The sequence below is a fragment of the Teretinema zuelzerae genome, assembly GCF_021021555.1.
Lineage (GTDB): Bacteria > Spirochaetota > Spirochaetia > Treponematales > Treponemataceae > Teretinema > Teretinema zuelzerae.
In genome coordinates, this window is record NZ_JAINWA010000003.1 from 1323663 (window position 1) to 1380980 (window position 57318).

The following is a 57318-nucleotide window of genomic DNA, read 5'->3' on the forward strand; positions in this document are numbered from 1 at the left end:
CGTCGCAGCCTTCCGCACGCGGACCGGCTGGACCGAATCGCGAACCGTATTCGAATCGAGCCCGGTGGACACCAACAGCGACGGTTTCATGGACCGCGTGGAATTCCACGTATTCGACGACCTTCCCGCGTACGCGGAAACGGAAGACTGGCAGTGGGTCAGCTCGCGCGGATGGTACGCGGGAAGCGGACGCGACGACTCGGACCTCGCCCTGGCCGTGCCCGACCAACGCGGCGGCATGAGAAGCGCCTCGGCCCTCTCGGGAATCGCCGGAGACGGATCGTTCCAGGTCAGCGCGGCCGGCTTCTCGTTCTCGAACGCGGCTACAGGACTGACCAACGCGTACAGCACGGAAATCGGAACGACCGTCACGGACAACATCTTCAACCCCGACGGAGTCGTCAGCCTCATGGACGACGGATATCTCGCGGTATTCCTTTCTGGCCTCCAGTGGCGTATGACCGAGCAGATGTACTACGCCTACAACGAAAGCGCGAACTGGCTCACCGACCACGCGGGACTCAGGCTCAAGAGCCACGGCCCGCGCATGTGCCTCAACAAGACGCCGCCTGAGTTCACCTTCACCGTGCAGCCCATGACCCTGCCGGGTGCCTCGAGCCCGACCGACCGCCGGCTCTACATCCTCTTCTCCAAGCGCGTAGACGTGCAGGGGCTTGAACAAAAGCTCCGGCTCATCGACTCGAACGGCGACAACCTGATCGACCAAACCGTGCCCGCGCAATCGCCGAGTTCGGGAGCGTCCGGCGCGGACGCCTCCTGGGACGCAGTGGTCGCCCTGACGCGCGACCTCACCCTCCAGGAAATCCAGAGCCTCGTAGTCGCGCCTGAACCGGTATCGAAAATCGACCCCGACACGGGAACGACCTTCCAGGTTTCGGACATCGTAGACGAACAGCTGAACGCCATGCGGAGCGACTCGACCCATCGCGTCACCGACTTCGGCATCAACCTCGCCATGCCGCTGTACGCATCGGACGGCATCAACGCCGACGGAACCTTCGGCGCCGGACAGGGAGCGCTGCGCACCTTCGACGGAACCGGACGGCTCCTCGACCGCGACATCACCCTCTCGGTGCAGATCAATACGGGAACGACAGCCGACGTCGCCGCCTCCTCGAGCATGCAGGTCTACTTCGACGTAAACCCGGACAGCCTCGCCTACCCGGTTCTCTTCAACGACCTCTTCTCCGCGGGGCTCAAGATATGGCTGCCGGCGATACTGCCCTCGTTCAACAACAAGGCGAACTTCGAAGCCCGCTCGCTCACGCCGGAGGTCACGCGAGACAACGGCAGGATCAGGAATTTCATCCTCCCCTCGAGCGACGCGGAAATCAAAACGGGGGCAAAGGTGGAGTTCATCTTCAAGTACGGAGACCTCTTCTGCGCCCGCCTTTCAGATCCGGCCGACATCACCAGCGTCGACCCCTGGCGCTTCTCGATCTCCGCCCTGAAAACGCAGCGCGGCGGCGTGACGATTCTGAACAACGTCATCGACTCGAACAAGCGCGAAAAAACGCTCCTGACGGTCGAAATGCCCAAGTCCGGAAACCTCGTCATCCACGTCTTCACCATGGACGGCAACATCGTGCGCACGCTTGAACGCAACAAAAAAGGAGCCGGCACCTACACCTACTCCTGGGACGGAACGAACCTCGCCGGAAACCCCGTCGCCCGCGGAATGTACTTCATCCGCGTCGTCGGCCCGGAAATGGACGAGATTCGAAAAGTCATGGTTGTAAAAGAATAAAGACCGAGGCAGGAAGGGCAACGGGAGGCGGCGCCGCACGGTCGGAGCCCCCTCCCGGCCAGTCCTTGCCGGGGCGCATCGCTCCTCGCCGCCCGTCAGCCGATTGCGGCCGCGGCGGCTGCCCCGCTTACCGACAGAGTGCCGCGCTTACCGGCGGCGTGTCACGCTTACCGGCGGCTGTCGCGCTTACCGGCTACGAATTCCTCACATACGATCTGATCAGCATCTTAAAAAGTTCCTGACTATAGTGAAACGCTTTTTCCTTTTTCTCGAATTGAGAGTCGAATTCCTCTGCTTCACGCCTGTCAAAGTCGAACGCATCGCTTTGTTGCGCTTTCCACTTTTTGCCGCCGAGGAAACCATCCCGAGTTTCCAGCACTAATAAGCCCAAGGGAAATTCGCCGGCCATGTTGCTTACGTTATAGTCGATCCCGTTTTTAAACCCGTGCGTGCAATAATTGTGAGGATCGCCGTAAATTGTAATCGCCGGTATTTCTCTTTCTTGCACTATCTGCCTGGTTTTTCGTATGAGCGCGCTGCCGATTCCTTTTCTCTGATAATCGGGATGCACGCATAAGGGGCCGAAAGAAACGGTCTCGACCTTTTCTCCGTCTTCGCCGTGCAAATACGATTCGGTATACATGATCGATCCGACTATTTTTCCGTCTGCTTCGGCGATATAATCGAGTTCCGCAATAAAATCCTTATGACCGCGCAAGATATGGCATAAATAGTGCTCGTCGCATCCGGGACCATAGAGATTCCAAAAAGCTTCTCGCGTCATTTTTTCTACTTCCAGATAATCTCGCGGTTCTTCCAAACGCAGTTTGATGTCCATGCAATCCTCTTTATTTCACGAATGATCCAACCCTGATCAAACAGCTCCGGGCGTTAGGCGCTGCATCGCTTTACAACTTCTTTTAACTCTGCCATCGAATCGATTATTCTATAGTCGGCGTTCTCTTTTGTTTCCTGATGTCCGTTTCTGTATATAACGCAATCGGCTCCGATTGCCTGCGCTGCTTCGTAATCATGAAACATATCCCCGATGAAAAGAATTTTATCTTCTTTGCCGAATTCCGTTCTCAATTCTTTCGCCTTCTCAATTTTACTCACAACGGAAAAATCGTCGTTGCCGACTATCTTTTTGAAATACCGGGAAATGTTCTTTTCGGAAACCTGTACGTCCAAACTTTTCTGTTCGGAAGCGGAAACGATGTATTGGTCAATGTTGCATCCGTCGATATATTCCAGGATGCCTTCTATTTCATTCGTCAACAGCATGGAGCTGAATCTTTGCTTATAGAGATGGTTGTACTCTTTCGCGATCGATTCAAACGATTCTTCCGAAAAATCGAATCCGATATCCATATAAAAGCTCTTGATCGGCATTCGGAAGAACCGTTTATACGTCTCTTTGCCGATAACCGGCAGAGACCGCTTTTTCAACAACTCGTTCACAATGGAGATATTCTCGTCGACATCGTTCAGCAAGGTGCCGTTCCAATCCCATACAACTAATGAATACACGTTAACTCCTGAATGCCGTGAAATAGCCTCATGCATTAAATCAATTTTTTTTCGTACGCAAAAAATAATGCTCGCCCTCGTATGCAGAGCCTTCATGGAAGCCTGTTTCCGCTAACGCTTTGCGCCTTTCAACGGCTTGGGGCATTGCCTTGGTGGCAATCGCATCAACCCCGAACAGATCAAAAAAGTTTTCGCCGCATACGTTAAATAGTTCGGCTAAATAACGGGCGTTTTCATATCCGGACAAAATATCGACACGAAGAATTCCTGTTGTAACTTTGTATGTTCCTACATACCCGAACATTTCCACTGTTCCGACAGCTTTGGACAAGGATCTATCCACAATCGCAAAGCGTATAAACTCTTGTTCGGAATAAGCAAAGAGCCAGGCTTTAATGCATTGAACCATGTCCTCGATTCGATACATGCAAAAATCGCCGGAACACCTGTCGGTATTAAACAGCGGTTGCGCCTTGCCGTCCGAATAGCATTTAAGCAGATCTTCTGAATCGGATTCAGATACGAGTCTTAACAAAAAGCTGTCTGTTTCAAAAACAGGGCATTCATCATAGGGATTTTTCACGGAAACTCTCCTCGTCATAAAGAACAATTAAACTCCGGCGCTCACTCGAGAGAGAAGGACGCGAACTCGGCCCGACCTTCTCCTTCGTAGCGGAAATAGAGAGGATGAGTTCCGTCGGGAACTGAGAGTTCCGAACGGTATTCGGTCCATACGTTCGTAAAGTCGACTGCGAGTAGCGCGGCCGCAGGACCGCCGGGCGACGTTGAAACTACGAAGGAGCCGCGGCAGTAGCCCCGGACGCTCATGCGGATCGAACGAGCGCCCGCGAAGTCGAAGTATTTAAATCCCGCGACGGCTCCGTCCATCATGTTGGCGATATATCCGTCAACCTCGTCCCCGTCCCTGCCTTCCTGAGTGATATGAGGGAAGCGATTGTCCGCGACGGCGGCCTGCGCGGTATAGAGGGACGGAACTGCGCACCAGAGATTGCAGGCCATGTACGCGGGATATTCGCCGCGGCCGGCAAGAGGCTTTCCGGATAAGCCCTGCGACGTCATCTCTGCCTGGACGAACGATCCGTCCGCGAGACGGGCGATCGGTTCCGCGCAGCCCTGCCGGCAGAAGGTCGTGCCGTGGGTATGTCGGTGGTAGAAGACGTAGAAACGCCCGCCTATCTCGACGAGGCTGCCGTGGTTGTTTCCGCCGTAGTACGCGGGAGTCTCCGACTCCTTATATCCCCCGATGTGAAGGTCGTTGTTGCTGACGAGTACGCCTCCGTACCGGAAGCCTCCGTCGGGCCGATCGCTCGTCGCGTAGCAAAGCTCGTGCATGACGATGGACGAGTAGATGAAATAGTAGATATCGCCGAATTTCCTGATGCTCGCCGCCTCGAAGTACTCATGGCCCTCGAACCCCGAACCCTTCGAAAAAGGTTCGCTCGGAAGCAGATTTTCCGGTCCCCTGATAAGGGTGAGCATGTCGGGACCGATCACGCTCGCCATCGGTCCGGTGCGGGAGGCGTCGCCGCGGGCGCAAAAGCCGGTATAGAGATAGGTCTGATCCCCTTCTGTAAGCACGCCGGGGTCGAATTGGGGTTCGTCTCCCGGAACGGCGCCGAGAAGGCCTCCGTCGGGACGGCGGACGTATCCGTAAAACGAAAAGGGGCCGGCGGGCCGGTCGGACACGGCCACCGACACGACAGAAACCTTGTCCAGAACGTAGTACAGGTAATAGCGGCCGTCAGGCCCCTGAGTCGCGTCGGGAGCGTAGAGGCACATCGCGCCCGCGGGGTTCAGAGGATCGTCGGTTTTTTTGTAGATGACGCCTTCGAAGGTCCAGAGCGTAAGATCATTCACCGGAGCCGACCAGCATACATAATCGCCGAGGCAGAAAACATGGCCGTTGAAATAGTCATGGGATCCGTACACGTACACGCGGTCGCCGAAAACGTGCGGCTCTCCGTCCGGTACGTATTCCCAGGAAGGAAGATAGGGGTTTCCGCGTGTTCTGTATGTTTTCATGTCGGCTAGTATACACGCGGTTTATTATCGTTGAAACCGAAAAATTTATTTTTTAGGCACCCGTTCGCACTTTTTTTTACCCGGCAATCGCATGAACACTCATCAGGCTACGCCCGTTATTCGATACAAGAGGGATCGATATTTTGCCTTGCCGAAATATGCGAACTAATACGCGAAGACACTCGCATCTCTTTCTTGCCGGTTTACAGCCAAGACGTCCGGGCAAAAACGCGAAATCCCGGGCGTTTTTCAATACCCGTCCGCATACGCCCGCAACTCCGGTTGCGCCAACAGAACGCGCCCGGGGCTGGAATCAGTTAGGTCGAGGATAAGTTCGAGAACTTCATCTGGATATTCTTCGGTAAATTGTGGATTACCTTCTGATGAAACCCAGGCTACAATTTTTCTCCATCCGGAACCGGAGGAATACAGATACTTTCCATCCTGAACAACGAGCGTGTCCTGTTGTGTAGTCTGCAATTGCTTGAAAGTCACTCTAAGAGTATCGAGATGATAGGGCGCCGGTATCGCGTCAACCAGGGGATCTTCCCGTATCCACACTGAAAAGCGATACAGCATATTCATTAGAGGAGGATTTGTTTGATTCGGTGCGAGAAGAAGCCTCAATCGAGGTTGTTGGAGACTCCGCCGAATCCGAAAATCGTCGATAACCATAGAAATCAAACCGCTATTATTCTGAATTGTAAACTGATTCGGATCAGCCGCGGAAAAGTTCACTTTTTCGGTTCCATACGTTTCAACATTTGCAGTCAAACCGATTGGCGTCTCATTGATGAAAAAAGATTTAGAAGCATCACTTATCGGCTCATTTTTAATCCATGCAAAAAACAAGTCGTAAGAGGCGGTCGGGTCTACTATTCCGTCCGCGAGAGAAAGATTCCATATCGCTGTCTCTCCCGTGTTTCCACTATAAATAGATAGCGAACGTCCATGGATGTTTCCGCTTCCCTCGAAGGTCCGGAACGAGGTTACTGAAATAGTGGTAACCCATCCAGCGGGCGGATAGGTATCGTCTGTAGTTCCCTCGAAATCGCCGCCGGTAACAAGGTTGGCGAGTTCGAGGCGGTAGACGGGGGCGTTTGCGGAGAGGCCGTCGGGGAGGGCTGAGCCGTAGCCTGAGGCTCCGGCGGTTTTGTAGTTAGCGTCTGCTACAGGAGTCAGGGTCATGTAGGGGTACGGGTTCCCGCCGGCCCAGTCGGTGGCGTAGCGCCAGGCGAAGTCCCATTGGCCGGTAACAGGGTCTTCAGGATCGGCGACGGGATCTGTGACCGGAACCATGGCGTCGAACCCGATCGATTCGATGAAGTTGGCTTCGCCGTAGTATTCGTCGGAAAAACTGCGTTTGTAGGTAAACAAATCGCAGGAGGAAAAAAGGAACAAGGAAGCCGAAACCGCGCAAAACGCGGACAGACAAGCGGAAATACTGATTGAAAACAGGTGTAACCGTTTCATGGCGCCTCTTGTTTCAGTATACCGCATCGGACGAGGCTTGACAAAGGGGAAAAATCGGGTATTCTGATGCCCAAGTATGAGTATCAACGAAAGGCGAATGCCGCGCTACCCCGATTTTGCCCGGGCGTGCCTCAAGGGACACTGCGAGTTTCCCGGTTATCTTGAAGACGTGAGCAAAACAGGATGCAAGGTGCGCTTTGCGCAGGACTTCGGCATCGACCTTGAAAACGAATACACCCTCACCATCCTTCCGGGCTTCCGTTCGGGAATAAAAGAGTTCGAGCTGACCGTTTGCCCGCAATGGGTGGAAAACGGAGCCGATTCCTGCGAAATAGGCTTTCAGGTTCTGCACTCCCCGGGAATCCGCCACTATGCCCGCTACGTAGACATACTCGCTGAACAGGGCGAAGAAGAACTCCAGGAAGCATGAGCGTCGACTATCTTCCGGGGAAAGCATGGCTCGCCGTTTCCGACTGGCGGGACAACCTGTTCGACGAATTATCGATCAATCCGAACAATCCCCCGTCCACTGTCCGCATCGCCGGAGACCTCGTGTACCGGGAAGGTCCCGCGCCCCAAGCATGGTGGCACCGCACGCGCCTTGAAAAACCGTTCATAGCGACCTTTTCTTCTATAAAAGAAGCCTCTGACATCTTGCGCGGAATCCAGCGGAACTGGGCACACGAACCGGTCGCCTGCTTCCGCCGCGCCCGCCTCATCGAAGAAAAACTTCCCTTCGTGCAGGATAAACCGCGGGCATTCCCCTACTCCGTCCCGGCGAGCCCGATGGGCGTATGGAGCCTTCTCGACGAACACACCCTCTTTGCCTCCGCGGAAACATCGAGCCCTTTTCCCCGGGGCATTCTCCGCTTCGAAGAAGACCACGTGAACCCGCCGAGCCGGGCCTATCTTAAAATGTACGAAGCGCTCGCCTGGGTGGATAAGCTCTCCGCCGACCGCGGAATTCCGGAAGGCTCGCGATTGCCGGGAACCGGATCAAAATGCATCGACGCGGGCGCCTGCCCCGGAGGATGGACCTGGGCTCTCGACCGCCTGGGAGCGGAAATCACCGCGATAGACCGGAGCGAACTCGATCCGCGCCTTATGGCCAAACCGAATATCACGTTCATCAAACACGACGCCTTTACGCTCAAACCGGCCGATTACGGACAGCAAGACTGGGTATGTTCTGACGTCATCTGCTATCCTCCCCGCCTGCTCGAATGGGTGAACGAATGGCTCGACTCCGGCCTCTGCGGAAATTTCATCTGCACCATCAAGATGCAGGGCAAGGCCGACCACGAAACGACGCTCGCCTTTTCCCGAATCCCCGGAAGCGCGATCGTGCATTTAACGGCGAACAAAAACGAACTGACTTGGATACGGCTCAAACCGTGATACACTGATTTCCATGAAAACGTCCGATTGTCTCCGCCTGAAAAAGGTTTTTTCACGCTCGCCGCGCAAAGCCACTTATTCGACCGCCTTCGCGGCCGTCGTCGCGTTCACTCTCGCGTTCGCGTCCTGCGAGCAGGAAAGCCTTCTGCCCGCCGAACCGTACAGCGAAACAGCCGGGGAGGAACTGGAGAAGGACTCGGGAACCGGCGGCGAAACGGTGCCGGCGGACCTCGTTTTCACGAATTTGAGCGACGATTTCGATTACAACCCGAATCGGGGAACGCTGACAGCAATCATAGACGAAGCAGCGGACTCCTCTCATCAACATGCCCGGCCGTCAGTCATCGTGCCGGAGGAGGCGAGCGCGCAGTACCGATGGGAAGTACTCTTTGAACCGGCCGTTATTTCGTGGATACACGCGAGTTTCGACGCGAGCGCGGCGGGAAGTGCTTCCTCCCGCGCCCGATGGACACTTTCCTGGACAGCAGACGGAATTAAATGGAACGAGCTCGCAAGCGCAGATGTCCCGGGAACCCAAAAACTCGCAAATCCAACTAACCCTGATTCAGCCTATCGGTTGTTCACCGCCGCCGCCTCCGCGGAATACACGGAAGCGGACGATTGGCTGAACGGCGAGGGAAACCCGATCATCCCCGCGACAGCGATTTCAGGGCTTCGCCTCGATCTTGAAGCCGCCTGCGAAGCCGCCGAAGCCACGGAAGAAAACCCCGCTCCGCTCGCAGGCTCGATCGGTCTTATCTGCAGGGAACTCAGACCCGTATTTCCCTGAAAACACATCCATTACCTTCCCTTTGTGGATTCTTTCCCGGACTTCGGATATACTTTCGCAAATTTATAATACCGAGGTTCAACCATGACAGACGTCGCCGCGATTCTGAGCAGCTGCAAGGCTATGCTAACCGGACACTTCCTGCTTTCGAGCGGAAAGCATTCATCCCAGTACTTTCAGTGCGCGCGCCTGCTCCAGCACCCGGAGAAGGCGGCTGAAGTGGTCGCGACGGTGGCCGACCGAATCAAGGCGGACGTAAAAGCCGGCAAGCTCGCGGTCGATTCGGTCATCGGGCCGGCGATGGGCGGCATCGTAGTCGCGTACGAGCTCGGCAGACAGCTGGGAACGCCCGCGTTTTTTACCGAGCGGAACGACGAGGGAGTCATGGCGCTGAGGCGCGGATTCGAGATTCAGCCGGGAGAGAAGATCATCATCGCGGAAGACGTGGTGACCACCGGAAAAAGCACGCTTGAAACCGCCGAGCAGATTCAGGCGATGGGCGGAGTCGTCGTCGCTTCGATCTGCGTGGTCGACCGGCGCCCCGCCGACGCGGAGGAACCCTTCCCCTGGCCCCTCTACGCCGCGCTCCGACAGCCCGCCGTTCTCTGGGACGCGGACGCCTGCGAACTGTGCAAGGAAGGGAATACGCCCGCCGTAAAACCCGGTTCCCGGAAGGTTTTCTAAACCCGACTCAGGACATCGGGCGCTTTGAAACGCATTCCGCGATCGACAAAGAGCCCGAATAAGCGGATGCCCCTTGCCCGGAGCATCCGCGTGTGTTACAAATAGTTGTATGTCGAAACAATTAACCCAGGCTCAAATGACCCGCGCGATGCGAATCAGCATTTTCTCCGGCGCAGCTTCCGTAGTCTGGCAGCTCGTGTGCGCGATCCAGCCGCTTTTCAACGTATTTTTCCAGAACCACCTCGGCGCGACGGCGGCCCAGCTCGGCCTCCTGGTGACGATTATTCAGCTCACTGCCGTGTTCCAGATCGCCGGCATCGTGCTCTACGGCCTCATCGGCCGGCAAAAGCCGATTTTCATGGTCGGCCACATAATTCACCGCGCCCTTACGGCGATCATCGCCTTCGTCGCGTTCAACGTGGCGCGGGGCGGTTCTACACAGAGAGGAATCGTCATCATCATCGCGGCGATGGGAATCTCCTGGATTTTCGCGAACGCCTCCAGCGCCTGCTGGTGGGGATGGATAGCCGACATCTTCCCGGAATCCATGAGGGGCGAGTTTTTCATGCGCCGCTCGTCCATCATCCAGATCGTAAACATCGTCTGGTTCTTTCTCGCGAGCACCCTTCTCGATATTTTCCCCAAAGAGTCTACGCTCATCGTGTTCGGAGTTCTCATATCCGTGGGAGCGCTGGCGGGACTTCTGGATATCGTAAGCCAGATAGTAACCCCTGAGCCGCTGCCGGAGAAGAAGCCGGACTTCGATGTTTCCACCGTCTTCGAGCCCTTGAAAAACAAGGATTTCATCAGATACGCGGCGGCGATCGGCCTTGCAGTTTTTTCCATGAACATGATCGGGCCCTTCCAGGCGCCCTGGGTCGTAAATCCGGACCATATCGGCGCGCCGAACACCTGGCTCGGCATCATGAGCATGCTGACACAGTTTCTCTGGGTGATCTGCGCGCCCTTCTGGGGAACGGTAATGGATCGCTGGGGGCGCAAGTCCGTCGTGATTCTGGGAACCCTCCTCGTCGTCGGATGGATCGGATATCTGTTCCTCACGCCGGGAAACTACTTTATCGCCCTACCCCTCATCGCCATCTTCTCCGGCGTCCTCGCGCCCGCGTTCTGGGAAGGCTCGAACCAGATGATGCTCTCCCTCGCGCCGGAAAAGAACCGGGTGTCGTACGTCGCCTGGTACCTGGCGATAGTCGGCCTCGTCTCGGCTCCGGGCTCCCTTGCCGGAGGCGTCTTGAGCGATACGCTCGCCGGGCTTTCAATACCGGTCGGGCCCTTCGAATTCGCCAATTTCCATGTCGTGCAGAGCATTTCCATCGTGCTCGGCATATTCTGCGCCTTCCTCATTTCGCGCGTGCGCGAAGGAAACGAGAAGCCCTTCGGTTTCGTGGTCGGCCAAATAGCGAACCCCCAGATAATCCGCACCTTCCAGTATCTCGATTCGCTGAACCGCAGCGAAACTCCGCGGGCGAACGCGGCCATTCTCCGGAACTTCCGCGACGAATCGGCCGAACTCGCCGTGAAGGACATCATCGAACTGCTCGACGACCCGGACGGCAGCGTGCAGGAAGAAGCGGCCCGCGCCCTCGGCAGGATCAGATCGATCCAGGCAGTCGACGCCCTCATCCTCCGCCTGCTCGACGAAGACTCCGACATCCGCATCGAAGCGGCCCGTTCGCTCGGGCGCATCGGCGACAAAAAGGCGGTGAGGGCCCTGGTGGGATGCCTGTGGGAATCGGGAGAAGAGCTGCAAAAAGCCTGCATCGAAGCCCTGGCGGACATCGGCGACGAGGAATCGATAGCGCAGGTGATGTCCTTCCTCCGGGAAAACAGGAGCGAACGGCTCCGCCAGATCAGCTCGGCGGCGGCCGCCCGACTCGGGATATTCGAGGCAGCATGGGATATTTACCCCCGCATCATCACCGCCAGAACCAGGACGCAGCGAACCCAGTACGCGATCGCTATGGCCGACCTTCTGGGGAAAAGCGGCGAGTTTTATCAGTACGTTTCCGGAAGCGCTTCGGTGTTGCAGAAGCGGCAGCAGCGGCTGCTCGCGGACTTTCAACAGAACATGCAGAACGTGTACGCCCGGCAGCAAAAAAAGAAAAGCCGGATAAAAACAGATCTCATCGCGAAGATCCGTTCGGCCCTGGAAGAAGACCGCAACCGGGAAGCCCTGCAGGAGACGGTCGTGTTCTCCAAAAAGCTCCTGGGAGACCTCTTCGGGGCAGAACTGATGGAAGACGGAAAAGACAGGGAATTCCTGTTCCGGATAGACCAGAAGCTCGGGGTGTTCGCCTGGATGACGGAGAAGGCCGACGAATTCGCGGACGGGGAGGAAGCTTCAGGAGAGACAGCGCGAATTCTTACCCTCCTGATCGTCTATTTCCTTGCCGTATATTGAGTTATTACCCTTTTTTGACAAAATTTTCCCCGTTTTCATTCATTGACGGATAGGGTAAACGACCGCATACTGGTTGCATGATCAGCATAGAAAGTATTGACGAAAAACCCAATCTGCAGGACGAATTCGCATACCGCCAGATCGGGGCGATCACCATGCAGGTGGATCCGATCGACGTGAGCGCGTCGCTTGAAACCGTAATGGATTTTTTCCGGGACAACCCGGCGCACAGCGCCCTTCCGATAGAACGGAACGGAGTGCTCATCGGCATACTCGAGCGGACCACGGTGGAAAAAATGAACGAGTCCGCATGGACGCGGTTCTGGCAGAAAGACCTCGATGCCTACATACAGTCACCCCTCCTTTCCCTCAGGGCCGACGATTACATCGAAAAGAACATCAACCGCATCACCGAACTCAACAACGAAAAGGGCACGCGCTTTTTCGCCGTATTCTACCGGAAAAGCTTTTTCGGAATCGTCGGCTTGCGCGAAATGCTCATGCGGATCACCGACCTCAGAAGCCGCGACATGGCAAAGGCGCGAATGGTTCAGCAGAACCTCCTCGACCATTCCTCGGCGAAAAAGGACCCGCGCTACAGCGTGCTTACCTGGAACCGCATGGCGAACGAGGTAGGCGGAGATTTTTATCAGGACTTCGCCTTTCCGGACGGAAACCGGCACATCATCGGCTGTTTCGACGTGTCCGGAAAAAACGTCGCGGCCTCCCTTTCCACCATGGCGATCGGCTCGTTCTTCACCGCGCTCAAGCACTTCGACCTGGGAGACCGGTTCGGAGAGGCGACGACCCTGCTGATGGACGATTACATTGAAAACCTCACTCCCTCGGACATGTTCATCACCGCGGCGCTCTGCTATGTGGACCTCGCCGAGGGCACGGTTCTTATACAAAACTGCGGGCACACGCCGATCTACCTGTTCATCCCCGGAGAAAACAAGAAGATCGCCGGCAGAACGATGAACCCCAACCTTCCGCCGCTGGGAATGGGAATTCTCCAGAGCGAAGAGTCGACGTCCTACAAGCTGAACATCGTCAAGGGGCTGAGAATCGCTCTGTATACAGACGGACTCACCGATATGGTGACGCCCGACGGAGTCCGCTTCGACGACGACAGAACCCGCGAACTCATCGCGTCTACCTACGGGAAAAGCGAAAACGATACCCGGGACGTTTTCCAGAAAGAGATCGACGGCTGGATTTCGGAAGCGATGCTCCCGGACGACATCACCATCATGGATATCCGTTTCAACTGACGCCCCCGGGTGTCCGCCGGGCACAGCCGAGCAGAACCGCTTTGGAGAGGTTCTGTTCAGTCCCGTCCCCGCGTGATATACTGCCGGAAATATGGGCAATTCAGACACAGGCTTGCTGCGGCAGGCGGGAAAATTATTCAGGAAAGCGATATACAATCCGAAAATCCCGGTAAAAACGCTCCGCGTTCATTTCGACGCGCTGCTCGGAGAAGCGATTCTTCCGCACAACATGGATTTGCAGACGGTCGACGCCGGCGTCATTCCCGCGGATCTGTTGAGCCCCGAGCTCGCGATCGGTAAACGCATCATCCTGTACGCCCACGGCGGCGGCTTCATCTCCGGCTCCCGGAAAGCCTACCGGAGCCTCTGCGCCTCCCTCGCGACCGAATGCGCCGCGCGACTCCTGTTGCCCGAATACCGGCTCTCGCCCGAATACCCCTTCCCCACCGCTCTGGAAGACCTCTACAACGCTTACGCATGGCTTTTAAAGCAGGGAAACAACCCGGCGGACATCATCGTAGCCGGGGACGGCGCGGGAGGAAACCTCGCGCTTTCGCTCCTCCACTATCTTTCAGACAAGGGAAGCCCCCTTCCCGCCGCGGCGATTCTGCTTTCTCCCTGGACGGACCTCGCCTGCGAGGGACAGGCCTTCCTCGCGCGCAAACACCCCGACCCTATCCACACGAAGGAAATTCTTTCAGCATTGGCCCTGCAGTACACATGGCAGAGCAACTTTAAAAATCCGCAAGTGTCTCCCATCCACGGAGACTTTTCCCTCTTTCCCCCGCTCTACATCCAGTGCGGTTCGAAGGAAATACTGCTGGACGATTCGAGAGCCCTCGCGGAGAGAGCGCGCGCGGTCGGCATACCGACGGTTCTCGACATCGAGGACGGCATGTGGCACCTCTTCCAGGCGATCGACCGCCTCACTCCGCGAGCCCACCTCGCGGTAAAACGCATCGGCGCGTGGGCGAGATCGGGATGCGCCGGAGGGCTGCGCTGATGGAACTGGTATCTCCTGCCGGCAACGTTGAAAAGCTCGCATACGCCTGGGAATACGGCGCCGACGCGGCCTACATCGGACTCAAGAAATTTTCGCTCCGCGTTAAAGCGGACAACTTCCACGGAGACGAACACGAAGAAATCCGCAGGATGAAAGAAGAATACGCGCGCAAGGGCAAGTCCAAGCGCCTCCTGTGCGCGCTCAACATCTCCTTCCGCGATTCCGACATCCGCGCCTTTCTCGCGGAAAAGGATTTTTTCCGGGCATACCCCATCGACGCATTCATCGTGCAGGACATCGGAATGGTACGCCTTCTGCAAAAAGAGTTTCCAGAGATTCCCCTCCATCTGAGCACGCAGGCGAACTGCGTCAATTCGGAAGCGGTGAAAATGTACCGCGACCTCGGCTTTAAGCGGGTCGTGCTCGGCCGGGAAGCGAGCCTTTCGGACATCAGGGAGATCAAGAGCGCCGTTCCGGAGATGGAGATCGAATGCTTCGGGCACGGAGCAATGTGCATCGCGTACTCAGGCCGCTGCCTCATCAGCGCCTACCTCACCGGACGGAGCGCGAACGGCGGGCACTGCAGCCACTCGTGCCGCTGGGACTACAACCTGCTCGCCTCCGAACTCAAGGACGGAGAGCGCGAGTTCGCCGTAGAGGAAAGAGCCCGGCCGGGAGAAATCTTCCCCGTCGTCGAAGGCGAGGACTACACCGCCTTGTTCTCCTCCAAAGATCTCTGCATGATCGACTACGTGCGGGACATGAAGGACGCCGGAGTCGACGCCCTGAAAATCGAAGGCCGCATGAAAAGCCTCTACTACGCCGCCGTCGTAACCCGCGCATACCGCAAGCGAATCGACGAGCTGGAAGGCCGCCTGCAGCCGGGAAAATCGAAACCCTTCGCGGACGAGCTCGACCGAGTATCCCACCGCGAATTCGCGACCGGCTTTTATTTTTCCAAGGACGACGCGAACAAAACAACGCGCGGAGAAACGTCCTCTCCCTGGCAGCTCGCCGGCACCATCGGAAAGCAAACCGCCGAACACCCGGACGGCTCGAAAGAATTCGAGTTCTTTTCCATGAATAAAATCACCGCGGGAACCCCGCTCGAATACATCGGCCCCGACGAGCTCGCCCTGGCCGACTCGGAATACGAACTTCTCGACCCCGCAACGCGCGAAAAGCGGGACTGGGTGTGCCACGGCCACCCCTGCCTCATCCGCACGAAAGCGCCCGTCCGCGAGCGCTACATCGTCCGCAGCCCCGACCCCGACTACACGGCCGAAGCCGCAGGCATGCCCCGCAACAACCGCCTCCCCAAATCCCTGAGGAACCAGGCGGAATAAACCCAAACCCGATAGCCAAAAAAGAAAGACCGAGGCAGGACGCGCCAGGGCAGGCGGCGCGTGTTTTCTTTTTGAATCTATTGATACATTTTGATAAACTCTTCCGGTAAAACAACTTTTATTTTTGAGTTTTTATAGTCTTCGATATTTCTCGTAATTATATATTCGCATTGATTTTCAACAGCCGAGCAAAGTTGCAATGCATCTTCGAAGTCAGAAAATTTCGATTTTAAGGCTTCCAGCACATTTTGATGATCAATTGTAATTACAGATATATACTTCACGATATTGAGAATGAATTTTCGTGCATTAGCATCGCCGCCGGTTTATCTCAAAATATAGTAAATGTTTGCAATGCAATTTGAAGATACGTGTCCTATTACCAGATTATTCTCTGCCATTGCTAATACAATTCTGCTCGCTGTAAAAAAAGGATCTCGAGCTAATGCAACATCAAGAATTATATCCGAGTCGATAAAAACTTTTTTGATCACAAGAATCTTTCCCGTAAAGCTTCATCCAACATATCCTCATAGGCGTTTCCGTCGTCGCGAAACATTCCGGAAATACTATCGGTTATCGGCGATTTCAGAGAAGAAAGAGATGCGTCTGGTTCATTGGCAAAAGCAATATTTTTGAGATACTCTTCGACAATTCGAGATACGCTTCTATTCTTTTTTTGAGCATATTCCTTTGCCTGTTCCACTACTGATTGGTCTATAGTCAGCGTAAGCTTTGTAAGCATATTTCACCTCGCACGTATAATAGTAATACACATACACGTATTTATTAACGCATGTTCAAAAATTTTACCTATGCATGCAAGCTTGCCCATACCATTTAGAAATACACGGTTTGCTTCACTGCCGCGGCGGAAAACGACCGCGCCCCTGCACGGACGTCCGGACCGGGGGGCTCCCGGCGTAGAAAGGCGCATCTGCAAGGACTCCCTGCCTCGATGTTAATAAAAAACCTCTATACCTACCGTTCGGTATAGAGGTTTCTGTTATCGAGATTCGCGTGAACGAAAATCGCGTTGCCGGACAGGAGACTCGTCAGGTAGCGTCGGAGCAGTCTTCCACAAAGTGGCCGAACTTGCGGATTTTCTGGTTGCGGTAGCGGACCAGGACGGCGGGGTTGCGGTTCATGAGGTCGGCGAGGTCGCGGACGATGACGTCCTTGATGCGCCGGCTCGATTCAGCCGGGTCGAGGTGGGCGCCGCCTGCGGGTTCGGAGATGACGCCGTTGCAGATTTTCATGGACAAGAGGTCGCCCGAGGTGATTTTCATCATAGCGGCGGCGTGCTTCGCCTGGCTCGAGTCTCGCAGCAAAATCGAGGCGTAGCCTTCCGGCGAGATGACCGAGTAGACGGCGTTCTCCAGCATGTAGACCTTGTCGCCGACGCCGATTCCGAGCGCTCCGCCGGAGCCGCCTTCGCCGATGATGATGCAGATGACAGGAGTTTTCAGCTGGCTGAATTCGCGCAGGTTCATGGCGATCGCTTCGCCGATGCCGCGTTCTTCGGCGCCGAGTCCGGGGTAGGCTCCCTGGGTGTCGATGAGGGTGATGACCGGGCGGCCGAATTTTTCCGCCTGTTTCGCGAGGCGGAGAGCTTTGCGGTAGCCTTCGGGGTTCGCCATGCCGCCGTTGCGGGCGAGGGTTTCCTTGAGGTTGCGGCCTTTCTGGTTTCCGATGATGGTGACGGGAATGCCGTTGATGAAGCCGATGCCGCCGATGAGGGCGGGGTCGTCGCCGTAGTACCGGTCGCCGTGGAGTTCGACGAATTCGTCGCAGATGACGGAGATGACGTCGAGGGCGCGCGGCCGGTCGGGATTGCGCGCGAGTTCCACCCGCTGCCAGGCTTTCGCCGAGCTTGAGCTTTCCTCGACCTTGTCGCTGATTTTCTTGAGTTCTTCAGAGATGTCTATACCGGCTTCGGAGGCGAGTTTTTGGAGTTCTTCCACCCGCTCGAGCACGTTTTTATTTCCGTTCATTTAAGGCCTCCCGCGGCGGATTCTTCCAGGGCCGCGTTCGTCGCGGCGAGCGATGTCCTCCAGGAAACCGGGCAGTGGGCTTTGAGGAGGGAGACGAAGAGGGCGCGCTGTTCGGAGCGGGGACAGATGATGTCGACGAAGCCCTTATCCTGCTGGAACTCGGCCCGCTGAAATCCTTCCGGCAAGGTTTGCTTGATGGTTCCTTCGATGACGCGCGGTCCGGCGAAGCCGATGAGGGCTTTGGGTTCCGCTATGGTTACGTCGCCGAGCATGGCGAAGCTCGCGGTGACTCCTCCGGTCGTCGGGTCGCAGAGGACCATGAACAGGGGGATTCCCGCCCGGTCGAGCTCGGCCGCGGCGCTCGCGGTTTTCGCCATCTGCATGAGGGAGAAAATTCCCTCCTGCATGCGGGCGCCTCCCGAGGTCGCGTAAATGATGACGGGAGAGCGGGTTTCGACTCCCTTGAGCATGGCGCGGGCGATTTTCTCGCCGACTACCGAGCCCATGGAGCCGCCCATGAAGCTGAACGACATGAGGGCTAGTACGACAGGGGTTCCTTCGATGGTGCAGGTTCCGGTGACGACGGCGTCCGAAAGGTTCGCCTTTTTGCGGGCCTCGGTGAGCTTGTCCTCGTAGCCTTCCATGTCGATGGGGTTTTTGCTTTTCATGTTGCGGCAGAACTCGGAGAAGCTGCCTTCATCCGCGATGTAGCGGATGCGGGCGGCCGGCTCCATGCGGAAGTGGTGTCCGCATTCGGGGCATACGGCGAGGTTCGCTTCAACGGCGGCCGCGGAGGATTCCGTCCCGCAGGAGGGACAGGGAATTTTTTTCTCGATCATAAGCTTGCCTCCAGTTGGGCGTATATTCCGGTGCCGAATTGGCCGGAGCGGAATACGGCGTTCGAGAGAATCTTTTTCTGGGTGACGATGTTCACCGGCACGCCTTCTATCTTGAGTTCGTCGAGGGCGCGCAGGAGCCGCTCGAGGGCCCGGTGGCGGTCGCTGTCGTGGACGATGAGCTTGCCCACCATCGAGTCGTAATGCGGGGACACGGTCGCTCCGTTGTACAGGAAGGAGTCGAAGCGGACGCCGGGGCCGCCGGGCACTTCGAGGCGGGTGACTTTTCCGGGGGAAAGGGCGTTGATGCGCGCTTCGATGGACCAGCCGGTGAGAGTTATGTTGTCGGGATCGATTGTCCAGTGTTCGCCGCAGCAGACGAGGATCTGTTCGCGGATGAGGTCGGTGCCGGTTACGAATTCGCTGACCGGATGCTCGACCTGGATGCGGGCGTTCACTTCCATGAAGAAGAACTCGTTTCCGACCGCGAGGAATTCTATGGTTCCCGCTCCCCGGTACTTCAAACTGGAAAAGAGGTTCCGCGCGCCCTCCGACATGCGTTTGCGCATCTCGGGAGTAACTCCGGGGGACGGGCTTTCCTCGATGAGTTTCTGGTGGTTTTTCTGCACGGAGCAGTCGCGCTCGCCGAGGATGGCGACGCCGCCCTTTCCGTCGGCGATCACCTGGAGCTCGACGTGGCGGGGATTCTGCAGATACTTTTCGATGTAGACGGTGCCGTCAGCGAAGTTTGCTTCCGCTTCGCGGCTCGCGATTTTCAGGTTTTCTTCGAGCTCTTCGTCCTTCCAGACGATGCGCATGCCCTTGCCGCCGCCGCCGGAGGCGGCCTTGATGATGACAGGGTAGCCGCAGGCGCGGGCGACAGGAATCGCTTCGTCCTTGGTGGCGATGGGACCGGGCGAGCCGGGCGTGACCGGGAGGCCGTACTTGAGGGCGGTTTCCCGGGCGGTCACCTTGTCGCCTAAAAGGTCGATGGTTTCAGGATCGGGGCCGATCCAGATAAGGCCGGCTTTCTGAACCTCGCGGGCGAAGTTGGAGTTTTCGGATAAAAAGCCGACTCCCGGGTGGACGGCTTCGCAGCCGGTACGCACGGCAGTGGTGATTATCGCGCCGACCGACAGATAACTCTGGGCGCTTTTGGGCGGCCCGATGCAAACGGCGATGTCCGCAAGCCGGGTGTGGAGGGCGTCGCGGTCGGCGGTGGAGTACACGGCGACCGTTTCGATTCCCAGCTCCCGGCAGGTGCGGATGATGCGGACCGCGATTTCGCCGCGGTTCGCTATCAGTAGTCTTTTGATCATACCGGGCGAACCTCGAAGATGGGCTGGTCGTATTCGACCATGTCGCCGTTGTTGACGAGGATCTTTACGATTTCGCAATCGAACTCGGCTTCCAGGGCGTTCATCATCTTCATCGCTTCGATGATGCACAGCTTCTGGCCCTTGGTTATTTTCTTGCCGACGTCGGCGTAGGCGGGCGCGTCCGGGCTGGGGGCGCGGTAGAAGGTTCCCACGATGGGGCACTTGATGTACTCGAATCCGGGAGCGGCGGCGCCGCCGCCTCCGGCGGGCGCGTGAGGCGCCGGAGAGGATGATTTCGGGGCGGATGTCTGCGCGGCCGCAGGAGCTCCGGCGTTCTGAGCCGGTGCGGGAGGCGCGGCGAACTGGACCGCGGCGGCAGAGAAGGCTTCCTTGCGGCGAAGCTCGAAGGAAAATCCGTTGCCGGTGAAGCGAAGCTCGGCGGCGTCCGACTTGTCGAACTTGTCAAAAAGGGCCAGCAGTGTCTTGTCGTCCATATATTTTCTCCTATAAATGGTCAAGCGAAGCTTGATCTCAGATCACGTCCATGCGCGGAACATCCGCGGAGTAATCCACGCCCGCTACGTCGAATCCGTTCGCGGCGAGGAAGTCGTGGCGATAGCCTGCGAGGTCGCAGAGATTTCCGCCGTGTTCGTCGTCGATGGCGTCGTAGCCTGCGGAGGAGAGAGCGGCCATGCCCTTGTCCACCTCGGCCTGCACGGCCGGATCCATCTCCCAGTCGTCGATCCTGATGAGTCCTTCTCCGTCAACGGGAACAGCCGTTCCCGCATAGAGGCGCTCCGCGTAGAGCCGTTCGATCTGTTCGATGCAGCCTTCGTGGTTTCCCTTTTCCTTCATCACTTTGAAGAGAACCGAAAGATAGAGGGGGATGATCGGAATGACGGCGCTCGAGCGGGTCACCAGTCCCTTGTTCACCGAAACGTAGGCGGCTCCGCCGATTTCTTTCGCGAGAACCGCGTTCATGTCGCGGGCGGTTTTCTCAAGATGCTTTTTGGCTCCGCCGATGGTGCCGTCGCGGTAGATCGCGTGACTCACCGCAGGGCCGATGTAGGAATAGGCGACGGTGGTGCATCCGGAAGCGAGAACTCCGGCGGCGGAAAGCTGCTTCATCCAGCGGGCCCAGTCTTCTCCGCCCATAACCTTGATGGTCTCGGCGGCTTCCTCTTCGGAAGCGGGATCAGCGCTCATGACGGACAGTTTTCCGGTCATCGTATCGATGGTGAGGCCCGAAAAGGGTTTGCCGAAGGGCTTGAGAACGGATTTATAGAGGACTCCGGTGTCGGGGTCCGTGCGTACCGGGCTTGCGAGGCTGTAGACGACGAGATCGAACTGAACGCCCATTTTCTTCGCTTCTTCGATAACCTGCGCGCGGACGGCGTCCGAGAAGGCGTCGCCGTTCAGAGTGACCGAGGGGATGTTCGCCTTTTTCGCGGCACGGTCGAAGGCGAGGTTGTTGTACCAGCCGGGGGTGCCGCTCGTCGCTTCGCTGCCTTCTTTTTCGAAGGACACGCCGATAGTCGCAGCTCCGTAGCCGAAGCTGGCTGCGATGCGGCTCGCGAGACCGTATCCGGTGGAGCAGCCGAGCACGAGGACGGCTTTCAGCGGGCGGGAAGACGCGAAGCTTCCGCCTGAAACAGGAGCTCCCGGAGTGCGCTTGCGGGACGAGTTTTTCGATTGCACATAGGCGATCTGGTTTTCTACTTCTTTCGCGCATCCGGCGGGGTGGGCGTTAATGCAAATATTGCTTCGAATCATCGGTTTTACGATCATCTGTATCTCCTGTTGCAGGCTCAAGCCTGCGCTTGTCCGGTTTGGCTCGAATTCCCGACGAGGCACATCCATTCGGCTTCCGTAGCGACGCGGTCTCCGACGTAGCATACGCCGGACTGCTTGATCATGCGGGCGGAAACCCGAAGGTTTTTCACTACGATGCGGACTTCGTCGCCGGGGCGCACCTGGCTGCGGAATTTCACCTTGTCCAGGCTCGCGAAGAAAAAGAGGGAATCGTCGGCGAGGACGCCGCGCTTCACCAAGCCCGCGCCGCCGGTCTGCGCCATGGTTTCGCAGAGGATGACTCCGGGAACCACGGGGTATTCGGGGAAGTGTCCGCGGAAGAAAAACTCCTCTTCCGTGAACACGTGGCGGGCGACGATTTCTTCTTCGTTCGAAACGTCGATCGTATCGACGAAGAGGAAGGGATCGCGGTGGGGAAGCAGCTTCTCGATTTCCGCCCGTTCCGCGGCGCGCACGGCGGGGAAGGAAAGGTCTACCGGTTTGATCGGGTCGCTCATTTCTTGAACTTCCTCATGACGACGACGCCGTTGTGTCCGCCGAAGCCGAGAGAACCGGAAGCGATGCAGTCGATGCTTCCCTCGACGCCCTTGTTCGGAACGTAATCGAGGTCGCAGCCGTGTTCGACGTCGGGGTTGTCGAGATTGATGGTCGGCGGATAAAAGCCGTCGACGATCGACTTGATTCCGATGATGGCTTCGATGGCTCCGGCGGCTCCGACGCAGTGGCCGGTCATGCTCTTGGTGCTGGAAACCTTCATCTTATACGCGTGGTCTCCGAAAGCTCTCTTTATCATGAGGGTTTCCGCCGGATCGTTGACCGGGGTCGAGGTTCCGTGGGCGTTGTAGTACTGCACGTCTTCGGGCCGTATGCCTGCGTCTTCGAGGGCGCGGGTGATGGCCAAGGCGCCGCCCGAGCCGTCGGGATTCGGGCTGGTAATGTGGTAGGCGTCGCTCGATCCGCCGTAGCCGGCGAACTCCGCGTAGATTTTAGCTCCGCGCGCGAGGGCGTGCTCGAGTTCTTCGAGAATCAGGATTCCCGCTCCTTCGCCCATGATGAATCCTTCGCGGTCGCGGTCGAAGGGACGGCTCGCTTTTCCGGGATTATCGTTGAAGCTCGAGGCGAGGGTTTGCAGGACGCTGAAGCCGCCGATGCCGAAACCGGTGATCGCCGCTTCGCTTCCGCCGGCGACGCACACGTCGAGGCGGCCGGAGCGCACCAGATCAAGGGCGGCGCCGAGGGAGTCGGTGCTGGAGGCGCAGGCGGTCGCGAGCGTCCAGGAGACGCCCTTGATGCCGTACAGCATGCTGATGTTTCCCGCGCCCTCGTTCGAAATGAGCATGGGGATCGAAAGGGGCGGAACCCTGGAAGGTCCGGCTTCAAAGTACTTTTTCATGGAAGCTTCGATGACCTCGAAACCGCCGATGCCGTTTCCGACCATTACGCCGGACTTGGCGGCGGAAATCGTTTCCTTGTCGAAACCGGCGTCCTTGATCGCCTGGGCCGCGGCGACGGTCATGAACTGGCAGAAGCGGGCCATTTTGCGGGCTTCCTTGCGGTCGATCCAGAGAGTGGGATCGAAGTTCTTCACTTCCGCGGCGATTTTCACAGCGTATTCCGATGCGTCGAACTGGGTGATGGGGCCGACTCCGCATTTTCCCTCGCGGATCGATGCCCACATTTCGTCTACGGTGTTTCCGATCGGGGTAACGGCTCCAAGGCCGGTAACTACAACGCGTCTTTTCATGCTCCCATTCCTCCGTCTACGCCGATTACCTGCGCAGTAATGTATTCAGATAAATCCGATGCGAGGAAGACCGCGGCGTTCGCGACTTCCTGAACGGTTCCAGCCCGCTTCATGGGGATGGTTTCAAGCCATGTTTTCTTAGCGTCCTCGGGGATGACGTCGGTCATCTCGGTGAGGATGAAGCCGGGGGCGATCGCGTTCACGCGCACTCCGCGGCCGGCGGTTTCCTTCGCGAGAGCCTTGGTGTAGCCGATGAGGCCGGCCTTGCTCGCCGCGTAGTTCACCTGGCCGCCCTGGCCGTGAAGGCCGACGATGCTGGAAAGGTTGATGATGGAGCCGGCGCGCTTGCGGATCATATCCGAAGAAACGATCTGGGTTACGAGGAAGGTGCCGGTGAGATTCACGCGGAGAACGGTTTCCCAGTCTTCGAGCTTCATGCGGAAGGAAAGGCCGTCCCGGGTGATGCCGGCGTTGTTCACCAGCACCGAGAATCCGCCTGATTCCTTCACCGCGGCTTCTATCACCGGGCGGACCGAGTCGGGATTTCCGATATCCGCGATGAGTTCGTGGTACACGGTTCCGTTTTGCGCGGCCAGTTCGGCGAGCTCGCGGGCCGATTCCGACGATTTAGTGGCGAGACCCCAGACAGCGGCGCCTTCTTCTATGAAACGGCGGGCCATTTCCTTGCCGATTCCCCGGCTCGCGCCCGTGATCAGGGCTGTTTTACCTTTCAGCAGCATGTCGTTCTCCTCGTTTCAGCTTTGAGCCGAAACCGGTATAAAGTCAGTGTAGAGTACGCAGGTTCCCGGGTTTCCGGAATCCGCCCACAAACCGGAAAGAACCTTTCCGGGACCGGCCTCGACGAGGCGGTTGATGTTAAGGCCGCCCATCAGAGCGGCAATCGATGATTCTTCTGTCGTCCAGCGGACGGGGCTCGAAATATGCAGCACGGCGTTTTTCCGCGCTTCCGCTCCGGAAGCGACCCGCTGTCCGGTCACGTTCGAGAAAAGGGGCAGGACGGGATCGCGGAATTCGATGTTTTCGAGAACCTTCGCGAACTCCTCGCCGGCGGATGCCATGAGGGGCGAATGGAAGGGGCCAGCCACTTTCAGGCGGAGAACGCGGCGTGTGCCGGCTTCCTTGAGAGCCGCTTCCGCACGGGAAAGACCTTCGGAGGTTCCGGAGATCACGGTTTGCAGAGGGCTGTTGTAGTTAGCGGCGAACACGTCCGCGCTCGCGGAGGAAAGGCTCTCGAGGACGGAGTCGACGACGTCGCTTGAAAGGCCGAGCACGGCGGCCATGCCGGGAGCGGCGCCCGAAGCTGCTCGGGCGGCGATCTCGTCGGCGGCGGCCTGCATGATGCGTCCGCGTTCAAGAATGATTTTTATGCAGTCTTCTTCAGATAATACGCCTGAAACGGCGAGGGCGGGATATTCTCCGAGGCTGAACCCGGCGCAGGCCGCGGGAGAAAGGCCGCGAGCTTTCAGGACTCTGGCCGCGGCGAGCGAAACCACCGTAATGGCAATCTGGCTCGAGTCGGTCCGTTTGAGGATTTCAGCGTCGGCGTTAAGGAGCTCCTCGACGGGAGATCCGCGAAGGGCGCTCGCCGCGTCGAATAAGGAGCGGACTCCTGCGGAGCCGTCGGCGTCCGCGCGTAAAAGGTCCATCCCCATGCCGGTGAATTGCGATCCCTGTCCGGGAAAAAGAAATACAGCCACGCTTCCTCCATTTTGACATAAATTGTAATTACGTCATACTGTAGTCAGCGTTATTGTACCTTTTTTATGACAAAAGTCAATAGTATGTCGAAATGAGTAAACGAACCCGTGTAAAAAACACCGACTATGAACTGGTCGTCATCTGGCTGATGGCGAAGCTCATCGCGGCCTTAACGTCTTCGGCTTCGGAGCGGTCGAGGATGGCGATCCGGTAAATGGCTGATTCCACCAGCCCGTAGAGCAGCTCGTTGGCGATTTTAACGTTCGGAATCTTGAACTCGCCCGCGTTTCTGCCGGCGATCATGAGCTGGGACATGAGGTGGCGCAGCCTGATGGTTCTGCGCTTCACGCGGGAATCGGGATCCTTGCCGCTTTTTTGAGCTTGCAGGAGATAGGTGAGGACGACGTTGAACAGGCGCCGGTTATCCGCGCACCGGTCGACGATGGTATGCAGAACCGACTCGAGCCGCGTCGCCCAGGGAACGCCCGCTTCGTCTATCATGCCCCGCAAGTCCTTCTCCACGCTGTCGGTGAGCTGTTTTATGCTCCAGATGAAGATTTCCCGCTTGTTCTTGAAATACAGATACAGCGTGGTGCGAGTGATGCCGCAGCGGTCCGCGATTTTCTGAAAGGTAGCGTCCTCGTAGCCTTCCTCGACGAATATATCGAGGGCTTTTTCGAGGATCTCCGCCCGGCGCTTATCATGTTCGACAACTATGGCCATAGCTCACCTCTCCTTGCTGAAATGGTAGAACACGGTGTCCAGATTTCCGCTCTTGAACTTCTTCCGCTTGTCGGCTTTCCTGCCGATTGCGTCCTCGAAGGAAGTGTTGCTGGTGATGAAGGCGAGATCCCAGCCTGCGAAATCCTTGAAAAGACGGTGCATCGAAGAATACAGAGCCCGAGCGGAATCAGCGTCTTCAAGCCGTTCGCCCCAGGGCGGATTGGAAAGAAGCAAGCCTTCGGGCCAGGGCGCCGCGAGTTCCTCGAAGGAGGCGCGGACGAAATCCGGCCGGGGAATACGGGAATCCTTTCCGATAGTCTGAAGGGCGCGTCCGGCGATGGAACAGGCTCGTTCGGCGTTTCCGCGGGCAGAAACCAGGACCTTCTCGTCGATGTCGCTTCCGGTAACCCGTACCAGGCAATCCGTGCGGATCGCCGAAGCCGCGCGGGCGCGTTCCTCTTCGAGGGCGGCCTTCGCCTCTGCCGTGGTGAACGGAACGAGATGCTCGAGGGCGAAGGAGCGGCCGAGGCCGGGTGCAATGTTGTGGGCGTAAAGGACGGCTTCGATGGGAATAGTGCCCGAGCCGCAGAACGCGTCGTGGAACGGAGTTTTTCTCCGCCAGGCTAGGCTTTGGATCAGAACCGAGGCGAGGGTTTCCCGTATGGGGGCTTCGCCTCCGGCGGTGCGGTATCCGCGCCGATGCAGGGGCATTCCCGAAAGATCGAGGAGGATGCTCGCGGCGTCGTGCTCCATATATACGCGTATCGCGACTTCAGATCCGGTTTCAGGCAGGGACGACATTTTCCAGGCCTTCCCCAGGGATTCGTAGATGCCTTTGTGTACGACGCTCTGGATGGTGGTTTCCGAGGACAATTTGCTTGCATGCACGCGGACCTTGTCCACGAGGATCTTGAAATCCTTTTTGAACCAGTCGTGCCAGCGGACGGCGGCTACTCCGGTAAAGAGGGCGTCGAAATCGCGGCAGGGGATGAGGGCCATCTGCAGGTACACCCGGTCGGCGGTTCGAAGGCAGAGGTTCGCCCGATACAGGGCGGCCAGACAGGCGGCCCCGCCGCGCGCTTCGTCTTCCCCGGAAAGCCGGAAAGAAACCCGCCCTACGGGAGGACGGGAAAGAGCGGAAGGATCTCCTCCGCCGGGGAGAAGAACGAATCCGAGCTGTTTCAGCTCGTTTGAAAGAACCTTTTCGGCTCCAATGGCGCACAGCGCTACCAGGGTATACATCGTACCTGATTATAACAGTAATACGAAAAATGTAAAGTTGACGTAAAAGCGGCGGATTCCGCCGTCCGCCCGCCGAGGCGAACGGCCTTCCGCGCCGCGCTAGACCTTTACGAGATCGTACTTCCGGTTTCCGAGTCCCAGGCGGACCGCGTGGTCGAGGCCGGCTGACCAGTCCGTGTCGGGATGGATGTGGCCGAACTTTTCGCCTGTTCCGCCGTAGTTCCGGTCGGTAAGGGCGGTGCCGTTGATCGCGGGGGCGGCGTTGACCGCGTCCACGCAGGCCTGATCGAGAGCGACGGGGTCGAGGCTCGCGAAAATGCCGATGTCGGCCACGACGGGAGCGTCGTTGTTCGCCCAGCAGTCGCAGTTGGGAGAGACGTTCATGACGAAGTTGACGTGGAAGTGGGGCTTGCCGTTGAGAATCGCCTCGGTGTATTCGGAAATGCGCTCGCTGCACACCCGGCTCGCGGAGCCTTCCGAAGCCCGCGCGGCGGAGAACTGGCAAACCGCGACGCACTGGCAGCAGCCGGTGCACAGGTCGTGATCGATGACGGCCTTGCGCTGGGCGTCCAGCGTAATCGCATGGTGCGCGCAGTTTTTTACGCACAGGCCGCAGCCGGTGCAGTTGTTCCGGTCGATGACCGGATGGGAAACTTCGTGGAGGAATTTCTTGCCGGCGCGGCTCGCGCATCCCATGCCCAGGTTCTTCAGAGCGCCGCCGAAGCCGGTAAGCTCGTGCCCCTTGAAATGGTTGAGGCTGACGACGGCGTCCGCCTCGGCGACAGCGCATCCGATTTTGGCAGTCGTGCAGTGGATTCCGCCGCGGACGGGCATTTCCACATAGTCGTTTCCTTTCAGGCCGTCGGCGATGATGAGGTCGCAGCCGGTCGCGTCGCGGGAAAAACCGTTCTCGAAGCCCGAACGCAGGTGGTCCCAGGCGTTGTGGCGGCGGCCGGAATACAGGGTGTTCGCGTCGGTAAGGAAGGGCTTTCCGCCGAGTTCGCGAACGAGAGCGGAAACGACGGCGACATAGGGAGGCCTGATGTAGGCCATGTTGCCCGGCTCGCCGAAGTGAATCTTGAAGGCGGTGTATTTGTCGGTTAGATCGAGAGTTTCCATGCCGGCCGCGCGGAGAAGGCGGTCGAGCTTCTTCAGGATGGTGAGAGACGGATTCGTGCGAAGATCGCTCCAATAAACGGTTGATGAAGGTGTCGGCATGGAAGGCTCCTGTGAGGCATGGGAAAACGGGTGTTTTCCCGGCTTGCTAAAGTGAAGATGGAAACAATTTTAGCATGAAAGTGCAATGCCCGCAAGAGTTGGGAGAAGGAACCAGAGAAAGACGGCGCCGGGAAGGGGAAGCGAGCTGCAACTTTCTATACCTACCGGTCGGTATAGAAAGCAGGCTTTACAACGCGATACCTCTCATGTCTTCTATTTCTCCATACCCTTTTCTTTCCATAAAACTTATCAATCCCGCGATGATTTCTTCCATCGCGTGCGGATTCGCAAACGTAGCCGTTCCCACCTGCACCGCCTTCGCGCCCGTCATAATGAACTCGACCGCGTCCTGCCAGCACGAAATTCCGCCCAAACCCGCCACCGGGATCCGGCCGTCCCTGCACTCCGGCACGTTCAGCATCACGTCCCTGAGCATCCTGAGCGCGATCGGCTTGATCGCCGGGCCCGCGAGCCCCGCTGTGACGTTGTCGAAATACGGCCGCCCCTTCTCGATGTCGACCGCGAACGACTGGAACGTATTCACCAGACTCAGCGCGTCCGCCCCCGCCGCGACTACCGAGCGCGCCACTCCCGAAAGATCGGGAGCGTTCGGGGAAAGCTTGACCATCAGCGGTTTGCTCGTCGCCTTCCTGACGGCGGACACCACCTCCGACGCGGCCCGGCAATCCAAGCCCCAGGCCATGCCGCCGGCTTTCACGTTGGGGCAGGAAATATTGAGTTCGATCATGGGGACGTCGGTTTTGTCGAGGAGGGCGGCGCCTTCTACGTAGGTTTCAAGCCCGGCGCCGGAAAGGTTCGCTAGGACGACGGGGCCGAGATCCATCATGGTTTTCAGTTCATGTTCGATGAAATGCGGGATTCCCGGGTTTTCTAGGCCGATGGAATTGATGAGGCCGGACGGCGTTTCCAACAGCCGCCTGCCGGTGTTTCCCGGCTTGGGCGCGAGGGTGAGGCCCTTCGAGCAGATCCCCCCAAAGAGGAGACGTCCATGACGCCGCCGAATTCAGTGCCGTAGCCGAAGGTTCCGGATGCGGCGATGACCGGGTTGGCGAAGCGGACGCCCGCGATTACTACTGATATATCGGGTTTCAAAAGATCACCTCCCGGGAGTCGAAGACGGGGCCGTCTACGCAGCAGCGTTTGTTGCCGCGGATCGTAGACACGGTGCAGCCGAGGCAGGCGCCGGCGCCGCAGGCCATGCGCTCCTCGAGGCTGAGGAAGGCGAGAGGGGAGCCCTTCCCCGCTTCGCCCGCTTTTTCGCAGGCGTCCTTGATCCAGCGCAGCATGGGGGTCGGACCGCAGGCGTACGCAAGGTCGTAATCGGCTGGATTGAACACGGAAGGAAGCATGCCCTTCGTTCCGGAAGAGCCGTCTTCCGTGGTGATTATCAGGTTTTTCGCGCGCTCCGCGATTCCCTCGAGGCCGTAGGGAGACGAGCGGAAGGAGGCGTAAAAGTCGAACGAGCGCGCGGGAAGTTCTCCGGTTTCGGAGAGAGCAAAGCCGGCGACGGGAGCGACACCGATGCCGCCGCCGATGACCGCGATGCGGGGCGCGGCCGGCTTCGGGATGCCGGCTGACGAGAACGCTTCGTCCGGCGGAAGGAAACGGTTTCCGACCGGTCCGACGAGGTCGAGGCTGTCTCCGGAGCGGAGGGCGCAGAGTTCCTCCGTTCCCCTCCCCTTTTTCAGAATGAGAAATTCGATCCCGGAGCCGGAAGAGCGGTACACGCTGATGGGCCGTCCCAAAAGAACGCCGGAGGGCCGGGCGCGGAGCATGAAAAACTGGCCGGAGACGGGGGCGGGAACTTCGCGTTCGCCCGCGCTCCGCGATACGGTCAGGGAATATACTCCCGGAGCGATCTCGCGGGAAGCCGTAACTTCAGCCTTGCCGGCAAAGCGGGGATATTCCGGGCCGGCGCACATCAGGGGCGCTCTCCGGTTGCCGCCGGGGAAGATGCCGCAAGGGCTTTTTTCGCGCCTAAAAGTTCAGCGGTTGCGCTGAAGGCGGCCCGTCCGGCGGCTTCCGCGATGTCCTTCATTGAGAGGCTTCCCGAGCTTTTTTTGAGTTCGAGGGAGGGATCCTTCATCCAGGCAGTAAGGATTCCGCGCGAAGAGTTCACTGTTCCGCCTGCACGGTCCAGAAGGGTCGCGGCGATCCGGGCCGCTCCGCCCTGGGCTCCGTAGCCGGGAATCAGGAAGAAGAGCCCCGGATATCTGTCCCTGAGGGCTCTCGCGTCCGCTTCCTCGGTGCAGCCGACGACTGCTCCGAAGGGAGCGCAGCCGCTTGCCGAAAAGTCGCCGTAGCGGTCGGCGATCCGCGAAAGGCCGGCGCCGACGGCGTCGAGCACGCGGACCGGGGAAGCATGGGAAGCGCCGGCGGCTTCGGCGGAGGACTGAGACAGCTCGAGCCACTCGATGTCCTTCATGCCGGGGTTCGAGGTCCTCAGCAGCACGAAGGCGCCCTTTCCTGCCTTGCCGACGTATTCGAGGAAGGGTTCAAGGGTGTCGAAGCCCATGTAGGGATTAAGGGTGACGATGTCCGCCTCGAAGTCGCCGGAAAAGTGGGCGCGGGCGTAGGCCTTTGCCGTGTCGGCGATGTCTCCGCGCTTGATGTCTGCTATCACGGGGATTCCCGCAGCTCGCACCAGTGAGAGGGTTTCGGCGTAAGCCGCGAGCCCGCGGAGGCCGAGGGCTTCGTAGTAGGCGATTTGAACCTTGAAGCATGCCGCGTGGGGAGCGGTGGCGCCGATGAGGGCGCGGTTGTACTCCAATACGGCTTCGGCGGGAGAATCGTACATCCGGAGAACTTCCGGAGGCAGATACGACGGATCTGTATCGAGGCCGACGCAAAGCGGGCCTTTCTCGGCGCAGGCGGCCTGAAGCCGGAGCATGGCATGGAATTCGGTGTTCATGCCCCGGATACTAGCACAAAGAGCGGTTTTTTTGGAATAGCGTCAGCTGAACGGGTAGACCCTGCGCCCCGCGTTCCAGACCGCGGTTATCCAGCCTCGTAAAGGCGTTCCGGCGAGCGGGGTGTTTTTTCCCTTCGAGAACCAGGCCGACTCGTCGTCGGGGTCGAGCGTCCGCGCGGAATCTACATCGGCGAGGGCGAGATCCGCCCGCCAGCCTTCCTTCAGGAGGCCCCGTTCGAGGCCCAGGATTTCAGCCGGGTTCGCGGCCATGAGGGCGGAAAGGCGAGAAAGTCCGACGAGGCCGGTTCCGACCAGCTCGGTAAAACAGACAGCGAAGGCCGTCTGGATGCCGGAAAATCCCGGGGCTCCGGCGGCCTTGTCCGCCGGGGTGTGGGGAGCGTGGTCGGTCGCGATCGCGTCGATGGTGCCGTCGAGCAGGGCGGCGACGAGGGCGGCGCGGTCGGCGGCCGGTCGAAGCGGAGGATTCACGATCGCCGGATAGTCGTCGGTCAGGACGAGGTGATGCGGGGTAGCCTCGCAGGTTACGGGGCTGACGATCGCGGTATCGCCGCCGCGGGAGACTGCAACCGGAGCGCGCTGTTTTTTCGCGCGGCGAATCGACTCGAGAACGCCGGCGGTGCTCGCGTGGGCGATGTGAACCCTGCAGCCGGAAGCGGCGGCGAGGGAAAGATTGCGGTCGGTCATCAGGTCTTCCGCGAGGCGGAGGCGGCATTCCGCTTCGCCGAGAAGGGTTTTAACCCTGGAGGAGTCAGATTCAGCAAGGGCTTGCGCGCGGAAGGGCTTCGCCCCGGCGGCGAGTTCGGGGTCCTCGCAGTGGCAGGAAACCACGACGCCGGCGGCGGCGCAGCGGCGCATGGCGTCGAGCATGACGGCGGAAGAGGCGACCTCGCGGCCGTCTTCGGTGGCGACGGGGACCTCCCGGCTGTCCAGGGAGGACAGGGCGGAAGCGTCGCGGCCGTCGAAGTTCCGGGTGAGGCTCACGGCCTGGAACGCGTCGATCAGGCCGATTTCCCGGACTCTCTCCCGCACGGCAGCGGCGGCCGCGCCGTCGGAGATTACCGGATCGGTGTTCGCCATGAGGACGACGGTGCCGTAGCCGCCCGCCGCGGCGGCGCGGGACGCGGATAAAAGGTCTTCTTTATGCGTAAAGCCCGGATCGCGGAAGTGCGCGTGCAGATCGACGAAGGCCGGCATCAAAACGGCTCCCTTCGCGTCGTATTCGTCGTAATCGGAGGTTCCGCTATCCGCCGCAAGGGCGGCGGCCGCCAGACGGCGCGCGGAAGAGGAGTCGGCATTGCGGAAAACCCCGGCTATGCGTTCGCCCCGGATCAGCACGGCGCCCGGGCAGTCGGTATTTTTATCGATCAATCGCGCGTTCAAAACAAGAGTCGAACTCACAGCACTTCCCCTATGCCGGCGCGATACGCTTCGTCGCAGTATTCGCAGGCGTACTCTGCCCGCTTCCGGTCGATGAGATGGAACACATGCGGGATGCCCGCTTCGGAGCTGGTGATGCAGCGGGGGTTCCGGCAGCGGATGACGTTTTCCACCCGTTCGGGGAGAGCGAGGGTTATCTTGCGCATCACGTGCTCGCCCTCGATCACGCTGACGGTAATGTTCGGATCGATGAAGCCGAGCACCGAATAATCGATGTCGAGGTGGTTGTCGATCTTGATGATGTCCTTGGTGCCCATCTGTTTGGAGGGCACGTTCATGATGAGGGCTACGCTGAAGGGGACGCGGTCAAGCTTGAGCCAGTTGAAAATTCTCAAGCCCGTGCCTGCGCGAATATGATCGATCACCAGTCCGTCCCGGATTTTTTGTACGTTCATTTCCGCCGCCCTCCCTTCACGCTTTGTCCCGCTTTCGGCTGCTTCAGCGGTTCAGGCTCCGCTCCCGCGACTCCGAGGAGTCGGGCGATCAGCGCCATGCGGATATACATGCCGTATTTCACCTGGGGGAAATACGCGGCGCGGGGATCGGAGTCGACTTCCGTCGATATTTCGTTCACCCTCGGCAGCGGATGGAGGACCGTCAAATCGGGACGGGCAAGGCGCATCTTTTCGGCATCGAGGATGTAGCTGTCCTTCAGGCGTACATAGTCCTGCTCGTTGAAAAAACGCTCTTTTTGAACGCGGGTCATGTACAGGATATCGAGATCGCCCATCGCTTCCTCGAGGCGCCTCGTCCGGGTGAACGAAACTCCGGCCGGCTTGAAGACGCGGCTGATGATGTAATCGGGTATTTCAAGTTCGGGAGGGCTGATGAGGACGAAGCGGTTGCCGGGGTAGCGGCTCATCGCCTTCGCAAGGCTGTGCACCGTGCGCCCGAATTTGAGGTCGCCGCAGAGTCCTATCGTCAAGCCCTGCACCTTTCCCTTGATCTGGCGGATGGTCAGCAGGTCGGTGAGCGTTTGCGTGGGGTGATGATGGCCGCCGTCGCCGGCGTTGATGACGGGAACCTCGCTGAAGCGGCTCGCCAGAAGGGCCGCGCCCTCTTTCGGGTTGCGCATGGCGATGACGTCGGCGTAGCTGGAAACGGTGCGGATGGTGTCGGCGAGGCTTTCGCCCTTCGCCGCGGAGCTCGCGTTAGGCTCGGCGAACCCGAGGGTGGAGCCGCCCAAACGGAGCATCGCCGCTTCGAAAGAAAGGCGCGTTCTCGTGCTCGGCTCGAAAAACAGGGTTGCCAGGATCTTTCCCCGGCATACCTCCGACCAGTTCTGAGGTTCGGCGATTATTTTCTCCGCCAAACAAAAAAGATCATCGAGCTCCGCCAGCGTCAGATCGCCGGGCTCGATGAGATGTCGCCCTTTCAGCATATGCACCCCTTCGTATTTGCTGAAAACCTATGTTATCAGATTTTCTCCGATCAGGACAGATGGCCGGAAACGGCGGCGCCGGGCAGACCGATGTCGCGGCGGAAGAACATCCCGTCGAAGCCGACCGATTCCAGGGCGCGGTACGCCCGTTCGCGGGCCTCGTCGACCGTGGAGCCGAAGGCCGAGGAAGCGAGCACTCGCCCGCCCGAGGTGACCAACTGGCCCGGTTCGGCGGACGCTTCCCCTGAACGGGAGCCGGACGCGCGGGCATTGACCGTTCCGCCCGCGATGAATATTTTACCGCCGGCGGCCGATACGCTCGGCTCGTCGATGGCGATGGGCAAGCCCTTGGGATACGAGCCCGGATATCCGCGGGACACGGCGACCGGAGCGCAGACGTAGCCCGGCTTCCAGGACAGGTTAAAGGAATCGAGCTTTCCGTCGATGATCGCTTCGCAGAGGGAGGCGAAGTCCGATTCCATCAGGGGAAGCACGGCCTGGGTTTCGGGGTCTCCCAGGCGCACGTTGTATTCAAGAAGCTTCGGCCCGGAGGAGGTGACCATCACGCCGAAGAAGATGAAGCCGCGGTAGTCGTAGCCTTCCGCGCACAGGCCGCGGAGAGTCGGCTCGAGTATATCGGTCCGGAAGCGCTCGAGCACCGCCGCATCCACTCCCGGCGCTGGGGCTATCGCGCCCATTCCGCCGGTGTTCGGACCCTGGGCTCCGTCTTTCAGGCGCTTGTGGTCCCGCGCCGTTACGAAGGGCAGTATCCGCGACTTTCCCGCCGCGGTCAGACCGGGAGCGACGCTCACGGCGGCAAGAATCGAAATCTCCTCGCCTTCAAGGTATTCCTCGACGACAACCTTTCTTCCGGCGCTGCCGAGAGTCGAGTCGACCATAAAGTCGCGCACGGCCCGGGAGGCGGTTTCGGAGTCAGGCGCCACCACGACGCCCTTTCCGGCGGCGAGTCCGTCGGCTTTTACGACGACGGGGCCGTTGATCCGGTCGATTTCGGCAAGAGCGTCGGCCGCGGTTTCGCAGGTAACGCTCGCGGCGCAGGCGACGCCGTATTTGTGCATGAATTTTTTAGCGACGTCCTTGCTCGCTTCGAGCATGGCGCCGGCGGCATGGGGGCCGACTACCCGAAGACCTGCTTCGAAAAGACGCTCGGCGATGCCGGCGGCAAGCGGATCCTCGGGGCCGACGACGACGAAGGAGCCGTCCGTAAGCCCGGAAAGCTCGGAAACGCAGGCTTCTACGACCTGGGAGGTTTCTCCGACCGATATATGGAGATTGCGGCATTTCGGCTCCATGGCGGTGCCGCCGTTGCCGGGGATGCACAGGACTTCAGTTATATTGAGGGAACGGGACAGAGCCCAGGCGATAGCGTGCTCGCGGCCGCCGGAGCCTATTACTATTGTTTTCATGCGGCCATAATACGCATAAGGCGGGCATCAGGACAAGCCGTCGGCGTATTCCTCCGGAGGCATTAACCGGGCAAGCACGGCCGAAACGCGGTCGAGCAGAGCCGAATCGGGGAAGGCGAAAATACGCTTCTCCCGGCCGGTCAGCAGGAGAGACAGGGAATACGGATCCAGCCGGCGCCAGGACTCGACGGAGACGAACTCGATCCATGAGCCGTTCCACACGATTCCGCGCGCATACACCCCGCAATACCGGGAAAAAAACAAATCCTGGCACGCGATGTAAAAACCGATCACGCCGGTTCCTGCGATCGCGAAAGTCGAAAGCGGATCGAAGGAGCGGATGAACAACAGCGAAACAAGCAGGGGAGACGCGAGAATCACGCCGATGAACTGCAACCGGATTTTTCCGGAAAACTTTTCTATGGCCGGTCCGACGGCGCGGAGGGCCTTGCGCAGACGAAGCAGGACGACGGCGGCGCACGCGGGAAGAAGACAGAGGGCCGCGGCCGGTATGATTATTGCGTATGAGGGCATGGCGTTATACTATGCAAAAAGAAACGAAATAACAAGCGCGACGCGCTGAGCCAGGAGACGCAATGAAAGAAATAAAACGGGTGCTGATCGCGGGAGCCGGGGCCATCGGCTCGATGGTTGCGCGGGAACTGTCGCGGGGAGACGGAATAGAAACAGCCATTCTCGCCGCCGGGCCGCGGTTCGGACGCTACCGAAAAGACGGATTCGTCCTCAACGGCGAAAAGGCCGGTTTCGAAATCGCGGACGCCGCCGAGCCCGGGCAATGGGATTTGGTCGTCGTCGCCTGCAAATTCCATCATCTACCGCAGGTGATGGACGACCTTCAAAACCATGTCGGGCCGGATACGATCATCCTCTCCCTTTTAAACGGCGTCTCGAGCGAGGAGCTGTTGCGGAAGCGCTTTCCCCTCGCCCGGGTTCCGCTCGCCATGATAATCGGCACGGACGCAGGCCGCGAGGGCAACGCGACGGTTTTTTCAAACGAGGGAACCATCTTCTTCGGAGACGACGAAAACGCCGAAAACCCGGCCGAATGGTCCGCCCCGGTCCGCTCGATAGCCGCCCTGTTCGACCGCTGCGCCATCTCGTACACGGTTCCCAGGAACATGAGAAACCGCCTGTGGTACAAGTTCATGATGAACGTCGGTTTGAATCAGACGACGGCGGTGCTGCGCGAATCCTACCGCATCCTCCAAACTCCGACGCGCATCCCGGAAGCCGCCGAGCTTTTCGAGTCGGCGATGCGGGAGGTCGCGCTGGTGGCCGCTGCGGAGGGAGTCGTTCTGACGGACGGCGATGTTCGGGAAATGTACCGCGTCCTGGACACCCTCTCCCCGGAGGGGAAAACGTCGATGTGCCAGGACGTGGAAGCTGGACGCAAAACAGAGGTCGAGATGTTCGCCCTCGCGGTAATGGAGCTCGGCAAAAAGCACGGCATCGAGGTTCCGGTAAACGAAACGCTCTACCGGCTGCTCCGCGTCATCGAGCAAGCTGCAGGAGTTCGAGGGAGCTGACGGAGAAGGGAACCTTGCCGCCGCCTGAAATTTCCGCAATCGCGTACCGGCCTTCCGCGAGGGAGCCCGGATTCGCCAAAACGGTCGAGCCGATCGTGTCCTTGCCGAAGCCTTCGTGAATGTGGCCGCATACGACCAAAAGCGGGCGAACGCGTTCTATGAAGGATCGGATAAGGGGGGAGCCGACGTGAATTCCGGGGGCGACCTGATCGCAGACGGTATCCTTCGGAGGGTTGTGAACGATCGCTACGAGGCTGTTCCAACCGTCGCCTGCTTCGGCTTCGCTTGAGGCCGTTGCCGCCGGTTCCTGCGCCGCGGAACCGTCCGCGAAATCCCCGTCGCCGGCGGATTCGTCCCGCAAACTCTGCTCGGCGAGGCGAAGATCGGAAACCAGCTCTTCGTCGCTCCGCTCGTTCGGCGAATTCCGTTTAAAATAGGAGCTGCCGCCCGAGCCGGTCAGCACAAGGCCGGAAAAATACGAAAGAGATCCCTCGACGCTCACGTCGTAGGATTCCAGGGTTTCAAGGAACTCGGGGCCGTCGCAGTTGCCGGAAACGGCGAACACGCGATCGTGGAGCTTCGCGAGCCGCTCCAGAAACGGAAGGCCGGTTTCCGGTTTATTCTCCGCGGCGAAGTCTCCGCCGTATAAAACCATATCGACGCCTTCCATAACCGGCGCGATCGCGTCGAGCATCTCCAAAGAACCGTGTCCATCGGAGATAATCAAAACTTTCATGACGGACATATCACTCTCCCTTACAAAGAACTCATAACTGCCAGCAGCTTTTCCATGTCTGCGGGCAGGCCGATAGAAATGCGCACGAAATCAGTAATGCCGGGAATATCGAAGTACCGCACCAGGATGCCTTCGCGCTTGATCGCCTCGTATGCGCCGCGGCCGGAAAGGCCCGCCTTTCTGGCGAACACGAAATTCGCCAGCGAGGGGAGAACGTCCCATCCGGCTTTCCGCAGCGAGGCGGAGAACGAATCCCGCGTCTTTATGATCCGGCCGTTTATTTCCGCATAATACCGCGAGTCGCGGCAGCTCGCAATCCCGATTTTCTGCGTCAGCGCATCGACCGGAAAGTGGTTGAACGAGTTTTTCGTCGTGAAGAGGGCCTGTATCAGCGGGGGGTTCGCGACGACGAAGCCGAGCCGGGCTCCGGCGAAGCAGTAGCTCTTCGAGAAGGTTCGAACGATCGCGAGGTTGGGGTATTCGGCCAAAAGAGGCACGGCGGTCTCGCCGCCGAAATCGATGTAGGCTTCGTCTACCACGACGACCCGGTCGCGGGGAACAGAATCGAGGAGATTCCTGATTTTGTCGAGCGGAAGATAGATGCCGGTCGGAGCGTTCGGATTCGCGAAAATCACTCCCGTTCCCGGACCCTCAGATAGAGCCTCAGTATCGATCGAAAAATCGCTTAACAGAGGAGTCTTGATCACCGGAATATCGTAGTAGCCGGCGTACACCGGATAAAAACTGTAGGTATGCTCGGGGAAACGGAGGGGGGAATCCGAATCGAAGAAGGCGTAGAACACGAAAGACAACACCTCGTCCGAACCGTTTCCGGCGAAGATCATCTCCGGAGAGACTCCGCCGCCGAGCATGTCCGCGATGGCGCTCCGCAACTCACGCGCGTCAGGATCGGGATAGCGCTGAAAAAGGGCCGGGTCGAAATCCCTCAAAACCTTCTCGACTTCAGGCGACGGCGGATAGGGATTTTCGTTCGCGTTCAACTTGATGTACGCGCGATCGGTCGGCTGCTCGCCGGGAACATAGGGCTTGAGCCCCGCAAAACGCTTGGCAAACATTCGGTACTCCGTGCATCCAGGATAGGCACAGCCTACACCGTTTTCTCCTCATTGACCAGATGTTTCCCGGTCAGAACACCGCGGGGAAACTGAGATCAGAGAGACGCTTCGCGCGCTGAAAGAACGCGGCCGTCTTTTCAGCGAAAGCCGCGGCGAAAGCAGCACGAAGGGCTTCGTCGGCGGTCCGGGGAAATACGCAGAGGAAGTGCCAATCGCGCAGGTCGGCCAGCGGCTCCTGCATGGCGAGACGGCGGGGAAAGGCGAACACGACGGCATCTTCAGAATCGTCCGGGCGGGGGACTGATTCGTGTCCCTGCAGTCCGCCTTGACGGACCTCCGTCCACAGGAGGGGGCTGAATACCAGAGGTTCGGCAGTGGCGTACACGTCGACCGGAATATCTCCGGAAACCCGGTACCTTCCCCTCAGCGCCGATATGCGGTTCGGCAAAAAACCGGGAAGACCCTCCGAGGCGACGGTTCCCTCGATCAAAACAGCGCGCGGAGGCTCGGAAACCGCCATCGAAGCGCCGGCAAAGAGAAACATCATTGTGAAAAGAAGTCTTATATAGTAGAATGGCTTCATGGCAACTCCGACAGACCTGTCAGTCCTGCTGAGACTCTACACCGCCAAGCTGAATTCTCCAACGATCATCCTCCAGGATTTTTGCGACTATCTGCAAAAATACGCGCGGCACTATCTCCAGGAAGCTCCGGAGCTCGTCATGTATCTCGACGATACCTTCGCCGTCGTGCTCAGAGAGCTGGAAAAGCTCGCGGAAGCCGCAAAACTGTCCCTTTCTACCGATGTAAAGGGCAGAAAGCTGGTATTCGTTCCGCAATTCTATATCGACCGAATCCTCCAGCGCTACAAGGAGCTGGACGAACGGATCGAAATACCCTTTCCCCTTGCCTCAGAACTCCCTCAGAACTATCCGCCGGCCTTTCTGAATCAGGTGTACATCGCGACCGATTTCACGGACAAGATCGACGGCGGCGAACGCAGCAACGCGTGGCTCAACCAGCTCATCTTCCCGGACGACACCGCGCCGATGATATATCCCGGATCGGTATCGCCTGAAAAACTGCTGGATCTCGCGCTTTCAAAGATACGCCTTTTCCTGAGAAAAGACGAGTCCCGCGACTATGTCCAGAAAAGGCTGATGATAGCGAATCCCGGCAAGGAACTGTCGATCAAAAACCATCTGGTGCAGTTCCAGACCAGGCCGAGCGAAAGCCTCAGCGCGATGAAGCATTCAGGAGAAACGTTCACCTTCTGGAGCTATCTGTGTTCGTTCATCCGCCAGGACTACGTGAAGAAGACCGAAAAAACCCCCGAAGAAACCGCCCTGCTCCAGGCCGTTTTCATCGCCGAGTTCATGAATAACTATTACAAATCGAAGGCTCAGCAGGATCTCCAGCGGGAAACCGCCCTGAAAAATCTGGAGCTGGCCTTCCAGAAACCGCCGTTCTTCTTCGACATGGAAACCATTACCCGGTTCAGCGACTCGCGGGGAGTGCCCCTTCTGGGCCAGTATCGCGATACGGATCTGGAATACTTCATCAAAGAACGCACGGCCGAAGCCGGACTCAACTCCCTTCCCGTCCTCCTGGTTTTCAGGGTGAACAACAACCGCTATTTTCTGCTCAAGGAAAAAGTGATTCCCCTGCTCGTCATGCTGTGCAACGACAGCAGGCGCATAATCAAGGACGCGATCACCAAAGACTGGTATCAGATCATGAAGTCCTACGATCAGGAAGACGCCATGAAAAACGGGCAGGCTTTCGAGAAAAAAATCGACACCCTCTGCAAATCCCTGTCGCCGGTTCTCCACGCCCTGTTAAATGCGTCCTTCGTCCCGCTCCTCGCTCTGGAAGGAGTGCCGACCACGGACTCGCCGAACGGATTCAAACTCTTCGATCACGGAAGGCTCCTCCCCCTGAGCGACCTTCTGATGCTCAACCGGCAGGAACTGCTGACCGATACCAGAATCCTTCTGCCGTTCTGGTACACGGTTCCCATCATATCGTCGCTCCTCGCGTTTTTCCATCGTCCGCGGGTTAAAAAGCCCAAACCAGCGGCTCAGGAAAATACGCAAAAAACGGAAGAATCGATCCAGACCCCCGGAGACTCCCACGACGCGAAAGAGAAAAAACGCGAAGAATTGAAGAAAGCCGCGAAAAACATCGAAAGGAAACTCGTTCCCGAAGGCTCGACACTCGAAGGGGAACTGCGGACCCAGCTCGATCTGTGGAACCGCAATCTCGACCCCAAGATGAAAGACAACCTTACGGAAGACGTGAATTCGCTGATCCGCGACTATATCCGCAGAATTATCAGAACGATCAGGGCGTCGACCTTCGACCGAGCCAGAGTGGACAACCTCACGGAAACCCTCGTCGATACGCCCAGCCTGATGAAGATAAAAAACAGGGACGCCCTTCTCGCCTACGTACGGCTCTACATCGTAAAACTCATACTCGGCTTGGGCTGACCGCCTCCCGCTCCGCGGCGGTCGTCGCATCGCGCTCGTAAACTTTTTTTTGCGCGCGAGCCGACCGGAACCAATCTCGCAAAAAAAAAGCCGTCCCGCGGTTTCCCGCCGGACAGCATTCATTCAGGTTCTCAGCCGCGTTTTTTCGGTCCGCCGGATCGGCCTGCCGATCCCGGCTTTCCGGCCGGCCGGGATCTTCCCGACGGTCCCGGCCTGTCGGACTGCCCGGTTTTCCCGGAACGCGCCGGTTTGCGCGCGCTGCCTGCATTGGAATCTCGCGCTCTGCCGGCGGCGCCTTCGCGAGCTCCGCCAGAGGCGGGCTTTCCGGCGCCCTTTCGTCCGCCGCGGCCCGGGCCAGAAGCCGCAGAATCGCCGCCTTTACCGCGGTAGCCCTTTGCCTTCAATGCCGCGGATGACCGCTCTGAAGCCCGTTCATTCATCTGCCGGTACTCTTCGATGCGGTCAGGATCGTAAAAGCCGTCCTTCCAGTTGAAGCGCGACACGCCCTCCAGGGCAGTCCCCTTGCGCAGGGAATCCATGACGGCCCGGTATTCCTGGCGGTCGACCTTCGTCTTGGAAAAATCCACGACATATCTGCGGAAGCCGGCTTTTTGAAGCACAGCGGTTTTATCGGCTATCGAAAAAGGCATTTCAGGGAAGACGTAGGAGCCTTCCTGCGTAGAAAGAGCCTTGAACGATCCGCCCTGGCGATCGGAGAAAAAGGTGAAGGTGTAATCCTTGGGCAAGCTGAAGCGCATCCTGAACAGGGCAGGATAGGCGTACACGGTCACGAAGGCCTGTTCCCGACAGGAATTATCGATGGAAGCTTCCAGATTATCGCGCGAATTCTCCAGCGGCGTAATCCACTGCCACAACCCCTGCTTATTGAGCCAGTCTATCGACCATCGGTTGAAGGTGTAGAGATAGGGTCCGGCGATCAGCCTGAGACCCCGGTTTCTCAGCATTCCGATATGGCCGGGATTGTTGACGATGAAATTGACGTATCCGTTTTCCACGAGACGGTCGAGGGCTGTGGAAAGGCCGTCCTCCTTTTCCTGTGGAAGGAATGGATCCAGCGATATGATGAGCTCGCGTTTCGAGAACGGAAGAGTCCCCGCTCCGCCGGAATGTGAGACGGACGCTTCGCCGAGAAGAGCGGGCAGGGTTTCGGCGGTTAATTCAAGAATAGCCCGAACCGGCCGATCCATCAGAATCGAGTATAAATCTTCGATCGTGGATACCTGCACATAGATGCCTTCCGGGAAGGCGGAAAGCTTTCCGGCTCCGGGTTTTCCCGCCGTGGCGCGCTCGGCGGCCGTTACGGGAGCCTGCACGGGCGGCTTTTCAAGCTGGAGCGGAGGGAGACGGTCGCCTCCGGGCTGGCTTCTATAAGAGGACAGATCTCCGAGCACGCGGGGATAGCGGCGGGACATGGCCTTCGTCTGAATCAGATAGACAGAATCGCCTTTGCCGAAGCCTTCGGGTATGTCCAGCCAGCGTCCGGCCGGTTCGACCGTGACCTTCTGGATTTTGTGGCTTTCGCGCGCGGAATCGTCTTTTTTATGGAAGCGAAGAGAATCGCCCTCGTCGGGATCGTAGGAGCCGCCCCGCAAAAGAGCTTCGCGGGTTTCGCCCGCTTCGCGCACCTTGTCGATGGTGCCGAGAGAAATTCCGGTTCCGCCGGCCTGATCGGGATTGAGGACGTTTTCGGCGTGGGATGAATCGTACCAGTATCTGGTTTTCGCGCGCGCGAAATCGTTCGCGAGAATGCGCCGGGCGGTCTCTAGAGAGCCCTTGCGGTCGCGCTCCCAGTTGTCGAGGACGTACCGGTAGGCGGACACGACCGTTCCCACGTATTCGGCGCTTTTCATCCGTCCTTCGATTTTAAAGGAATTGACGCCCGCCTGCACAAGGTCGGGAATCCGGTCGATGAGCTGAAGGTCGTTCGGAGAGAAGAAGTACCCCTGGCGGGTTCCGCCGTTCACTTCCGCGGTATACAAACGCCTGCACGCCTGGGCGCACATGCCCCGGTTCGCAGACTTTCCGCCGAGGAAGCTCGAGAACAGGCAGAGACCCGATTCGCTTACGCACAGGGCTCCGTGGACGAACACTTCAAGCTCGCACGAGGTGCGCTCCCTGATCTCGCGCACTTCCGGAAGGCCCAGTTCGCGGGCGAGCACTACGCGGGACACGCCCGAGCGGCTCATCGCGTTCGCCGCGCGCGCGCTGGCTATGTTCATCTGGGTGGACGCGTGGATCCTGAGATTCGGGAAATGCGTGCGCGCAAGATTCAATACGCCGAAGTCCTGAACGATCAATCCGTCCGGACCGATGCGGTTGAGATATTCCAAAAAGCGGTACATCCGCTCGGTTTCGTTTTCCTGCAAGACGGTATTCACCGTGACAAGAACTTTCTTTGCCCGTTTATGAAGGGCTTCTACGGTCGCCTCGAATTGAGACCACGCGAAATTAGAAGACCGCAGGCGGGCGTTGAAGCTTTTCAGCCCCAAATATACGGCATCCGCCCCTTCCCCGATCGCTGCGTCCAGGGCTTCAGGATTTCCTGCCGGTGCCAATAACTCTGCCATAATGCCTCCGTTCTAACCCGCATAGTACTCTGTATTCGCGGATTATGCAAACCTCGGGGAGGCTCACTGCCAGTGGAAGTTTTCTGCTCCCGCCGAGCTTTTTCCCGTCGCGCACACGCGCCAATCTGCGGCCGAATCCGTATCTTCGACGCCTCCGCTGAATCTGTCGCGGCAGAGAGTTCGCGTCGCGGTAGTTCCCATCGACGGAACGGCCGAGCCTATCCCGGAATCGGGACCCCAGGAACCCTGAGAGACGGCTTCCGCGGCCGCCGCCTCAAGGCCCGGATTCGGCCAGGAATCCTTTCCGTCCTCGGCCCAGAACGCCGCGTCGAGGATTTTCCCGCCGACGCGCTCGCGAACAAGGATTCCTCCGGTTTTTTTCAAGGGAGCCTTGGTCTGATCGTCCCAGAAGTCGACAGCGTCGGCTCGGGCGTCGGTTCCAGCGGAAACGAGGCCGGGAGAGACTTCGTCGACAAGACCTTCTTCTATCGAGCGCAGATGATATACGACGAAATCGCCGCGCGAAACCTCTACAGAAGGAAAAGTCCAGACCGGAGACGCGGCGTTTCCCGGATTTTCTATCGCGACGCCGCCCAGGTTCCCGTCTTCCAATACAAGCAATTCAACGAACTCTACGCGCGGCTTGGAATACACGCAACGGATTTCGTTCACCGCGAGCCGGGGAACCCTGGAATTCCAGCCGACGAAGGGAACCGCGAACGAAAGACGGTTCCCTCTCGCGTCTTCCACCGTCGCCGAAAGAAGAGCTTTTTTCCCGGGCCCCGGAGCCGCGGGAAGCAGAAAAGAAACAGCTGTTGACAGCGCAGTATCGGCTGGCGAGACAGGAAGATCGGGACCGTCTTCAATATCAGTCCTCAGGGAGCTCGCGACTACGCGGACAGGTTGGGTGAAATCGGCCTTTACGCAAGTTTCGTCTGCGGGAGAGAGAGAAACAAGATGCGGGCAGGAGACATCCATCCCCCACTGGGAGACGATTTCTTCGTCCAGCGAGCAGCAGGAACAGACGGCGGCAAGCAGCATCGAAGCGACTAAGCGGACGAATTGAATAAGCGGGATGCATCGTTTCATAGATAAGCCTCCGGAGCCTCGTCGCCTTCAATTCGAACTTCTGCCCGAAGATCTCGCCCAAAACCGGTAAAAAATGCTATTTTTCACGCATGAGCTATCGAATACATTCGCTTGAATTGCATAAAACCATCACGCCGGGAACCGATTCGCCCGATTCGGACGGGACGTTCGCGATTCTCGCCTTTTCCTCGCTGGTGGAAAAAGGCAACCTGGAACCGAAGACGGAAGATCATCTGGCCGGCGGAGAAACCGCGACAGAGATCCCCTCGGGCTATTATCTGTTCGCTCAAGGGACGTGCGGGGCTGAAGAAGGACGCGATTTGTTCGCTCCGGAGTTGAAGAGCCTCTATCGGCAGGCAGCGGAAGAAGTGTGGCTTGAATCGTTATGGAGGGAAAAGGAATTCGCGGATTCGCGGGTGTTCGTAAGGCTTCTCCGGGAAGACGGAAAAACAGCTTTCCAGATTTTCAGAAAGGTGCTTCCCGGAGAAAACGACGTTCAGTTATAACCGAAGCGTTTCGACCATGTATCGGATGGATGAACCGTTCCGGTCGACCTGTTCTTTTTCTACGACGAAAACCAGCGACGAACCGGTTTGATCGATCTGCACCCGGCGCACAAGATAGCCCTTGACGCCGTCGCGCTTGAAGCCGGGAAGCCCCACCGTCTTTTTCGCCGTCTTTCCGTCTTTTCCCGTAATCGATACGGACAGATAAAACGAAGACTTCACGTCCTTGCCTGAACCCTCGACGAGCACATGTGTTTCGACCGAGTAATCTGTAGACGATTCAAAATCCCTGAACGCGATGGTCCGCAATCCGGGTTCGTCCACGGCCTGGATATAGAGGGGGCGTCCCTGATTCGCGCTGTCTACCGACAGTTTCTGTATCGCGGGAGCCGCGGTATTCTGAAGCGAAGCGAACACGCCTTTCGCATCCCGGGCGGCTGTATCGGAAGACGGCTTGCGGGAGAACAAACCTTCGCGAATGAAACTGTTTTTCGCCACATCGACCGCGAATATATCGGCATAGGCCTGATAGTCTTTGTCGGTAACGCCGTATTGTCCGAAAACGAACTGCTTTCCATCGGCAGAAAAGCCGAGATTCACAAAGGTGGCAACATCCCCGGCCCAACCGTGGGCCATAATCAGGAAAATGAAGAAAAGGATAGTTGTTTTTCGCATGTACTGCTCCATTGTATACAGAATGAGTCTCTGCTGTACAGAATCGGCAGAAAATCAGCTTCACTTGAGATTCACGTAAACGCTTTTTTAGTGGTATCATGACGCATGACCATAGCGACCAGAAATCGTTTTTTTAAGCTGGCCATCGCAGTTTCCGCGCTTCTTTCCGCGGCGGCGATAGGCATCGCAGTGACGGCGCTTACCGGAGGCAGGCTTCCTGTCGAAATCCCGGGAGTGCGCGTGCTTTCGCCGCCGCGAGGCCTGCCCTTCTCGCAATGGAGCCCTGCCGCTTCGCTCATCCACCTGGCGGCTTTTCCGTTTTTTTCCCTGATCTGGCTTATCTACATCTACCGCGGATTCGAAAAGACGCAAAGCTCCGAAATGATTTTTTTCGCCGCTTCCGTGTTCGCGGTTTCCTTCGAAATGCTGCGAATCGTCATTCCTTTGACCGGAGTCGACGGCGGCTATCTGATTACGGTCATCAGCCGGGTAAGCCTTTTTTCCCGCATTTTCTTTCTGCTTTCGATTCTTTCGAGCGGACTGTTCAACAGTGCTCAAACTGCGCAAATGATCGGATCATCGATTTTTCTGCTCGGCTTTATTTCTTTCAGTCTTTCTCAGTCCATTCCCATCAATTCGATGGCACCAACGTCGAATTTCATACTATTGACCGGATATCCGGCGATTCTCTCTCTGTTTTTCGCCTGCATCGGAGCCCTGGCAATCCTTTCGTACCTTATTCTGGGCATAACCAGGGCAACAAAAGAATACTTTTCCTGCGCCGGAGGCTTGGCTCTGTTAATCCCGGGCTATTTTTTGCTGATTCTCGCCGACAACTGGCTCTACGCGATCAGCGGCGCGGCTTTGCTGAACTTCGGGACCTGGCTCTACATGGACCGGATGCACCGCTACTATCTATGGCAGTAGCGTCATCACGGCGCCGATGGCCAGGGGAATCACGAGATTATCGTAGTCTTTGATGGGAAGAACTTCTATCGTCATTGCCAGCAGGGCAACCAGAAACGACTTGAACGGATCATGGGTTGCTGCAAGGGTGGAAACATAAACGGCGATGAAACAGGCGGTGCTGCCTTCGAGAGTTTTTCCGCCCGCCCGGGGAATCTTGATTCTTCCATATAACTTTCCCGCCAGACTGGCGATTCCGTCTCCGAAGGCCAGAGCGTACACGGCGACCCGGGCGGCCTGAGGCGGAAACAGAATAAGGGCGAATAAAACGCCAAGAGCCATCGTTACCGGACCGAGAACGAAACGACCTTCGTCGCGCTTGCGTGAAGCGTAGGCGGTTACGCGGGAAATGAACGGTATGGGATTTCCGGTTATGCGCCTGTATTCGCAAAAGGTGTACAGGCAAATCACAGACGAGAGCGAAACCAGGGTGAAACTGTAGTTGAGAGTCGCAATAAAGGGCACAAGGGAAGCGCATAAATGTATGCTCTTTCTGAAAAACTCTTTCAGAAGATCATTTACCGTTGCAGTATGCGATATCTTCCGGTATCTGAAATCGGCGATTATTCCCATTATATTCCCTGCATGGTTCGCGTTATATCACTTTCTATAACACATAAGGCAGCGGTTGGTTTCGTAAAAACAAAAAAAAGTTCTTTCTTTGGACGTTACTGGATTTGAACCAGTGACTTCTACCGTGTGAAGGTAGCACTCTACCGCTGAGTTAAACGTCCAAAAAAAGAACTATATGTCAGAACCATGCGCCCGCGTCACCCTACCGCTGAGTTAAACGTCCAAAAAAAGAACTGCATGTAAAAGAAGGCGCGTAAATCGAGTGATGTACGATACGAGAAAGTATAATATCAGGTAGGGGATCATTGTGCAAGAGCCTTGTTGTCAAGCCTGGGAGAATGCGATATATCCTTTAGACTACTGGAGGAAGATATGAAATCAACTGTTCGCGCAACCTTAGCAATCCTGGCCTTCTGTATGATATCTGCCGCGGGAGTTTTCGCGGAGAGCTCCGATAAAAAAGAGGTTCGGTTCGACGACTACCGCAGCGCCCTCGGCATGTTCGCCATGGCCATCCCGAACGGGGGCGCCTACGGACTCCAGTTCGAACACTGGTTCAACTCCTTCGGTTTTACCGTAACGGGCGGCGGATATTATCGGCCTGAAGACGACTGGGCCAATATCCTCGACTACTCGGTTGTGTTTCAGGGCATGCACACCGTATTCGGCAATACCTTTTCGGACCAGGTGGCGGGAAGGCTGTACAGCTGGGCCTCGATCGGACACCACGGATATATGACAGACGATACCAACGACGACGTGTACGAGGAAGGCGCGTACAAGGCGAACGGAGTCGCGGGTCTGGGCATCGGGATTGAAATGATCTTTTTCGAGCATTTCTCGATTCCCCTGCAATTCGGCTATACCGGCGAGTTCCCCAACGACCCGGGGCTCGGGTTCACCTTCGGTTCGGGGATTCGCTACCGGTATTGAGAACGCGGTTACTCTTTCCGCAAGCCGGCCGGCCGGAGATTACTGGTCGACCCGCTGCTGAAGGATGCGCTCGTTTTCAAGCGTTTTCGGAATATCGGGATAGGTTTCCGGAACGAAGAGTTCCGCCGGACGCGTGATGTTCTGAATATTCAGATACGCGAGGTTCGAACCCTGGGCGCGGACCAGCGTATCGGGGTTTCGGGTCAGCGCGTCCCAGGCGCGGGACGATTCGGCCATCAGCGCCAGAGCCCGCCCGTTCAAAGCGATATTGCCCGTCCGCTGCGCGATTCTGTTGAGCGTGACCCCGAGGTTATTGGAAGTCTGCATATACAACTGGACGAAGTCCCCGTGATCTGTCCGCACCTGCGGAAAGAGAATTCCCTTTCGTATCCGCTCGGATTCAAGCACTTCCTGCAAACGCTCGTAATACCCCTGGGCGGCGAAGTAATCGCCCCTTCTATGCAGGGCGTTTCCCATGCTGAACAGAAGATTCCGGTCCTGTGGGCGTTCCGCGTGAGTCATGATGAACGACTCGATTGCGGCAGGGTAATCCTTCAATCGATAGGACGAATAGCCGATCCGGTAGCGCACAGAGGGAGTATCGTAGCCTTCCGCGATCGCGAGGCGGTAATGATCACGGGCGTTCTCAAGATCGTTCGAGATGAAATAATCGATGTCCGCGTAGTCTGAATACAGCCTCCCGACCAGCGGGTCCTGGCGGACGGTTCGCGTTTCGCGGTGAGCCCGGTAAAGGGTGATACCTTCGGTGAACATGCGCCTCGCGTCCAGATATTCCCGATCCTCGGTCAGCAGTTCGCCCAGAAGTCGATAACAGTCCACCTGCACGAGAACTCTGCGGGGCGACATCGACCGCACCCGGGAAAATTCCGACAGCGAACGCTGCAGCGAAAGCTCAGCCGGCTTCGCGCGGTAGTTGTATATGTAGTAGCGGCCCAGATTGTAATGAGCTTCGGGGATGGAAGGATCGGCTTTCGCCGCACGCTCAAGAAGCTTGAGAACGTCTTCGATCCTGTTTACGAGAGCCGCCGAATCGCCGGGCTTCGGATTATAGCGCTTGTCTACGAGGTATCCGCTCAGTTCGACCAGATCGGAGGCGCCGATTTTGCGCTTCTTTTCCATGAAGTGCTCCTTCAGGGGAAGCACTTCCGCGAGGTTGTCGGTGCGGATGAAGTACCGCATCATGCGAGCGAGAAAGGGGTCTTCCTTGCCGTAGAGCTCGATCAGAGAGGCGTACGTGAGCCGTGCGTCCGCGTACTTGGACGGATCCTCCCAGGCCCAATCGAGGTAGGTATCGCCGAGAAGCAGCAATCCCTCCCGATTATTGACATGATGATCCAGGACGCGCCGGCGGAGCACTTCTACGGCCTTCGCGTAGTTTCTCATGTCCAACCGCAGCATCTCGGCGTATTCGAGCCCCGCGGGAAGATCGTTCCGATAGCGGGCGAGCAGGCCTTCGTACATATGTTCTGCCGAGATGTACTGCCGTTTATCGCGGAAGGCGCGGGCGTATTTAAAGTACCAGCCCTTCTTCTCCCAGACAACCACGGCCTGATTGAACAGATCGATCGCCTGCGTATAGCGCTCGTCCTCGATAGCCTGATAGCCGCGCTTGTACAGGCTTTCGGCCGCAAGAGGCCGGTAAATGAATTGCCACGAGAGATAAAAGGTGCAGGCGGCCAGCAGCAATCCGATGAAAGAAATGACGGCGACCGGCAGTATTTTGTTGAAGAATACATAGCGGAGCGAGCTTTTTTCGGCTTCCAGCTGTTCCGCGCTTTTCTTTTCGAAATCCTTGGGTATGGGGATGGAACGGTCGAGGGCGCCTTCGAGGGTTCGGGCGATCTTGCGAACCGAGGTTCCCCCGAGAATGGAATGAACCATTTCCATCTTATGGATGTCGGTCCCGGCCGATCCGGCAAGGTATTCCTCGACGGCCATCCGCAGATTAAGCGGAAAATCAGAAAGAAGACCGAGAAACTTTTCAAATTCGGAATCAGTCAGCTCAAGGCGAACTTCCTTTTTGGCGTTTTTCCGGGAAATGGCGGATTCAGGAATCTCGGAAATCGAAGTCCGGGCGGGAGACGAGGTAAAGTCGGAGAAACCGGGAATATGGAACTCATCGTCCGGCAGGGCGCTGTCGATGCTGTCCTGGAGAAAGTTCTCGTCGAGCACGAAGCCGTCGAAGCCGTCCAGATCGGCGTCTCCCGCGGAGGAATCGGACGATTCCTCGACCTGCAGGTCGTCGGGGATGGAAAAATCAGCGAATTCGTCGCCGAAGGGATTGGCGGGAGCATCTTCCTGGGTGAAGGGAGCCGGTTCGTCGTCCATCGACGGGAAGGCAACATCCTTCGCGGCCGGAATGCCGTCCTCGAATCCCGGAGAGAAATCGAGAGCTTCGACGTCGTCTTGAGAGGAATCTCCACGGGGAGGTTCATCGGAGCCGAAGGGGTTTCCGAAATCCGAGCCGCCTAAATCGGGAAGCTCGAAGGAGGCCGGAGCGGGAATGCCGTCTTCCAATCCGGGGGAAAGATCCATGGCGTCCATAAAATCGCCGGAAAGATCTGCGGGGGGAAGCGAAAAATCGGAAAGGGCCGAATCGCCGAGGTCTTCAAGACCGGCAGCTTCAAGCCCAAGATCTTCCAGGCCGGCGTCGCCGAGGTCTTCAAGGCCGGCAGCTTCAAGTCCGAGATCTTCAAGGCCGGCGTCGCCGAGGTTCTCAAGGCCGGCAGATTCAAGTCCGAGATCTTCAAGGCCGGCGTCGCCAAGGTCTTCAAGTCCGACAGTTTCCAGGCCGGCGTCCTCCAGGCCGAAATCGTCGAGGTCCGTTTCTGGGGTCATAGAATCCAGCGAGCCGGGAAGATCTTCCGGACCGGGGATGTCGAAGGAACCGGAAGGGAAGTCTGCGTCGGGGGGCTCGGGATTAACCGCGCCGAAGTCCGGAAGTTCGAAGGAATTTGCGGATAGATCGTCCGGCGAGTCTGCCGCGCCGCGCTCGGCCTCGATATCGTTCGCGAAGCCGGCAAGGAGATCCTGCGGCACGGAAAAATCGTCGAATGAAACATCTTCAGGCGAATCGGACGGTTCAGGTTCCGCCGATCCTTCGCTCAGAGAGGAATTGTCCAACGGAAGAGATGAAAGAAAATCGTCGAATTCTTCAAGGGCCGGAGCTTCAGGAACAGGCGTTTCAGGTTCGGATTCCGGAGGGGAAAACGAGGAGTTGCTGAAAAACGAGTCCATGTTGAAATCGTCCTGATAGTCGGTTGAAGCTTGCGTTGCTTCGACTTCAGTTTCCGATGCGAATTCTGAGTCGGGAGAAAAGGATTGCGGTTCTTGGGCGGAAGGAGGAACGTCGGGGCCGATCGAAGAAAGGAGATCGTCTACATCGACCTGGGGCGGAGCGGCCAGAATTTCTGAAGGGCGGGGATACTCGTCGTAAATTTCGCCCCGTTCGGCGGCGATTTCGCGCTCATGGCCGAGATTGCTGAGTACTTGTCTGAATTGTTCGAGTTGTTTTATTCCCGGCATGGTCTTCCTGTACGCACCTCGTATATCAGATTTTCGGCCATATCCCGGATCGACTTTAGCGAAGACAGATCTCAAGATTCTGTAGCATTTTCCGACAATTGTAAAGAAGCACTATGAAACAACGAAAACTTCTATTAATAGGCCTCGCGCTCTGCGCCTGTTTGGCGGCGTCGGCCGCGGACATCGAAGCGGTAACATATTCGAAACTCGTCTCGGGGATCTCCCGCGCCCGCGCTCCGGTAGTCGACGGCAGATACGCTGTTTTCACGGCGAAGGGAAGCGCCCGGCATGCAGGAGTCGCCTTCGAACATGAAAACTGGCAGACTATCCACACCCTGCAGCGCATCGTCAGAAAGGACGAGTTCGGAAAGCCCCAGAAAGACTCGAACGGGAAACCGCTGGAATCGATTCTTTTTTACATCGCCGAAATTCCGGAGGGCGTGCATCAAATCAGATACCGGATGGTCATCGACGGACTCTGGTCGACCGACCCCCTGAACGCGGCAAGCGAATACGATTATCCCAACGGCATCCAGGTTTCGGTGCTCCCCGTGGAGTTCTTCCAGAGCTTCCAGACGCAGAATGTGAATATCGGAAAGGTCCGGTTCGTGTATGAAGGCGAAAGCGGCGCGGTGATAAGGGTCGCCGGAACCTTCAACAACTGGGATCCGTTCATGTACGAGCTCGAGGAAACCTCGCCCGGCAGATACGAACTGGCCGTGCCGCTCCCGAAGGGCACCTGGTATTATTCGTACTACGAAGGCTCGAACCGCCTCCCGGACAATACGAACCCCGAACGCGTCTACACGCGGGACGGGCGAGTAGCCTCCGTAGTCGTGGTGGAGTGAGAGGTCCGTATGTCCCTGACCTTTTTTACCGCCTCGTACGCGCCGTTGTAAACCCCGTTTTTTGCGTTCCGCAGAATCCTGTCGCAATACAGGGCGGGCATATCCCGGTCGTTCACCAGTAGATTAAGCGTCCGGTGCAAACCGGTTACCGAGGAAGTTTCGATCGTACCGTCGCCGATTTCCGCTCCGCGGATCGCGCCCCAGGCCTCGTGCCGGCCGACCCGCTGGATGAAGAGTTTGGGCACCGGATAAAACGACAACTCGCTCGGCTTGGTGATCATCACGTCGCACACCCGCATCAAAAGATTCGTCGAGTACACCGCGCACCAGAACTCGTCATGCAGAAAGACATGGACGCCGCGGACCGGGCGTTCGGCAGCTTCTTGAACGAAGGCGCGGGTTTCTTTCCAGTCAGAATGCATGGTCCAGGAAATTCCGTCCTCGCGAAACATCTTTTCAAGATCGGCCCATCGGCCCTTATGGTCTCCCATATTAATGAACAGCGACACCTTTTCGCCGGCGATCGCGTCTTTGCAGGTGCGCGCTATGTCCGCGAAACGGAGCACCTGGGCGCCCGCGCCGCCCATGGTGAGCAGGAAGCGGCGGGTTTCTCCGTCCCTGATGCGTCTGAGCCGGGAATCGCAATCCGCCTCGATGCCTGAAACGATCTCGTGGTCGACGTAATGGCCTGCCAGAAAGATGTCCGAGGCCGGCATGCAATGATCGAGGCGCATGTCCACGCCCATCGAGTGGAGGGTGCGGTAGCCCATATAGGTGGACGGCGACTGGACCGCATGAACGGTACCTTCCACGATATGAAAGGCGAGAGGGAAGTTGTCCGGAATAATGGTGACGATGTTTTCGAGTCCTGCGTTCACCGCCGCGTGGCCGGTCCACGGATGGGTCGACAGGAAGGGGATGTCGCGGGGCAAGCCGCGGTAGAGGGGAGCGAATATGCGCGAAAGGGAGTCCTCTTCGAGCGTGAAGGCAAGACGCTGGGCGGCAGTGCTGGTCACGTAGTCCCAGATGTATTTGTCGAAAAGCCGGGACCGCTGCGAAATCCGGGAGCCGAGATTATAGAGATCCTCGAGATAGCGTATGGTTTTGCTGGCCGCGGTATCAGGGAAGGACATGAGGTCGAGCCAATAGGGGGTCAGACCGAGGGATTTGGCCGCGGAAGCGAGAGCGATGGCCATGCGGCAATGGCCGAAGCCCATGCGGATGGTGCCGAGCACGACGCCGTCGGCAGAATCGAAGGGGGACGCCGCCGATGCGGGGTCCGGGGATCGAGTCGCTCCGGAAGACTCAGGAAGGATGTTCGATGCTTCGCGCACTGTGCGTATCCCGAAGTCCTCGAAGGCGAATCCTTCTTCCCGGGTTTCAAGCACGGGGCTCGATTCGGGATCGAAGGAAAATTTCCGGGCGAAACGCTGGTAGCGTTTTTCTGCTTTGACAATGACTCTATGAGGTACGGGATTTCCGTAAATCCGTGTGTGATCCATGCGATCAGTGTACGTCCGGTCGAAGAAATTTGCACTCATTTTCAACCGGATTCGAGCGCGCGCGGGAAGGTCGCTAGTCTTTTCCGAGAAGCCCGTACTCTCGCATTTTATTGAGAAGCGTGCGCCGGGAGATGCCCAGTTCACTCGCGGTTTTTTCCCGATGCCCGCCGGTTACGGCCAGCGCGGAAACTATCGCCTGCCGCTCGGCTTCACGGACGCTCAAGACCTCGCTCTGCACGGCAGGCGCTGCTAAGGATGCAGGGGCGGCAGGCGCAGAAGCCGCGGCAGATGCCGCCGCGGACTCAGCGGCGGCGGACCCGGCAGGCGGCGGGCGCAGGCGGCTCGACAGGGTAAAATCGGCGGGGCCGAGCTCGTCTCCTTCCGCCAGTATGACCGCGCGCTCCATCGCGTTTTCCAGTTCGCGCACGTTTCCGGGAAAAGGATACTCGGTCAACAGCTTCAGAGCCGCAGGACTGATGCCGGAAATTTTTTTGCCGGTTTCCCGGGAAAACCGGGCGAGAAACATGCCGGCGAGAGGAGCGATGTCCAGAGGCCGCTCGCGCAAGGGCGGAATATGAATTCTGATCACATTCACCCTGAAATACAGGTCTTCGCGGAAGGCGCCCGCGCGGACAGCCTCTTCCAGATCCCGGTTGGTCGCGGCGACTACGCGCACATCCACCGGAATGGGTCGCGCGCCGCCGACCCGGACGACGACCCGCTCCTGGAGCACGCGCAAGAGCTTCACCTGAAGCGAAGGACTCATCTCTCCCAGCTCGTCGAGAAACAAGGTTCCGCCGGAGGCAAGCTCGAACAAGCCCTGTTTGCTCCGGTCGGCGCCGGTAAAGGAGCCCTTCTCGAAGCCGAAGAGCTCGCTTTCCTGCAAACTTTCGGGAATGGCGCCGACGTTGACCGGAACGAAGGGACCCTCGGACCGGGGGCTCTGGCGATGAAGCTCCCGGGCGATCACTTCCTTTCCGGTGCCGCTTTCGCCGGTAACCAGAACGGTGGCGGAAGACGGAGTGGCCTTGCGGACAAGAGTAACGACGGAATGCATCGCCGGATCGTCCCCGAGCCATCGCGAGCCGTCCGCACCGCCGAGCGAAGCCGGCTCGTCGTACAGCCTGCGCCCGACGTCGGCAAGGCGGAGGAGGCGATTTTTTTCCAGAGCCTTTTCGAGCCTGACCGCAAGCTCGCCCGGATCGAAGGGTTTGACCACATAGTCGTCTGCGCCCTTTTTCATGGCGGAAACCGCGTCGTTGATGTCGCCGTGGGCGCTCATGATGATCACCGGAAGGCCGGGTCCTCCGGTGCGGATGCGGTCGAGCACCTCGAGACCGTCCATGCCGGGCATGCGAAGATCCAGCAGAACAGCCGAAAACAGTTCGCGCTCCAAAAGAGCGAGGCCTTCTTCGCCGTTCGCGGCGCCTGAGCACCGGAATCCCTCGAGAGCAAGGTATTCGGCCAGAGAATTTCTGAGGTTCCGCTCGTCGTCTATTATCAGTATGCGCGCATCATTCATTCAGAACGCTCCCCGGATTCGGACTTTCGCCGCGCGCCGGCAAGCGGCAACGCTATCGAGAACACGGAACCGCCGCCGGGCCGCTCGGTCCAGGTCAGCGATCCGCCGGCCTGTTCCGCGTATTTCTTCGAAAGGGCGAGGCCGATGCCCGTGCCCTTGGCCTTCGTGGTGAAAAACGGCTCGAAAATTCTGCTCCGGTTCTCCGGCGGAATCCCGACGCCGCGGTCCAGAACCTCGAACACGGCCTGTCCGGCGCGGGAATAAAGGCGAACGACCGGCGGCTCTTCCCCTCCCCCCCCCGATTCGAGGGCATTGGAAACCAGATTGTCCAGAGCCTGCAATAAACGATCGCCGTCGATCAAAACGGGAAGAGGATCGGCTGACTCGCAGATCGCGGAAATTCGTCCGGCCCATCGTTCGCCGCAGCGGTCGATATACCATCGGGCATCCCGGGATTCCGCCGAGCCCTCGCCGGACTGAAGGAATTCGCGCACCCGGTCCGCGAGCAGGGCGAGCCGGGCGGTTTCCTCTTCGATGACGCCGACGTTGCCCTGCCGTTCGGCGGGGAGCGTTTTTCTGAGGGTCGCGCACTGGATGCGGATTACGCCGAGAGGATTCTTGATCTCGTGCGCGAGGGTGCGCGCGGCCTCCCCGAGCTGGACGAGGCGGCTGAGAGATTCTTCGCGTTCGCGGTAGCGAGACAGCCGGCGTGCGAGAACGGCGAGAAGGGCAAGGATCACGATGAAAACGGCAAGAAGGCCGTAGAGTACAAGGTAGAAAAGCCTGCCTTCGGAAAGGAACTGGGAGACATCGAGTTCGGCGTATATGTATCCGTATTTGCGCTCCATCATGCCCCGCCGGGGACCGGGCATTTCCCCCGGCATATGACCGGGAACGGCGCCGGCCCTGCGCAGCAGAACGATCGAGTTTTTTTTGCGGATGGTTGCGCCCCGGACGGGAACCGCCCGGTAGTCTACGGCAGCAGGAGCGTCTCCGAAGCGATATACCGCCGCCCCGGACGAATCGTACAGGGCGAAGGAAAGAACCTCCGGCCACGACTGCGGATCGAGCCGCCCCGAATCCCGATGATGATCGAGAAGGCCCATCAGTATCTGGAATGAACGGTATTCAAGTTCTTCCATGCGCCGCTCATGCTCCTGGCGCACCAAAAGCAGCGCGAAGC

53 protein-coding genes, 1 tRNA gene and 1 pseudogene (2 of these 55 running past the window's edge) are annotated in these 57318 nt (G+C 58.3%); 15 read left to right on the forward strand and 40 right to left on the reverse strand.

The window, feature by feature from the left end; genetic code table 11:
- Positions 1-1768, forward strand: the 3' end of a protein-coding gene (locus K7J14_RS13055; protein WP_230757156.1) for a FlgD immunoglobulin-like domain containing protein. Its footprint begins 7523 nt before the window's first position; the window shows 1768 of its 9291 coding nt (coding positions 7524-9291); its start codon lies beyond the left edge, outside the window; it ends in the stop codon at positions 1766-1768.
- A 193-nt stretch (positions 1769-1961) separates the two neighbouring features.
- On the opposite strand, the gene K7J14_RS13060 is transcribed toward K7J14_RS13055, so the two are convergent.
- The 5 genes from K7J14_RS13060 to K7J14_RS13080 form a co-directional block, all read right to left on the reverse strand.
- Entirely contained in the window at positions 1962-2606 is a 645-nt protein-coding gene (locus K7J14_RS13060; RefSeq protein WP_230757159.1) for a GNAT family N-acetyltransferase, read from the reverse strand.
- A gap of 53 nt (positions 2607-2659) precedes the next feature.
- The gene (locus K7J14_RS13065) at positions 2660-3298 is read right to left on the reverse strand and encodes an HAD family hydrolase (protein WP_230757161.1); all 639 of its coding nucleotides are present in this window, start codon (positions 3296-3298) and stop codon (positions 2660-2662) included.
- A 40-nt stretch (positions 3299-3338) separates the two neighbouring features.
- Complete coding sequence (locus K7J14_RS13070) at positions 3339-3881, reverse strand: GNAT family N-acetyltransferase (protein ID WP_230757165.1); 543 nt, start codon at positions 3879-3881, stop codon at positions 3339-3341.
- A gap of 41 nt (positions 3882-3922) precedes the next feature.
- A complete protein-coding gene (locus K7J14_RS13075; RefSeq protein ID WP_230757171.1) occupies positions 3923-5341 on the reverse strand; it encodes a family 43 glycosylhydrolase in 1419 nt (472 codons plus the stop codon).
- 249 nt (positions 5342-5590) lie between these two features.
- Positions 5591-6814, reverse strand: a complete 1224-nt coding sequence (locus tag K7J14_RS13080) for a hypothetical protein (RefSeq protein ID WP_230757173.1) — start codon at positions 6812-6814, stop codon at positions 5591-5593.
- A gap of 76 nt (positions 6815-6890) precedes the next feature.
- Between K7J14_RS13080 and K7J14_RS13085 the strand changes: the two genes are divergently transcribed.
- The 8 genes from K7J14_RS13085 to K7J14_RS13120 all read left to right on the forward strand — a co-directional run bounded on the left by K7J14_RS13085 (position 6891) and on the right by K7J14_RS13120 (position 15731).
- Positions 6891-7244, forward strand: coding sequence for a PilZ domain-containing protein (locus K7J14_RS13085; RefSeq protein WP_230757175.1), 354 nt, complete (start codon positions 6891-6893; stop codon positions 7242-7244).
- Positions 7241-8212: an SAM-dependent methyltransferase gene (locus K7J14_RS13090; protein ID WP_230757177.1), complete on the forward strand. Its 972-nt coding sequence runs from the start codon at positions 7241-7243 to the stop codon at positions 8210-8212. Before K7J14_RS13085 ends, K7J14_RS13090 begins: the two co-directional genes overlap by 4 nt.
- A gap of 13 nt (positions 8213-8225) precedes the next feature.
- Positions 8226-9002, forward strand: a complete 777-nt coding sequence (locus tag K7J14_RS13095) for a hypothetical protein (RefSeq protein WP_230757183.1) — start codon at positions 8226-8228, stop codon at positions 9000-9002.
- 84 nt (positions 9003-9086) lie between these two features.
- Positions 9087-9686 carry an orotate phosphoribosyltransferase gene (gene pyrE / locus K7J14_RS13100; protein ID WP_230757185.1) on the forward strand — a complete coding sequence of 200 codons (600 nt, stop codon included), beginning with the start codon at positions 9087-9089 and terminating at the stop codon, positions 9684-9686.
- Positions 9687-9795: 109 nt separating this feature from the next.
- Positions 9796-12108: an MFS transporter gene (locus tag K7J14_RS13105; protein WP_230757187.1), complete on the forward strand. Its 2313-nt coding sequence runs from the start codon at positions 9796-9798 to the stop codon at positions 12106-12108.
- 77 nt (positions 12109-12185) lie between these two features.
- Positions 12186-13382 carry a PP2C family protein-serine/threonine phosphatase gene (locus K7J14_RS13110; protein WP_230757189.1) on the forward strand — a complete coding sequence of 399 codons (1197 nt, stop codon included), beginning with the start codon at positions 12186-12188 and terminating at the stop codon, positions 13380-13382.
- 91 nt (positions 13383-13473) lie between these two features.
- On the forward strand, positions 13474-14385 hold the full coding sequence (locus tag K7J14_RS13115) for an alpha/beta hydrolase (RefSeq protein WP_230757191.1): 912 nt from the start codon (positions 13474-13476) through the stop codon (positions 14383-14385).
- A complete protein-coding gene (locus K7J14_RS13120; protein WP_230757193.1) occupies positions 14385-15731 on the forward strand; it encodes a peptidase U32 family protein in 1347 nt (448 codons plus the stop codon). The genes K7J14_RS13115 and K7J14_RS13120 overlap by 1 nt, the downstream gene beginning before the upstream one ends.
- Before the next feature lie 77 nt (positions 15732-15808).
- Here K7J14_RS13120 and K7J14_RS16270 read toward each other — a convergent pair.
- The 23 genes and pseudogenes from K7J14_RS16270 to K7J14_RS13240 form a co-directional block, all read right to left on the reverse strand.
- Positions 15809-16225, reverse strand: a pseudogene (locus tag K7J14_RS16270) (PIN domain-containing protein).
- Positions 16222-16476, reverse strand: a complete 255-nt coding sequence (locus K7J14_RS13135) for a DUF6364 family protein (protein WP_230757199.1) — start codon at positions 16474-16476, stop codon at positions 16222-16224. Before K7J14_RS13135 ends, K7J14_RS16270 begins: the two are co-directional and overlap by 4 nt.
- A 310-nt stretch (positions 16477-16786) precedes the next feature.
- Entirely contained in the window at positions 16787-17725 is a 939-nt protein-coding gene (locus K7J14_RS13140; RefSeq protein ID WP_230757203.1) for an acetyl-CoA carboxylase carboxyltransferase subunit alpha, read from the reverse strand.
- The gene (gene accD / locus K7J14_RS13145; RefSeq protein WP_408033997.1) at positions 17722-18549 is read right to left on the reverse strand and encodes an acetyl-CoA carboxylase, carboxyltransferase subunit beta; all 828 of its coding nucleotides are present in this window, start codon (positions 18547-18549) and stop codon (positions 17722-17724) included. The genes K7J14_RS13140 and accD overlap by 4 nt, the downstream gene beginning before the upstream one ends.
- 11 nt (positions 18550-18560) lie before the next feature.
- Entirely contained in the window at positions 18561-19880 is a 1320-nt protein-coding gene (locus tag K7J14_RS13150) for an acetyl-CoA carboxylase biotin carboxylase subunit (RefSeq protein WP_230757209.1), read from the reverse strand.
- Positions 19877-20374 (reverse strand): acetyl-CoA carboxylase biotin carboxyl carrier protein, encoded by a 498-nt coding sequence (gene accB, locus K7J14_RS13155; protein WP_230757212.1) that lies wholly within the window; start codon positions 20372-20374, stop codon positions 19877-19879. Before accB ends, K7J14_RS13150 begins: the two co-directional genes overlap by 4 nt.
- Positions 20375-20411: 37 nt before the next feature.
- Positions 20412-21668: an enoyl-ACP reductase FabV gene (gene fabV / locus K7J14_RS13160; protein WP_230757214.1), complete on the reverse strand. Its 1257-nt coding sequence runs from the start codon at positions 21666-21668 to the stop codon at positions 20412-20414.
- Between the two features lie 20 nt (positions 21669-21688).
- Entirely contained in the window at positions 21689-22189 is a 501-nt protein-coding gene (gene fabZ, locus K7J14_RS13165; RefSeq protein ID WP_230757216.1) for a 3-hydroxyacyl-ACP dehydratase FabZ, read from the reverse strand.
- Complete coding sequence (gene fabF / locus K7J14_RS13170; protein ID WP_230757218.1) at positions 22186-23436, reverse strand: beta-ketoacyl-ACP synthase II; 1251 nt, start codon at positions 23434-23436, stop codon at positions 22186-22188. The genes fabZ and fabF overlap by 4 nt, the downstream gene beginning before the upstream one ends.
- On the reverse strand, positions 23433-24176 hold the full coding sequence (fabG, locus tag K7J14_RS13175) for a 3-oxoacyl-[acyl-carrier-protein] reductase (RefSeq protein WP_230757220.1): 744 nt from the start codon (positions 24174-24176) through the stop codon (positions 23433-23435). Before fabG ends, fabF begins: the two co-directional genes overlap by 4 nt.
- A gap of 15 nt (positions 24177-24191) precedes the next feature.
- Positions 24192-25154, reverse strand: a complete 963-nt coding sequence (locus K7J14_RS13180) for an ACP S-malonyltransferase (protein ID WP_230757230.1) — start codon at positions 25152-25154, stop codon at positions 24192-24194.
- 124 nt (positions 25155-25278) lie between these two features.
- Positions 25279-25878: a TetR/AcrR family transcriptional regulator gene (locus tag K7J14_RS13185; protein WP_230757232.1), complete on the reverse strand. Its 600-nt coding sequence runs from the start codon at positions 25876-25878 to the stop codon at positions 25279-25281.
- A gap of 3 nt (positions 25879-25881) precedes the next feature.
- Positions 25882-27120 carry a THUMP domain-containing class I SAM-dependent RNA methyltransferase gene (locus tag K7J14_RS13190; RefSeq protein ID WP_230757233.1) on the reverse strand — a complete coding sequence of 413 codons (1239 nt, stop codon included), beginning with the start codon at positions 27118-27120 and terminating at the stop codon, positions 25882-25884.
- Between the two features lie 99 nt (positions 27121-27219).
- Positions 27220-28338, reverse strand: a complete 1119-nt coding sequence (locus tag K7J14_RS13195) for a DUF362 domain-containing protein (RefSeq protein WP_230757234.1) — start codon at positions 28336-28338, stop codon at positions 27220-27222.
- Positions 28339-28525: 187 nt separating this feature from the next.
- Entirely contained in the window at positions 28526-29326 is an 801-nt protein-coding gene (locus K7J14_RS13200) for a dihydroorotate dehydrogenase (protein WP_230758909.1), read from the reverse strand.
- Positions 29230-29451, reverse strand: a complete 222-nt coding sequence (locus K7J14_RS13205) for a hypothetical protein (protein WP_230757236.1) — start codon at positions 29449-29451, stop codon at positions 29230-29232. The genes K7J14_RS13200 and K7J14_RS13205 overlap by 97 nt, the downstream gene beginning before the upstream one ends.
- Positions 29448-30281 carry a dihydroorotate dehydrogenase electron transfer subunit gene (locus K7J14_RS13210; RefSeq protein ID WP_230757239.1) on the reverse strand — a complete coding sequence of 278 codons (834 nt, stop codon included), beginning with the start codon at positions 30279-30281 and terminating at the stop codon, positions 29448-29450. Before K7J14_RS13210 ends, K7J14_RS13205 begins: the two co-directional genes overlap by 4 nt.
- Positions 30281-31270: an orotidine-5'-phosphate decarboxylase gene (gene pyrF, locus K7J14_RS13215; protein ID WP_230757242.1), complete on the reverse strand. Its 990-nt coding sequence runs from the start codon at positions 31268-31270 to the stop codon at positions 30281-30283. Before pyrF ends, K7J14_RS13210 begins: the two co-directional genes overlap by 1 nt.
- A gap of 42 nt (positions 31271-31312) precedes the next feature.
- Positions 31313-32689: a dihydroorotase gene (gene pyrC / locus K7J14_RS13220; protein ID WP_230757245.1), complete on the reverse strand. Its 1377-nt coding sequence runs from the start codon at positions 32687-32689 to the stop codon at positions 31313-31315.
- Complete coding sequence (locus tag K7J14_RS13225) at positions 32686-33123, reverse strand: aspartate carbamoyltransferase regulatory subunit (protein WP_230757247.1); 438 nt, start codon at positions 33121-33123, stop codon at positions 32686-32688. Before K7J14_RS13225 ends, pyrC begins: the two co-directional genes overlap by 4 nt.
- Positions 33120-34109, reverse strand: coding sequence for an aspartate carbamoyltransferase (gene pyrB / locus K7J14_RS13230; RefSeq protein ID WP_230757251.1), 990 nt, complete (start codon positions 34107-34109; stop codon positions 33120-33122). Before pyrB ends, K7J14_RS13225 begins: the two co-directional genes overlap by 4 nt.
- Before the next feature lie 50 nt (positions 34110-34159).
- Positions 34160-35536: a phosphoribosylamine--glycine ligase gene (purD, locus tag K7J14_RS13235; protein WP_230757253.1), complete on the reverse strand. Its 1377-nt coding sequence runs from the start codon at positions 35534-35536 to the stop codon at positions 34160-34162.
- Between the two features lie 27 nt (positions 35537-35563).
- A complete protein-coding gene (locus K7J14_RS13240) occupies positions 35564-36070 on the reverse strand; it encodes a hypothetical protein (protein ID WP_230757254.1) in 507 nt (168 codons plus the stop codon).
- Between the two features lie 62 nt (positions 36071-36132).
- Here K7J14_RS13240 and K7J14_RS13245 point away from each other — a divergent pair, with 62 nt between their 5' ends.
- Entirely contained in the window at positions 36133-37083 is a 951-nt protein-coding gene (locus tag K7J14_RS13245) for a ketopantoate reductase family protein (protein ID WP_230757256.1), read from the forward strand.
- Here the strand turns inward: K7J14_RS13245 and K7J14_RS13250 are convergent.
- From K7J14_RS13250 to K7J14_RS13260, 3 genes are all read right to left on the reverse strand, one after another.
- On the reverse strand, positions 37049-37828 hold the full coding sequence (locus K7J14_RS13250) for a metallophosphoesterase family protein (RefSeq protein WP_230757258.1): 780 nt from the start codon (positions 37826-37828) through the stop codon (positions 37049-37051). The two genes, K7J14_RS13245 and K7J14_RS13250, sit on opposite strands and share 35 nt — an antisense overlap.
- A gap of 11 nt (positions 37829-37839) precedes the next feature.
- The gene (gene hisC / locus K7J14_RS13255) at positions 37840-38895 is read right to left on the reverse strand and encodes a histidinol-phosphate transaminase (RefSeq protein WP_230757259.1); all 1056 of its coding nucleotides are present in this window, start codon (positions 38893-38895) and stop codon (positions 37840-37842) included.
- Between the two features lie 70 nt (positions 38896-38965).
- On the reverse strand, positions 38966-39442 hold the full coding sequence (locus K7J14_RS13260) for a hypothetical protein (RefSeq protein ID WP_230757260.1): 477 nt from the start codon (positions 39440-39442) through the stop codon (positions 38966-38968).
- Positions 39443-39476: 34 nt separating this feature from the next.
- Between K7J14_RS13260 and K7J14_RS13265 the strand changes: the two genes are divergently transcribed.
- The gene (locus tag K7J14_RS13265) at positions 39477-41387 is read left to right on the forward strand and encodes a hypothetical protein (RefSeq protein WP_230757263.1); all 1911 of its coding nucleotides are present in this window, start codon (positions 39477-39479) and stop codon (positions 41385-41387) included.
- Between the two features lie 131 nt (positions 41388-41518).
- Here the strand turns inward: K7J14_RS13265 and K7J14_RS13270 are convergent, their stop codons facing one another.
- Together K7J14_RS13270 and K7J14_RS13275 are read right to left on the reverse strand one after the other, a co-directional pair.
- Entirely contained in the window at positions 41519-43975 is a 2457-nt protein-coding gene (locus tag K7J14_RS13270) for a U32 family peptidase (protein ID WP_269062466.1), read from the reverse strand.
- A gap of 63 nt (positions 43976-44038) precedes the next feature.
- Positions 44039-45064: a hypothetical protein gene (locus K7J14_RS13275; RefSeq protein ID WP_230757264.1), complete on the reverse strand. Its 1026-nt coding sequence runs from the start codon at positions 45062-45064 to the stop codon at positions 44039-44041.
- Positions 45065-45153: 89 nt separating this feature from the next.
- Here K7J14_RS13275 and K7J14_RS13280 point away from each other — a divergent pair, with 89 nt between their 5' ends.
- Positions 45154-45570 (forward strand): hypothetical protein, encoded by a 417-nt coding sequence (locus K7J14_RS13280; RefSeq protein ID WP_230757265.1) that lies wholly within the window; start codon positions 45154-45156, stop codon positions 45568-45570.
- Here K7J14_RS13280 and K7J14_RS13285 read toward each other — a convergent pair.
- On the reverse strand, positions 45565-46245 hold the full coding sequence (locus tag K7J14_RS13285; protein WP_230757266.1) for a DUF2259 domain-containing protein: 681 nt from the start codon (positions 46243-46245) through the stop codon (positions 45565-45567). The two genes, K7J14_RS13280 and K7J14_RS13285, sit on opposite strands and share 6 nt — an antisense overlap.
- A gap of 105 nt (positions 46246-46350) precedes the next feature.
- Here K7J14_RS13285 and K7J14_RS13290 point away from each other — a divergent pair, with 105 nt between their 5' ends.
- Positions 46351-47172, forward strand: a complete 822-nt coding sequence (locus K7J14_RS13290; RefSeq protein WP_230757275.1) for a hypothetical protein — start codon at positions 46351-46353, stop codon at positions 47170-47172.
- Here K7J14_RS13290 and K7J14_RS13295 read toward each other — a convergent pair.
- Entirely contained in the window at positions 47161-47784 is a 624-nt protein-coding gene (locus K7J14_RS13295) for a diacylglycerol/polyprenol kinase family protein (RefSeq protein WP_230757277.1), read from the reverse strand. The genes K7J14_RS13290 and K7J14_RS13295 overlap by 12 nt on opposite strands.
- Before the next feature lie 89 nt (positions 47785-47873).
- A tRNA-Val gene (locus K7J14_RS13300) sits at positions 47874-47945 on the reverse strand.
- A 211-nt stretch (positions 47946-48156) separates the two neighbouring features.
- On the opposite strand from K7J14_RS13300, the gene K7J14_RS13305 reads away from it, so the two are divergent.
- Positions 48157-48717, forward strand: a complete 561-nt coding sequence (locus K7J14_RS13305; protein ID WP_230757280.1) for a hypothetical protein — start codon at positions 48157-48159, stop codon at positions 48715-48717.
- Positions 48718-48756: 39 nt separating this feature from the next.
- Here K7J14_RS13305 and flcA read toward each other — a convergent pair whose 3' ends face one another.
- Positions 48757-52263 (reverse strand): periplasmic flagellar collar protein FlcA, encoded by a 3507-nt coding sequence (gene flcA, locus K7J14_RS13310; protein ID WP_230757284.1) that lies wholly within the window; start codon positions 52261-52263, stop codon positions 48757-48759.
- Positions 52264-52376: 113 nt separating this feature from the next.
- Here flcA and K7J14_RS13315 point away from each other — a divergent pair, with 113 nt between their 5' ends.
- Positions 52377-53111, forward strand: a complete 735-nt coding sequence (locus K7J14_RS13315; RefSeq protein WP_230757287.1) for an isoamylase — start codon at positions 52377-52379, stop codon at positions 53109-53111.
- Here K7J14_RS13315 and K7J14_RS13320 read toward each other — a convergent pair.
- From K7J14_RS13320 to K7J14_RS13330, 3 genes are all read right to left on the reverse strand, one after another.
- Positions 53066-54613, reverse strand: a complete 1548-nt coding sequence (locus tag K7J14_RS13320) for a DUF6938 domain-containing protein (RefSeq protein ID WP_230757290.1) — start codon at positions 54611-54613, stop codon at positions 53066-53068. The two genes, K7J14_RS13315 and K7J14_RS13320, sit on opposite strands and share 46 nt — an antisense overlap.
- Positions 54614-54686: 73 nt before the next feature.
- Positions 54687-56135, reverse strand: coding sequence for a sigma-54-dependent transcriptional regulator (locus K7J14_RS13325; protein WP_230757292.1), 1449 nt, complete (start codon positions 56133-56135; stop codon positions 54687-54689).
- Positions 56132-57318 carry the 3' portion of a sensor histidine kinase gene (locus tag K7J14_RS13330; RefSeq protein WP_230757295.1) on the reverse strand. 70 nt of this gene lie beyond the right edge of the window, so only the last 1187 of its 1257 coding nucleotides appear in the window; its start codon lies beyond the right edge, outside the window; the stop codon is at positions 56132-56134. Before K7J14_RS13330 ends, K7J14_RS13325 begins: the two co-directional genes overlap by 4 nt.

Coding starts and splice junctions, on each gene's coding strand:
- K7J14_RS13150 (WP_230757209.1), bottom strand. CDS start 19,880: ATGATCAAAAGACTACTGATAGCGAACCGCGGCGAAATCGCGGTCCGC.
- K7J14_RS13295 (WP_230757277.1), bottom strand. CDS start 47,784: ATGGGAATAATCGCCGATTTCAGATACCGGAAGATATCGCATACTGCA.
- K7J14_RS13285 (WP_230757266.1), bottom strand. CDS start 46,245: ATGCGAAAAACAACTATCCTTTTCTTCATTTTCCTGATTATGGCCCAC.
- K7J14_RS13095 (WP_230757183.1), top strand. CDS start 8,226: ATGAAAACGTCCGATTGTCTCCGCCTGAAAAAGGTTTTTTCACGCTCG.
- K7J14_RS13260 (WP_230757260.1), bottom strand. CDS start 39,442: ATGATGTTTCTCTTTGCCGGCGCTTCGATGGCGGTTTCCGAGCCTCCG.
- K7J14_RS13280 (WP_230757265.1), top strand. CDS start 45,154: ATGAGCTATCGAATACATTCGCTTGAATTGCATAAAACCATCACGCCG.
- K7J14_RS13275 (WP_230757264.1), bottom strand. CDS start 45,064: ATGAAACGATGCATCCCGCTTATTCAATTCGTCCGCTTAGTCGCTTCG.
- fabV (WP_230757214.1), bottom strand. CDS start 21,668: ATGATCGTAAAACCGATGATTCGAAGCAATATTTGCATTAACGCCCAC.
- fabZ (WP_230757216.1), bottom strand. CDS start 22,189: ATGAGCGACCCGATCAAACCGGTAGACCTTTCCTTCCCCGCCGTGCGC.
- K7J14_RS13250 (WP_230757258.1), bottom strand. CDS start 37,828: ATGTCCGTCATGAAAGTTTTGATTATCTCCGATGGACACGGTTCTTTG.
- K7J14_RS13305 (WP_230757280.1), top strand. CDS start 48,157: ATGAAATCAACTGTTCGCGCAACCTTAGCAATCCTGGCCTTCTGTATG.
- flcA (WP_230757284.1), bottom strand. CDS start 52,263: ATGCCGGGAATAAAACAACTCGAACAATTCAGACAAGTACTCAGCAAT.
- pyrF (WP_230757242.1), bottom strand. CDS start 31,270: ATGAACACCGAATTCCATGCCATGCTCCGGCTTCAGGCCGCCTGCGCC.
- pyrB (WP_230757251.1), bottom strand. CDS start 34,109: ATGCTGAAAGGGCGACATCTCATCGAGCCCGGCGATCTGACGCTGGCG.
- K7J14_RS13135 (WP_230757199.1), bottom strand. CDS start 16,476: ATGCTTACAAAGCTTACGCTGACTATAGACCAATCAGTAGTGGAACAG.
- fabG (WP_230757220.1), bottom strand. CDS start 24,176: ATGCTGCTGAAAGGTAAAACAGCCCTGATCACGGGCGCGAGCCGGGGA.
- K7J14_RS13195 (WP_230757234.1), bottom strand. CDS start 28,338: ATGCCGACACCTTCATCAACCGTTTATTGGAGCGATCTTCGCACGAAT.
- hisC (WP_230757259.1), bottom strand. CDS start 38,895: ATGTTTGCCAAGCGTTTTGCGGGGCTCAAGCCCTATGTTCCCGGCGAG.
- K7J14_RS13240 (WP_230757254.1), bottom strand. CDS start 36,070: ATGCCCTCATACGCAATAATCATACCGGCCGCGGCCCTCTGTCTTCTT.
- K7J14_RS13080 (WP_230757173.1), bottom strand. CDS start 6,814: ATGAAACGGTTACACCTGTTTTCAATCAGTATTTCCGCTTGTCTGTCC.
- K7J14_RS13290 (WP_230757275.1), top strand. CDS start 46,351: ATGACCATAGCGACCAGAAATCGTTTTTTTAAGCTGGCCATCGCAGTT.
- K7J14_RS13140 (WP_230757203.1), bottom strand. CDS start 17,725: ATGAACGGAAATAAAAACGTGCTCGAGCGGGTGGAAGAACTCCAAAAA.
- purD (WP_230757253.1), bottom strand. CDS start 35,536: ATGAAAACAATAGTAATAGGCTCCGGCGGCCGCGAGCACGCTATCGCC.
- K7J14_RS13060 (WP_230757159.1), bottom strand. CDS start 2,606: ATGGACATCAAACTGCGTTTGGAAGAACCGCGAGATTATCTGGAAGTA.
- K7J14_RS13090 (WP_230757177.1), top strand. CDS start 7,241: ATGAGCGTCGACTATCTTCCGGGGAAAGCATGGCTCGCCGTTTCCGAC.
- accB (WP_230757212.1), bottom strand. CDS start 20,374: ATGGACGACAAGACACTGCTGGCCCTTTTTGACAAGTTCGACAAGTCG.
- K7J14_RS13270 (WP_269062466.1), bottom strand. CDS start 43,975: ATGGCAGAGTTATTGGCACCGGCAGGAAATCCTGAAGCCCTGGACGCA.
- K7J14_RS13120 (WP_230757193.1), top strand. CDS start 14,385: ATGGAACTGGTATCTCCTGCCGGCAACGTTGAAAAGCTCGCATACGCC.
- K7J14_RS13115 (WP_230757191.1), top strand. CDS start 13,474: ATGGGCAATTCAGACACAGGCTTGCTGCGGCAGGCGGGAAAATTATTC.
- K7J14_RS13320 (WP_230757290.1), bottom strand. CDS start 54,613: ATGGATCACACACGGATTTACGGAAATCCCGTACCTCATAGAGTCATT.
- K7J14_RS13315 (WP_230757287.1), top strand. CDS start 52,377: ATGAAACAACGAAAACTTCTATTAATAGGCCTCGCGCTCTGCGCCTGT.
- fabF (WP_230757218.1), bottom strand. CDS start 23,436: ATGAAAAGACGCGTTGTAGTTACCGGCCTTGGAGCCGTTACCCCGATC.
- K7J14_RS13210 (WP_230757239.1), bottom strand. CDS start 30,281: ATGTGCGCCGGCCCGGAATATCCCCGCTTTGCCGGCAAGGCTGAAGTT.
- K7J14_RS13075 (WP_230757171.1), bottom strand. CDS start 5,341: ATGAAAACATACAGAACACGCGGAAACCCCTATCTTCCTTCCTGGGAA.
- K7J14_RS13325 (WP_230757292.1), bottom strand. CDS start 56,135: ATGAATGATGCGCGCATACTGATAATAGACGACGAGCGGAACCTCAGA.
- K7J14_RS13185 (WP_230757232.1), bottom strand. CDS start 25,878: ATGGCCATAGTTGTCGAACATGATAAGCGCCGGGCGGAGATCCTCGAA.
- K7J14_RS13265 (WP_230757263.1), top strand. CDS start 39,477: ATGGCAACTCCGACAGACCTGTCAGTCCTGCTGAGACTCTACACCGCC.
- K7J14_RS13105 (WP_230757187.1), top strand. CDS start 9,796: ATGTCGAAACAATTAACCCAGGCTCAAATGACCCGCGCGATGCGAATC.
- pyrE (WP_230757185.1), top strand. CDS start 9,087: ATGACAGACGTCGCCGCGATTCTGAGCAGCTGCAAGGCTATGCTAACC.
- K7J14_RS13245 (WP_230757256.1), top strand. CDS start 36,133: ATGAAAGAAATAAAACGGGTGCTGATCGCGGGAGCCGGGGCCATCGGC.
- K7J14_RS13225 (WP_230757247.1), bottom strand. CDS start 33,123: ATGAACGTACAAAAAATCCGGGACGGACTGGTGATCGATCATATTCGC.
- K7J14_RS13110 (WP_230757189.1), top strand. CDS start 12,186: ATGATCAGCATAGAAAGTATTGACGAAAAACCCAATCTGCAGGACGAA.
- K7J14_RS13085 (WP_230757175.1), top strand. CDS start 6,891: ATGAGTATCAACGAAAGGCGAATGCCGCGCTACCCCGATTTTGCCCGG.
- K7J14_RS13190 (WP_230757233.1), bottom strand. CDS start 27,120: ATGTATACCCTGGTAGCGCTGTGCGCCATTGGAGCCGAAAAGGTTCTT.